General features: G+C 63.3%; 48 protein-coding genes and 2 pseudogenes. 11 read left to right on the forward strand and 39 right to left on the reverse strand.

Features of this window, described 5'->3' with window-relative positions; genetic code table 11:
• From MTR62_RS08235 to MTR62_RS08255, 5 genes and pseudogenes are all read left to right on the forward strand, one after another.
• A pseudogene (locus tag MTR62_RS08235) lies at positions 1 to 836 on the forward strand (hypothetical protein); the annotation flags it as partial.
• A gap of 105 nt (positions 837 to 941) precedes the next feature.
• On the forward strand, positions 942 to 2,978 hold the full coding sequence (locus MTR62_RS08240; RefSeq protein WP_268739735.1) for a glycoside hydrolase family 35 protein: 2,037 nt from the start codon (positions 942 to 944) through the stop codon (positions 2,976 to 2,978).
• A 356-nt stretch (positions 2,979 to 3,334) separates the two neighbouring features.
• Positions 3,335 to 4,345, forward strand: a complete 1,011-nt coding sequence (locus MTR62_RS08245; protein WP_244018851.1) for an isoaspartyl peptidase/L-asparaginase — start codon at positions 3,335 to 3,337, stop codon at positions 4,343 to 4,345.
• A 167-nt stretch (positions 4,346 to 4,512) separates the two neighbouring features.
• Positions 4,513 to 7,524, forward strand: coding sequence for a TonB-dependent receptor domain-containing protein (locus MTR62_RS08250; RefSeq protein WP_244018853.1), 3,012 nt, complete (start codon positions 4,513 to 4,515; stop codon positions 7,522 to 7,524).
• A gap of 205 nt (positions 7,525 to 7,729) precedes the next feature.
• Positions 7,730 to 10,093 (forward strand): TonB-dependent receptor, encoded by a 2,364-nt coding sequence (locus MTR62_RS08255; RefSeq protein WP_244018856.1) that lies wholly within the window; start codon positions 7,730 to 7,732, stop codon positions 10,091 to 10,093.
• A gap of 79 nt (positions 10,094 to 10,172) precedes the next feature.
• Here MTR62_RS08255 and MTR62_RS08260 read toward each other — a convergent pair whose 3' ends face one another.
• From MTR62_RS08260 to MTR62_RS08270, 3 genes are read right to left on the reverse strand one after another with little or no spacing between them, the layout of a single operon-like run.
• Positions 10,173 to 11,594, reverse strand: a complete 1,422-nt coding sequence (locus MTR62_RS08260) for an efflux transporter outer membrane subunit (protein WP_244018858.1) — start codon at positions 11,592 to 11,594, stop codon at positions 10,173 to 10,175.
• Positions 11,594 to 14,857 carry an efflux RND transporter permease subunit gene (locus MTR62_RS08265; protein ID WP_268739734.1) on the reverse strand — a complete coding sequence of 1,088 codons (3,264 nt, stop codon included), beginning with the start codon at positions 14,855 to 14,857 and terminating at the stop codon, positions 11,594 to 11,596. The genes MTR62_RS08260 and MTR62_RS08265 overlap by 1 nt, the downstream gene beginning before the upstream one ends.
• 4 nt (positions 14,858 to 14,861) lie before the next feature.
• Entirely contained in the window at positions 14,862 to 15,998 is a 1,137-nt protein-coding gene (locus tag MTR62_RS08270; RefSeq protein ID WP_244018860.1) for an efflux RND transporter periplasmic adaptor subunit, read from the reverse strand.
• Positions 15,999 to 16,173: 175 nt separating this feature from the next.
• Here MTR62_RS08270 and MTR62_RS08275 point away from each other — a divergent pair, with 175 nt between their 5' ends.
• The 3 genes from MTR62_RS08275 (at position 16,174) to MTR62_RS08285 (ending at position 18,539) form a co-directional block, all read left to right on the forward strand.
• Entirely contained in the window at positions 16,174 to 16,902 is a 729-nt protein-coding gene (locus MTR62_RS08275; protein ID WP_244018862.1) for a response regulator transcription factor, read from the forward strand.
• Positions 16,903 to 17,000: 98 nt separating this feature from the next.
• Complete coding sequence (locus tag MTR62_RS08280) at positions 17,001 to 18,287, forward strand: ATP-binding protein (RefSeq protein ID WP_244018864.1); 1,287 nt, start codon at positions 17,001 to 17,003, stop codon at positions 18,285 to 18,287.
• Between the two features lie 12 nt (positions 18,288 to 18,299).
• Positions 18,300 to 18,539: a YbaK/EbsC family protein gene (locus MTR62_RS08285; RefSeq protein ID WP_244018866.1), complete on the forward strand. Its 240-nt coding sequence runs from the start codon at positions 18,300 to 18,302 to the stop codon at positions 18,537 to 18,539.
• An 80-nt stretch (positions 18,540 to 18,619) separates the two neighbouring features.
• On the opposite strand, the gene tnpB is transcribed toward MTR62_RS08285, so the two are convergent.
• Complete coding sequence (gene tnpB / locus MTR62_RS08290; RefSeq protein ID WP_244018868.1) at positions 18,620 to 18,943, reverse strand: IS66 family insertion sequence element accessory protein TnpB; 324 nt, start codon at positions 18,941 to 18,943, stop codon at positions 18,620 to 18,622.
• A gap of 151 nt (positions 18,944 to 19,094) precedes the next feature.
• The gene (locus MTR62_RS08295) at positions 19,095 to 19,397 is read right to left on the reverse strand and encodes a transposase (RefSeq protein WP_244018870.1); all 303 of its coding nucleotides are present in this window, start codon (positions 19,395 to 19,397) and stop codon (positions 19,095 to 19,097) included.
• A gap of 95 nt (positions 19,398 to 19,492) precedes the next feature.
• Here MTR62_RS08295 and MTR62_RS08300 point away from each other — a divergent pair.
• A pseudogene (locus tag MTR62_RS08300) lies at positions 19,493 to 19,825 on the forward strand (VOC family protein); the annotation flags it as partial.
• Between the two features lie 206 nt (positions 19,826 to 20,031).
• Here the strand turns inward: MTR62_RS08300 and MTR62_RS08305 are convergent.
• The 7 genes from MTR62_RS08305 to rplO form a co-directional block, all read right to left on the reverse strand.
• Positions 20,032 to 21,096 carry a DNA-directed RNA polymerase subunit alpha gene (locus tag MTR62_RS08305; RefSeq protein ID WP_244018873.1) on the reverse strand — a complete coding sequence of 355 codons (1,065 nt, stop codon included), beginning with the start codon at positions 21,094 to 21,096 and terminating at the stop codon, positions 20,032 to 20,034.
• Between the two features lie 111 nt (positions 21,097 to 21,207).
• Positions 21,208 to 21,597 (reverse strand): 30S ribosomal protein S11, encoded by a 390-nt coding sequence (gene rpsK / locus MTR62_RS08310; protein ID WP_007011846.1) that lies wholly within the window; start codon positions 21,595 to 21,597, stop codon positions 21,208 to 21,210.
• Positions 21,598 to 21,657: 60 nt separating this feature from the next.
• Entirely contained in the window at positions 21,658 to 22,026 is a 369-nt protein-coding gene (rpsM, locus tag MTR62_RS08315) for a 30S ribosomal protein S13 (RefSeq protein ID WP_007011847.1), read from the reverse strand.
• Between the two features lie 306 nt (positions 22,027 to 22,332).
• Positions 22,333 to 23,082, reverse strand: coding sequence for an SRPBCC family protein (locus tag MTR62_RS08320; protein ID WP_244018875.1), 750 nt, complete (start codon positions 23,080 to 23,082; stop codon positions 22,333 to 22,335).
• 226 nt (positions 23,083 to 23,308) lie between these two features.
• Positions 23,309 to 23,956 carry an adenylate kinase gene (locus MTR62_RS08325; RefSeq protein ID WP_244018877.1) on the reverse strand — a complete coding sequence of 216 codons (648 nt, stop codon included), beginning with the start codon at positions 23,954 to 23,956 and terminating at the stop codon, positions 23,309 to 23,311.
• Positions 23,957 to 23,995: 39 nt separating this feature from the next.
• Complete coding sequence (gene secY / locus MTR62_RS08330; RefSeq protein ID WP_244018879.1) at positions 23,996 to 25,363, reverse strand: preprotein translocase subunit SecY; 1,368 nt, start codon at positions 25,361 to 25,363, stop codon at positions 23,996 to 23,998.
• A 238-nt stretch (positions 25,364 to 25,601) separates the two neighbouring features.
• Complete coding sequence (gene rplO / locus MTR62_RS08335) at positions 25,602 to 26,081, reverse strand: 50S ribosomal protein L15 (protein WP_244018881.1); 480 nt, start codon at positions 26,079 to 26,081, stop codon at positions 25,602 to 25,604.
• A gap of 457 nt (positions 26,082 to 26,538) precedes the next feature.
• Between rplO and MTR62_RS08340 the strand changes: the two genes are divergently transcribed.
• Complete coding sequence (locus MTR62_RS08340) at positions 26,539 to 27,870, forward strand: hypothetical protein (protein WP_244018883.1); 1,332 nt, start codon at positions 26,539 to 26,541, stop codon at positions 27,868 to 27,870.
• A gap of 20 nt (positions 27,871 to 27,890) precedes the next feature.
• On the opposite strand, the gene MTR62_RS08345 is transcribed toward MTR62_RS08340, so the two are convergent.
• The 21 genes from MTR62_RS08345 to rpsJ all read right to left on the reverse strand — a co-directional run bounded on the left by MTR62_RS08345 (position 27,891) and on the right by rpsJ (position 38,748).
• Entirely contained in the window at positions 27,891 to 29,045 is a 1,155-nt protein-coding gene (locus MTR62_RS08345; RefSeq protein WP_244018885.1) for an ankyrin repeat domain-containing protein, read from the reverse strand.
• A 293-nt stretch (positions 29,046 to 29,338) separates the two neighbouring features.
• Positions 29,339 to 29,515, reverse strand: coding sequence for a 50S ribosomal protein L30 (gene rpmD / locus MTR62_RS08350; RefSeq protein ID WP_244018887.1), 177 nt, complete (start codon positions 29,513 to 29,515; stop codon positions 29,339 to 29,341).
• Between the two features lie 6 nt (positions 29,516 to 29,521).
• The gene (rpsE, locus tag MTR62_RS08355; protein WP_244018889.1) at positions 29,522 to 30,241 is read right to left on the reverse strand and encodes a 30S ribosomal protein S5; all 720 of its coding nucleotides are present in this window, start codon (positions 30,239 to 30,241) and stop codon (positions 29,522 to 29,524) included.
• 2 nt (positions 30,242 to 30,243) lie between these two features.
• Entirely contained in the window at positions 30,244 to 30,582 is a 339-nt protein-coding gene (rplR, locus tag MTR62_RS08360) for a 50S ribosomal protein L18 (protein WP_244018891.1), read from the reverse strand.
• Positions 30,582 to 31,115 (reverse strand): 50S ribosomal protein L6, encoded by a 534-nt coding sequence (gene rplF / locus MTR62_RS08365; protein WP_244018893.1) that lies wholly within the window; start codon positions 31,113 to 31,115, stop codon positions 30,582 to 30,584. The genes rplR and rplF overlap by 1 nt, the downstream gene beginning before the upstream one ends.
• Positions 31,115 to 31,510, reverse strand: a complete 396-nt coding sequence (gene rpsH / locus MTR62_RS08370) for a 30S ribosomal protein S8 (RefSeq protein ID WP_214196740.1) — start codon at positions 31,508 to 31,510, stop codon at positions 31,115 to 31,117. Before rpsH ends, rplF begins: the two co-directional genes overlap by 1 nt.
• Before the next feature lie 14 nt (positions 31,511 to 31,524).
• Entirely contained in the window at positions 31,525 to 31,830 is a 306-nt protein-coding gene (gene rpsN / locus MTR62_RS08375) for a 30S ribosomal protein S14 (RefSeq protein WP_244018894.1), read from the reverse strand.
• Positions 31,831 to 31,859: 29 nt separating this feature from the next.
• Entirely contained in the window at positions 31,860 to 32,441 is a 582-nt protein-coding gene (gene rplE, locus MTR62_RS08380) for a 50S ribosomal protein L5 (protein WP_244018896.1), read from the reverse strand.
• The gene (gene rplX / locus MTR62_RS08385; protein WP_244018898.1) at positions 32,434 to 32,748 is read right to left on the reverse strand and encodes a 50S ribosomal protein L24; all 315 of its coding nucleotides are present in this window, start codon (positions 32,746 to 32,748) and stop codon (positions 32,434 to 32,436) included. The genes rplE and rplX overlap by 8 nt, the downstream gene beginning before the upstream one ends.
• A complete protein-coding gene (rplN, locus tag MTR62_RS08390; RefSeq protein WP_244018900.1) occupies positions 32,748 to 33,116 on the reverse strand; it encodes a 50S ribosomal protein L14 in 369 nt (122 codons plus the stop codon). Before rplN ends, rplX begins: the two co-directional genes overlap by 1 nt.
• An 89-nt stretch (positions 33,117 to 33,205) precedes the next feature.
• The gene (gene rpsQ, locus MTR62_RS08395; RefSeq protein ID WP_244018902.1) at positions 33,206 to 33,493 is read right to left on the reverse strand and encodes a 30S ribosomal protein S17; all 288 of its coding nucleotides are present in this window, start codon (positions 33,491 to 33,493) and stop codon (positions 33,206 to 33,208) included.
• A 12-nt stretch (positions 33,494 to 33,505) separates the two neighbouring features.
• Entirely contained in the window at positions 33,506 to 33,709 is a 204-nt protein-coding gene (gene rpmC, locus MTR62_RS08400; protein WP_244018904.1) for a 50S ribosomal protein L29, read from the reverse strand.
• 4 nt (positions 33,710 to 33,713) lie between these two features.
• Positions 33,714 to 34,145, reverse strand: coding sequence for a 50S ribosomal protein L16 (rplP, locus tag MTR62_RS08405; protein WP_244018906.1), 432 nt, complete (start codon positions 34,143 to 34,145; stop codon positions 33,714 to 33,716).
• 22 nt (positions 34,146 to 34,167) lie between these two features.
• Complete coding sequence (rpsC, locus tag MTR62_RS08410; RefSeq protein ID WP_244018908.1) at positions 34,168 to 34,863, reverse strand: 30S ribosomal protein S3; 696 nt, start codon at positions 34,861 to 34,863, stop codon at positions 34,168 to 34,170.
• Between the two features lie 3 nt (positions 34,864 to 34,866).
• Entirely contained in the window at positions 34,867 to 35,244 is a 378-nt protein-coding gene (gene rplV / locus MTR62_RS08415) for a 50S ribosomal protein L22 (protein ID WP_244018910.1), read from the reverse strand.
• Positions 35,244 to 35,522: a 30S ribosomal protein S19 gene (rpsS, locus tag MTR62_RS08420; RefSeq protein ID WP_226633307.1), complete on the reverse strand. Its 279-nt coding sequence runs from the start codon at positions 35,520 to 35,522 to the stop codon at positions 35,244 to 35,246. The genes rplV and rpsS overlap by 1 nt, the downstream gene beginning before the upstream one ends.
• A gap of 6 nt (positions 35,523 to 35,528) precedes the next feature.
• Complete coding sequence (gene rplB, locus MTR62_RS08425) at positions 35,529 to 36,365, reverse strand: 50S ribosomal protein L2 (RefSeq protein WP_244018912.1); 837 nt, start codon at positions 36,363 to 36,365, stop codon at positions 35,529 to 35,531.
• Positions 36,366 to 36,369: 4 nt separating this feature from the next.
• Entirely contained in the window at positions 36,370 to 36,684 is a 315-nt protein-coding gene (locus MTR62_RS08430; protein ID WP_244018914.1) for a 50S ribosomal protein L23, read from the reverse strand.
• Positions 36,677 to 37,303, reverse strand: coding sequence for a 50S ribosomal protein L4 (gene rplD / locus MTR62_RS08435; protein WP_244018916.1), 627 nt, complete (start codon positions 37,301 to 37,303; stop codon positions 36,677 to 36,679). Before rplD ends, MTR62_RS08430 begins: the two co-directional genes overlap by 8 nt.
• Positions 37,304 to 37,306: 3 nt before the next feature.
• Positions 37,307 to 38,062: a 50S ribosomal protein L3 gene (gene rplC / locus MTR62_RS08440; RefSeq protein ID WP_244018918.1), complete on the reverse strand. Its 756-nt coding sequence runs from the start codon at positions 38,060 to 38,062 to the stop codon at positions 37,307 to 37,309.
• 374 nt (positions 38,063 to 38,436) lie between these two features.
• A complete protein-coding gene (gene rpsJ, locus MTR62_RS08445) occupies positions 38,437 to 38,748 on the reverse strand; it encodes a 30S ribosomal protein S10 (protein WP_007011873.1) in 312 nt (103 codons plus the stop codon).
• Positions 38,749 to 38,963: 215 nt separating this feature from the next.
• Here rpsJ and MTR62_RS08450 point away from each other — a divergent pair, with 215 nt between their 5' ends.
• The gene (locus tag MTR62_RS08450) at positions 38,964 to 39,536 is read left to right on the forward strand and encodes a hypothetical protein (protein ID WP_244018920.1); all 573 of its coding nucleotides are present in this window, start codon (positions 38,964 to 38,966) and stop codon (positions 39,534 to 39,536) included.
• Positions 39,537 to 39,655: 119 nt separating this feature from the next.
• Here the strand turns inward: MTR62_RS08450 and tuf are convergent, their stop codons facing one another.
• The 6 genes from tuf to MTR62_RS08480 all read right to left on the reverse strand — a co-directional run.
• Positions 39,656 to 40,846, reverse strand: a complete 1,191-nt coding sequence (tuf, locus tag MTR62_RS08455; protein ID WP_244018922.1) for an elongation factor Tu — start codon at positions 40,844 to 40,846, stop codon at positions 39,656 to 39,658.
• Between the two features lie 95 nt (positions 40,847 to 40,941).
• A complete protein-coding gene (gene fusA / locus MTR62_RS08460; protein ID WP_244018924.1) occupies positions 40,942 to 43,035 on the reverse strand; it encodes an elongation factor G in 2,094 nt (697 codons plus the stop codon).
• Between the two features lie 149 nt (positions 43,036 to 43,184).
• The gene (gene rpsG / locus MTR62_RS08465; protein WP_214196712.1) at positions 43,185 to 43,655 is read right to left on the reverse strand and encodes a 30S ribosomal protein S7; all 471 of its coding nucleotides are present in this window, start codon (positions 43,653 to 43,655) and stop codon (positions 43,185 to 43,187) included.
• A 94-nt stretch (positions 43,656 to 43,749) separates the two neighbouring features.
• Positions 43,750 to 44,121, reverse strand: coding sequence for a 30S ribosomal protein S12 (gene rpsL, locus MTR62_RS08470; protein WP_007682177.1), 372 nt, complete (start codon positions 44,119 to 44,121; stop codon positions 43,750 to 43,752).
• Positions 44,122 to 44,805: 684 nt separating this feature from the next.
• A complete protein-coding gene (locus MTR62_RS08475; protein WP_244018925.1) occupies positions 44,806 to 46,008 on the reverse strand; it encodes a hypothetical protein in 1,203 nt (400 codons plus the stop codon).
• 154 nt (positions 46,009 to 46,162) lie between these two features.
• The coding region (locus MTR62_RS08480) for a hypothetical protein (RefSeq protein WP_244018927.1) at positions 46,163 to 46,389 on the reverse strand (227 nt) is incomplete at its 5' end.

The following is a 46,389-nucleotide window of genomic DNA, read 5'->3' on the forward strand; positions in this document are numbered from 1 at the left end:
GCGGCTCGGCGCGCACGGCCGAGGCGGTGCGCGCCGCCTTTGCCGAGCCCGAGGACGCACCGACCCGCGCGCTGTCCCGCCAGCTCACCGAGACCGGCGATCGCCTGTTCGCCCGCGCAGGCCTGCAATTGAGCGTTGCCCGCCACGGCGCCTCAAACTGGGAACGCGGCGCCAATCTCGACCGCGCGATGACCGAGCTTTCCGATCGTTCCGCGCTTACCCGTGCCATCGAGAAGGCGCTCACGCGGCCCGACGAGGCACAGCGCATCGCCGCGCTGGAACGGCTGGGCGACCGCGCCGACAGCGCACACCACGCGCTTTACGACGATCTGGGGCGCGAAGGGCTTCAGCCGCATCTCGTGAACCCGCCCGGCACCAACCGCGACGTTCAGGGGCGCAGCGGCGCGATCGACGGCGTGGCCGACCGCCTCCCGCGCGACGGCTGGCGCATGGCCGAGCTGACCTATGCCGAAAGCCTCTACGAGCGCCCGCTCGAGCTGGCCTATCGCGGACTGGCGCCGTTCACGAGCTATTGCCTGCGCTATACCTGGGCGGGCGAAGGCTATGCCCGATCCGTACAGGTGAGCGCCAACGGCACGGTGCTGCGCCCCTTTCACCCGCGTCTGACAAACCCCGCCTACGCGCAACTGGCCATCGCGCCGCAACTGATCCACGCGGGCCGCCTGCGCGTGCGCTTCACCGGCGAGCCTGGCCTTGGCGGCAGCGGACGCGGCGTGCAGATTGCCGAGAGCTGGCTGCTGGCCCTGCCGCCCGAACAGTGCAGCGGCGGCTGGCAGGACCCCGATGCCGCCGACGGCCGCACCGCCATGCCCTGAACGCGCCCGCAACAGCGCCGCCCGGACCGGCCCGATTGGATTTTTATTGGTATTATCAGTGACAGGAAGCCCGACGTGACCCCTGCAACCCCGGCGCGCAGCGCCATGACCGCCGCCCTCATCGCCCTTGCGGCCCTGCCGCTGGCCACCGCCCAGGCCAGCCCGACCCGCGCCTCCCCTGCAGTCGTCCCAGCACCGGATGCGCTGCGCAGCGATCCGCTGGGCGGCCCCGCCGCCGTCGCCGGGCGGCAGGTCATCTCGGGCTCGATGTTCTACCCGCGCATTCCCCGCGCGCTCTGGCGCGACCGGCTGAAGAAGGCGCGCGCGATGGGGCTCAACACGATCGAGACATACGCGTTCTGGAACGTCCACGAACCGCGTCCGGGCCATTTCGATTTCTCGGGCCAGAACGACATCGCCGAATTCGTGCGCGAAGCGGCCGAGGAAGGGCTGATGGTGGTCGTGCGCCCTGGCCCTTATGCCTGCGCCGAATGGGACTGGGGCGGCCTGCCCTCCTGGCTCAATCGGGACCCGAAAATGCAGGTTCGCACGCTCTACCCCGGCTTCATGAAAGCGACGCAGCGCTATCTGGACGCGCTGGCGAGGCAACTCGCCCCGCTACAGGCGACGCGCGGCGGGCCGATCATCGGCGTGCAGGTCGAAAACGAATACGGCTCGTATGGCGAAGACCACGCCTACATGCGCGCGATGAAGGACGCCTTCGTGCGCGCCGGTTTCGCCCCGCGCCTGCTGTTCACGGCCGATGGTCCCGATCTGCTCGCACGCGGCGCGCTCCCCGATCTTCCGGTCGCGCTCAACTTCGCGCCGGGCAGCGCCAAGGGCGCCGTCGAGGCGCTTGCCAAATTCCGCCCCGGCGCACCGGTCTACGTCGGCGAATACTGGGACGGCTGGTTCGACCACTGGGGTGAGCGCCACGAGACCCGCGATGGTACGGCCATGGCCGAAGAACTGCGCACGCTGCTCGCCAGCGGGGCCTCGGTGAACCTTTATATGTTCACCGGCGGGACCAGTTTCGGCTGGATGGCCGGTGCCAACAGCGCGGGCGCGAACGCGGACCATACCAATCGCAAGGAGGTAAACTACCAGCCCGATGTGACCAGTTACGACTACGATTCGCCGCTGTCGGAAGCGGGCCGCCCCACCCCCAAGTTCTTCGCGTTCCGCGATGCGATCCAGTCGGTCACCGGCGAAACTCTGCCTGCGTTACCGCCCGAAAGCCCGACCATCGCGCTGCCCCCCATGGCTCTGGGCGAGGGCGCNCGCGATGCGATCCAGTCGGTCACCGGCGAAACTCTGCCTGCGTTACCGCCCGAAAGCCCGACCATCGCGCTGCCCCCCATGGCTCTGGGCGAGGGCGCCAGCCTGTGGTCGGACCTGCCCAAACCCGTACGTTCGAGCGCACCGCTCACCATGGAGGATATCGGCCAGTCGTTTGGTTACATCCTCTACCGCACCACGATTGCCAAAGGCAGCGAACGGCCCGCCACGCTGACGCTGCCCGTGGTCCACGACTACGCGGCGGTCTATGTCGACGGTGTCCTCCAAGGCGTGATCGATCGCCGACTGCAACAGACCAGCCTGACGCTAGCCCCGCTGCGCGCGGGCGCCCGGCTCTCGATCCTGGTCGAGAACAGCGGCCGGGTGAACTATGGCCCCGCGCTTCCCGACGAACGCGCCGGGATCATCGGCACGCCGCTTCTTGATGGCGTCAAGCTGCTGAATTGGGAGAATTTCGCGCTTCCCATGAGCGTCCCGCCAGCCGCTCCGGTCCAGTCTGCGAGCCCTGCCGCCAAGCCGCCGTGCACCGGTCCCTGCTTCTCCCGCGCGCAGTTCACGCTGTCCAAGGTGGGCGACACTTTCCTCGACACCGGCGCGCTCGGCAAAGGCGTGGCCTGGGTCAACGGCCACAATGTCGGGCGCTTCTGGCAAGTCGGTCCGCAGCGCACGCTCTACCTGCCTGCCCCCTTTCTCAAGACCGGACGCAACGAGATCGTGGTGTTCGATCTCACCGGCGGCGAAGGCCGACACGTGGAGGGGCTGCGCGATTCGATTCTCGACGCTGAGCCCGCGCCGGACCCTGTGACATCAAGATTACACCTGCAGGGCAAAATCACGCCCTGAGCCCTCCCCGGCTCCGGTTCACAGCCGCGCGCTCCCCGCTCGGGACCGGTCGGCAAGGCGCACCGGAGCTTGTCCCGCAAAGGTATTTTCCGCCATGCAACACAGCGCAACGAAGGCGAGATATGGCGGAATTCCGGGGCTGAAGCGGATGATTGGCATTATCGGATCACGCACCTGAAGTGGCGCTTTCCGGCGATCAATCGAGCCGAGAAGAGACCCACTTATAACCTTTGAAGAAAATTTGCATGAATTGGTACTGTTTGGTTGCATTCCGGAAGAATCTGGGACACACCTAGACCACCGTACAAAAGCGGGCACACAATATCGTTGGCCACAGCCAGACAGGGGGCTGAAACATGACCACACGTCGCGAAATAATGGGATTGGCACTGAGCGGTACGCTCGCGGCCGCTGTTGCAGGGTCCGAGGCGGCCCAGGCCGCTCCGTCGGCTGAGGAGCCGGCCTTCATCGTTTCCACCTGGGATTTCGGCGCCGCGGCCAATGCGGCGGCCTTTGCCCGCTTCAGCGGCGGTGGCAGCCTGATCGATGCGGTCGAGGCCGGAGCCCAGGTGCCCGAAGCCGACGCCAAGAACCAGTCGGTCGGCCTTGGCGGCAATCCCGATCGTGACGGGCACGTCACGCTCGATGCCATCATCATGGACGGCGCGGGCAATTGTGGCGCCGTAGCCGCGATGGAAGGTTTCGTCCACGCCATCTCGGTCGCCCGCCGGGTCATGGAAAAGACCCCGCACACCTTCATCGTGGGCGAAGGCGCGGCACAGTTCGCGCGCGAACAGGGTTTCCACGAAACCAACCTGCTCACCCCCGAATCCGAAGCCGCCTGGCGCGAATGGCTCAAGACCTCGCAGTACAAGCCCGAGGCCAACATCGAGAACCGCATCCGCGGCGGTCGCCTCAACCATGACACCATCGGCATCCTGGCCTGCAACACCAAGGGCGAACTGGCAGGAGCCTGCACGACCTCGGGCATGGCCTACAAGCTGCACGGGCGCGTCGGCGATTCGCCGCAGGCCGGTTGCGGTCTCTTCGTCGAGGGCGGCGTAGGCGCGGCCGCGGCCACCGGCCTTGGCGAGGAAGTCACCCGTATTGCGGGCACCGCACGCGTCGTTGCCTCGATGCGCGCGGGGCTTGATCCCGAAGCGGCCTGCCGCGAGGCGGTCGCCCACATCGCGCGGCTGCGCGGCGAGGCGGTTGCCAACACCCAGGTCGGCTTCGTCGCGATCAACACGCGCGGCGAGGTCGGTGCCTATTCGCTGGTGCCCGGCTTCACCGTCGCGATCACCGATCGTGCGGGCAAGACCCGCGTGGTGCCTGCCAAGAGTCTGTCCGGCCCCGCCAAGGGCTAACGTTCCGGGAGCGCGCCGGGGGGCCCGCTTCCACATCCAATGCGAAGGGTGCAGCCGCAAGCTGTGCCGGGCCGATCGGCCGGGACCCGTTCCCGGCCGGAAGACGCATCCGCGTGCGGGCGGTTGGGAGACCCCGTGCGTTCGACACTACTTACCAGGGGAAAGTCATGAGACCAATTTTTCAAAAGTTACTGCACACCACTTGCCTTGCAGGTCTTGTCGTTCTGCCGGTCGCCGCACACGCCGAAGATGACAGCATCACCAGCAAGAGCGCCGCGCAGAGCTCGGATTCCGACGACGGCTCGTCGAGCACCGACGCGATCATCGTCACCGGCAGTCTCATTTCGCGCCCCAATGCGGCGGCTGCGGCTCCCGTCCTGTCGGTGACCAACGAAGCAATCAAGGCGCAGGCTGCGGTCAACATCGAGGAAGTCCTCAACCGCCTGCCCCAGGTCGCTCCCGACAGCCAGCAGGGCTACCAGGATTCCGACGGCCGTCAGCGCATCAAGCTGCGCAACCTGGGCTTCGAGCGCACGCTCGTCCTGGTCGATGGCAAGCGCCTTGGCACGATGAACGGTGAAGACGTCGGCATGATCCCGACCGCGCTCGTCAAGCGCGTTGACGTGCTGACCGGCGGCGCTTCGGCCGTCTATGGTTCGGATGCCATCGCCGGTGTTGTCAACTTCGTGATGGACAACAACTTCGAGGGCCTTCAGCTCAACGCCAACTACAACTTCTACCTGCACAACAACCGCAACGGTACCGCGGCCAAGACCGCCAAGTCGTATGGCTTCGACAGCGCCAGCGGTCTCTCGGCCGACGGTGGCCGTTCGGACATCTCGCTGATCGGCGGCACCAAGCTGCTCGACGGGCGCATGCACGTGCAGGGCTACATCGACTACCGCAAGGCCTCGCTGGTGCGCTATTCGGACCGTTCGACCTCGGCCTGCCAGCTGACGCAGACCGGTGACGGCGATCTGGGCTGCACCACCTCGACCTACAACGAGCAGGGCTACTTCTCGCCGACCACCGGCGACAACGCGGGCACCGTCTACGCCAACGACCCGTCCAACCCCGGCAGCTTCACGCCCTACTCGAGCGACTACGCCGCCAACCCCTACGACGGCTACTCGCTGCAGCGCGCGAACCAGCGCCTGAACGCGGGCGGCTTCATGACGTTCGAGATCTCGCCCGCGGCGACGGTCTATTTCAACGGCATGTGGTTCCGCGACAAGTCGAGCAACCCTTACCCGGCGCGCATCTACTCGTACACCGCCTACGGTTCGACGCCCTACACGATCAACTGCGACAACTCGTACCTGTCCTCGCAGCAGGCGACCGCGCTGTGCGGTTCGGCCGCAGGCACCAGCCAGAGCGTGTCGTCGGAAGTGCGCTACCGCTTCTCGGACGTCGCGGATCAGGACGATAAGTACCTGAACTCGGGCATCCGCCTGTCCTCGGGCGTGCGCGGCGACCTGGGCCACACCTGGACTTACGACGTCGGCGGCGTGTGGGCACGCAACCGCAACGAATACATGTGGGCCTACCCGAACTACGATCGCATCAACCAGGCGATCAACGGTTGCCCCGATGGTTCGGACAGCGGCTGTATCCCGATCGACATTTTCGGCAACACGACCACTTCGACCAACCAGGCCGCCTTCGACTGGCTGCTTGATGGTCAGTACGGTCACTACACGAACCTCTCCAACCTCTACGATCTGAGCGGCACCGTTCAGGCGGACCTGGGCTCGTACGGCATCCAGTCGCCCTGGGCGAGCACGGGCGTTGGCCTCGCCTTCAACGTCGAGTATCGCGAGGATCACCTCGACGTAACCAAGGACGCCAACTGGATCGAGTACAACGGCGGCGACGCCGAGGCACACTACAGCCAGGCCGCCTGGGAAGGCATGGTCGAGCTGCAGGTTCCGATCGTCGAGGACAAGCCCTGGGCGCGCACGCTGCAGTTCAACGGCGCGTACCGCCTGTCGAAGTACACCAGCAACCCCTCGCTGTTCAGCACCTTCAAGACCGAGGCGATCTGGTCGCCGATCAGCGACATCACGCTGCGCGCCTCGTTCAACCGCGCCCAGCGCGCACCGACGGTGGTCGAGCAGTATCAGGCCGAAGCCACCAGCTACGGCAACATCGATACCTCGTTCAACGATCCTTGCGCTCCGACGGTGACCACCACCTACGACGCGAGCGGCAACCCCGTCACCTCCTACGGTGAACCGGCGGCCTCGCTGGAAGCCTGCGAAGCGACCGGCCTCGATGCGAGCCTGTATGGCAGCACCACGCTGCTGTGCCCCGATGAAACCGGCTGCACCTACAAGAGCGGCGGCTACACCGTCGATCCCGAAACGGCCTATACCAAGACCCTCGGCATGGTCCTGACCCCCAGCTTCCTGCCGGGTCTGAGCCTGTCGGTCGACCGGTTCTTCATCGATCTCGACAACGCCATCGGCTACAACGACTACACCTACTTCACCAACGGCTGTATCGCGACCGGCAGCGACTTCTTCTGCTCGGCCTTCGTTCGCAACGCCGACGGCACGCTTTACAGCGATGCCTCGTCGAACCCCTCGACCGGCTACATCCGCCAGGGCACGACGAACTACTACAAGTCCAAATCGCACGGCTGGGACATCCAGGCGCAGTACCGGGTCGACCTGGGTGCCAAGGCGGGACGTCTCGACTTCGACTTCGCCGGCTCGCTGACCACCCTTGCCGGTGGCCAGGATTCGCCGATCCTCGCGAAGTACAACTGCGTGGGCTACTACGGCGGCTCGTGCGGCCAGCTGATCCCCAAGTGGATGCACCAGTTCCGCACCACCTGGACTGGTCCGGACGATCAGGTCACGGTCTCGCTCAACTGGCGCTTCATCGGCCCGCTCACCAACGTCACCAACTCGGGCAAGACCAGCCTGGGCTGGAGCGAAGGTAACGAGCGCAGCACCTACTACCACATCCCCTCGTACAACTACTTCGACCTTGCCGTGGGTTTCCGCGTCGCGAAGAGCTTCGGCCTGCGCTTCTCGGTCAACAACCTGTTCGACAAGGACCCGCCGGTCATCCCGAACTCGTACAGCTACGCGCTTTCGCGCAACAACACGCTGGGCGCCCGGTACGATTCGCTGGGCCGTCAGGTCGCGATTTCGACGACCGTCGACTTCTAAGTACCCCTCTCCCAAGTCCGGCCGGAGCGCCCCCCGCCCCGGCCGGACCGCAAGACCCTCCCTTTCCCCTGCACGGAAATGGGAGGGTCTTCGTCTTTGTGGGGAGTGCGTGTTCGCCGCCCCTAACTCATAAGTACAATTGCGCTTCTTGCGCACAGCTTCCTACCTCGGACAAAAGAAAGAACCGGACGAGGGAGAGACACCGATGCGCCGCCACGCCATCATTGCCGGAGCCGCCTGCGCGCTCGCCGCATTTCCGGCATGCGCCCAGACGTCAGACGCGAGCGCCCCCACCGCACCCGAAAGCCTCGCGCAGAACGCCTCACGCACGACGATCATCGTCATCGCACCCGGCGGCGGTTTCGATTTTGACGATGCGCTCGCACTCGACCGGGAGGGTCTCACCCGCACCGGCGCCCCTGATCTGCTGGCCGCCCTCACCCGCACCACGGCCGGGATCAGCCTGCAGGACGCCCAGGGCAACCCCTGGCAGCCCAACCTCGTCTACCGTGGCTTCGTCGCCTCCCCGCTCCAGGGTCAGGCGCAGGGCATCGCGGTCTATCTCGACGGGGCGCGCTTTAACCAGCCCTTCGGAGATACCGTCGGCTTCGACCTGATCCCCGACGCGGCGATCCGTTCGGTCGCCCTGGTCGACCCTAGCCCCGCCTTCGGGCTCAACGCGCTGGGCGGCACCATGGTGATCGAAACGGCGACTGGACGCAGCGATCCGGGCATGGACGCGAGCCTGGCTGCGGGAAGCTATGGCGAGCGCACGGTCGCAATCTCGGGCGGAGGGCAGTGGGGCGACCTCAGCTACTTCGGCGCGTTCCAATCGCGCCGCGAAAGCGGCTGGCGCGATCACAGCCCATCCGAACTCGTCAACGGCTACGTGGATCTGGGCTACGACGGCCCCCACGCCGGGCTCCACGTCAAGCTGATCGGCGCCGACACGGACCTTACCGGCAACGGCGTTTCGCCGGTCGAACTGCTTGCCGCACGGCGCCGCTCGGTGCTCAGCTGGCCCGATAATTCGCGCAGCCAGTACGGGCGGATCAGTCTGCACCCCTGGGCCGCGCTCGGCGCGCGTACCCGGATCGAGGCCACGCTCTACCGCCAGCGGCTCCAGGTCGAGACGCTCAACGGCGACGTGGCCGACATCGCCGCCTGCGCCGACGATGCACACCTGCTGTGCCTCGAAAGCGTGGGCGATGACGACCAGGAGGATGGAGGCGACGAAAGTGCCGAACGGCTGACCGATGCACAGGGCCAAGCCATCCCCACGCTCGCCGGCGAGGATGGCTACGGCGTGCTCAACCACGGACGGGTCCACACCCGATCCTCGGGCGTGCTGGCTCAAGTGCTCGACACCCGGCCGCTCGGTGAGGGGACCAACCGCCTCGCGATCGGCTTCAGCTACGACAGCTCGCGCAGCCACTTCGACAGTTCGACCGAGCTCGGCGCACTCACGCCCGATCGCAGCGTCGAAAGACTGGGCGTGTCGATCGTGCAGGAAGACGGCGCCATCGTCCCGGTTGGGCTGACCGCGCAGACCCGCTACTGGGGCCTGTTCGCGACCGAGGTCTTCCCCCTCACCGCCTGGCTGAACGCCGAGATCGGAGTGCGCTACAACCACGCCCGTATCCGCATGACCGACCGCATCGGCACCGCGCTCAACGGCGATCACCGTTTCGAGCGGCTCAATCCCGGCCTTGAGCTTGACTGGCGGGTGTCGCGGGCGCTGACGTTGCGCGTAGGCTACGCCCAGACCAACCGCGTGCCGACACCCGCCGAGCTGTCCTGCGCCGATGCCGATGCCCCGTGCAGTCTGACCAACTTCTTCGTCGCCGATCCGCCGCTGCGTCAGGTCGTCGCGCGCAACTGGGAGTTGGGCGGGTCGGGCCGGATCGCGGCGGGGCCATGGACCCTGCAATGGCTGGCAAGCGCCTGGCGGACCACCAACACCGACGACATTCAATACGTCGCCTCCGAGATCCGCGGGCGGGCGTATTTTCGCAACATCGGCCAGACCCGCCGGCAGGGTGTCGAACTGACGCTGCGGGCAAGCCATGGCGGGCTGGATCTGAGCGCGGGCTACGCCTTTACCGACGCGACCTACCGCCACGCGCTGACGCTTTCGAGCCCGGCCAACCCCGCAGCCGACGACGAGGGCGTGATCGCGGTCGAACCGGGCGATCGCCTGCCCGGCATCCCCCGCCACAGCCTCACGCTGAGCGCGGATTACAGCTGGCCTCTGGCCGGACGGACGCTGTCACTGGGCGGCGACCTGATCGCCCGTTCGGGCCAGAGGCTGGTGGGAGACGAGGCCAATCTCACCGCCCCCCTCCCCGGCTACGCGCTCGTCAATCTGCGTGCCAGCGTGGAGTTCACCCCGCACTTCACGCTCTTCGCCACGGTGCGCAACGCATTCGATGCCAAATACGCAACCTTCGGCACCTTCTCCGAGGTCGACGAAGTCGCGCTTGCCGAAGCCCCCGGCGCCGACAACCCGCGTGCCTATGGTCCCGGTTCCCCGCGCCGCTGGACGCTGGGTCTGCGCACGCGGTTCTGAACCGAACCCGCATTGCATACAAAGCGGGCCCGCACTCGTCCGGAGTGCGGGCCCCGCATGGTTCGTGCCGGAACGGCGCTCACTTCACGCTGGTATCGTCCTCACCCAGCGAAGCGTCCGCACCGATCGCGCTGTAGAGCGTCACCCGATTGGTAAGATCGGCCAGTACGGTCGCGATGCGCGTCTGCTGGTCGGCATAGAGTTCACGCTGCGCGGTCAGTGCATCAAGGTAGGTCCCGATCCCGGCGCGGTACTGCTGGTCGGACAGCCGATACGAACGTTGCGCCGCATCGACGAGGCGGTCCTGTGCGCGGCGCTGATCGGCAATCGTGCCGCGTCGCGCCAGCCCATCGGCCACGTCCTTGAACGCGGACTGCACCGTCGAGCGGTAGTTGGCGAGATAGTAGTCGCGCTGCGCCTTGGCGTATTCAAGATTGCCCTTGGTCTCCCCGCCCAGGATCGGCAGGCTGGCGCTGCCCGATCCGGTCGCGGTGAACGCTCCACCGGTGAACAGGCTCGACAGCGCGGTGCTCGCAAAGCCGAGCGTTCCGGTCAGCGAGATGGTCGGGAAGAACGCCGCGCGCGCCGCGCCGATCTGGGCATATGTGCTCTTCAATTCGTGCTCGGCTTCGACCACGTCGGGGCGCTGGAGCAGCACGGTCGAGGACAGTCCGGCCGGAACCGTGGTGATATGCGGTTCGAGTTCGAGCAACGAGGCGGGCAGCAGCGCATCCTCGATCGGGCCACCGGTGAGCAGTTCGAGCGCGTTGCGATCCTGGGCGACAAGCGTGGTCTGTGAGGCCACGTCCGATCGCGCCTGCTCGACGACCGTCTCGGCCGAGGCCACGGTCGCGCCGTCGGTCAGCCCGTTCTTGTAGAGCGTCTGCTGCAACGTAAGCGTGTGGGTGGCGCTCGCCTCGGTTTTTTTCGCCAGCGCGAGCAGGTCGCGGTCCGATGCCAGAGTGACATAAGCGGTGGCAACGTTCGCCACCAGCGTCAGACGCGCCGAGCGATAGCCCGACTGGGTCGAGAGGTAGGTCTCGAGGTACTGTCTGGACTGGTTCTTCACCCGGCCGAACAGGTCGAGTTCAAAGCTCGAGGCGCCGACGTCCGCGCTGTAGCTCTGCGATTGCGCAAACTGCGAGAGCCCGGCCTCGGTCACACTCGCATCCGCACCGCCCGCAATCGTAGGCAGCTGATAGGACCGCTCCACATGGTACTGCGCCCGCGCCGAGGCAACGTTGGCGAGCGTGGCGGCGAGATCCTGGTTGTTGGCAAGCGCCATCGCGATGACCTTCTGCAGACGCTCGTCCGCAAAGACCGTGCGCCAGGGCAGACCAGCGTCACCCTCGGAGGCCGCGGGATAGGCCGCACCCTGGGGCCACTGTGGGGGGGCGGGATTGGCCGGGGCCACGTACTTGGGCGCCATGTCGCACCCTGCCAGGGCCGGTGCGAAGGCACCGGCGAGGCAAAGGGCTGTCAGGAGTTTGGTTCGAGGCATCAGTCGTTGTCCTTGGAAGACGGTGTGCTGGCCACGTCCGCGCCCGGCCCGGCGGCCGGCTGCGGGACATCGTCATCGCCGCGGTGGAACAGCTTGGCCACCACGACGAAGAACATCGGCACATAGAAAATCGCGAGGAACGTCGCCGAAATCATGCCACCCAGCACCGCGGTGCCAATGGCGATACGGCTGTTGGCGCCGGCCCCCGTCGCGACCGCCAGCGGGAACACGCCGGCGATGAAGGCGATCGAGGTCATCAGGATCGGACGCAGACGGACCTTGGCGGCCTCCATCGCGGCATGGACCATGTCCTTGCCTTCCCGGTGCGCCATTTCGGCGAACTCGACGATCAGGATGGCGTTCTTCGCGGCAAGACCCACGGTGGTGAGCAGGCCGACCTGGAAGTAGATGTTGTTTTCCAGACCCCGCACGCTGACCGCCAGCACCGCGCCCAGGATACCGAGCGGGATCACCAGCATGACCGCGAGCGGCACTGACCAGCTTTCATAAAGCGCGGCAAGACTGAGGAACACCACGATGATCGAGAGGATATAGAGCGGCCCCTGCTGCCCGTTCGACTGGTTTTCCTGGTACGACATGCCGCTCCACGCGTAGGTCGTGCCCGGTGCCAGCTTCTCCTGCAGCGCGATCATCTTCTTCATCACGTCGCCCGAACTGTAACCCGAGGCCGGCTGGCCCTGGATTTCGTACGAGGGGTATCCGTTGAAGCGCGAGATGCTGTTCGCCCCCTTGACCCAGTTCATCGTCGTAAACGAGGAGAACGGAACCATCTTGGAGGTACCATCATCATTTGTTGCGCTGCTCGAACGCACGAACCAGCGATCGAGGTCCGAGGGCAGCATACGGCTGGGCGCATCGCCCTGCAGGTAAACCTTCTTGACGCGGCCATTGTCGACGAAGTCGTTGACATAAGTACCGCCCCAGGCCGTGCTCAGCACGTCGGTGGCATCGCTTTCGGTCAGCCCCAGGACAGCCAGCTTGGCATCGTCGAAGGTGATCTGGAGCTGCGGCGTGTCGGGCAACGTCGCCGCGCGCACCTGCGACATCGACGGGTCCCGGCTGGCCGCCGCGATGATCTTGTCGCGCAGCGCCTTGAACGCCGTATCGCTCATCCCCGAATTGTTGAGCAGCTCGAACGTGAAGCCGTTCGACTGGCCCAGCCCCTGCACCGCCGGCGGAACCATTGCAAAGACCTGCGCGTCGCGCTCCTTCGACATCGCGATCGTCGTGCGCATGGCGAGCGCGGTCGCCGATTGCTCGGTCTTGGTCCGCTCGTCGAAGGGCTTCATGGCAACGAAGCCCATCCCCGCGTTCTGCCCAGAACCGTTGAAGCTGAAGCCAGCGACGGTGAAAAGTCCCGAGATAGTCTCCTTTTCCTTGTTCGTCATGTAGTCGATGATCGAACTGCGCACCTTCTCTGTACGCTCGTTGGTGGCACCCGCCGGAAGCTGGTACATGACCATCAGCTCGCCCTGGTCCTCCACCGGCAGGAAGCCCGTGGGCAAACGGACAAAGAGCACGCCCACCGCGACGCAGATCACCGCGAACACGCCCATATGCAGGCCCCGGCGCGCGATCACGTTGTTGGTGCGGCGCAGATACGCTTCCGACAGGCGTACGAACGTGCGGTCGAAGGCGATGAAGAAGCGTGTCATGTAGTAGCGGACCCGTCCCGCGAAGCCGCGGTATTCGGGCTCGTCACCGGACGGGACCGGACGGTTGGCATCGATCTTGTCGGAAGCCCGCAGGATCGTGGCGCAGAGCGCTGGCGAAAGCACCAGCGCGGTCAGCACCGACAGCACCATCGCCGAGACAATGGTCACCGAGAACTGACGGTAGATCACGCCCGTCGACCCGCCGAAGAAGGCCATCGGCAAAAGCACCGCCGAGAGCACCACCGCGATACCGATCAGCGCCGAACCGATTTCGCCCATCGATTTGATGGTCGCATCGCGCGGGGACAGGTTCTCCTCTTCCATCAGGCGCTCGACGTTCTCGACGACGACGATCGCGTCGTCGACGAGCAGGCCGATCGCCAGCACCATGCCGAACAAGGTCAAGGTGTTGATCGAGTATCCGAACACCGCGAGCATGCCGAACGTACCCAGGAGCACCACCGGCACCGCGAGCGCGGGCACGATCGTCGCACGCCAGCTTTGCAGGAAGACGTACATCACCAGGATCACAAGGATGATCGCGATGAACAGCGTTTCGGCCACTTCGTGGACCGAGAGGCGCACGAAGATGCTCGAATCCTTCGGGTACGTAACTTTGTAACCCGTAGGCAGGGTCGAGGCGAGCTCGGCGACGCGCGCCTTGACCGCTTCCGAGGTCGCCAGCGCGTCCGCGCCCGAGGCCAGCTCGATTCCCATGCCCGAGGCCGGATGGCCATTGTACTTGGCGATCGAGGTATAGTCCGACTGTCCCATCTCGACATCGGCGACATCGGAGAGGTGGACCACCGAACCGTCGGTGTTGGTCTTGACCACGATATTGCGGAACTGGTCGACCGTCTGCAGACGCGACTTGGCCTTGACCACCGCATTGAGCTGCTGGCCCTTGACCGCCGGGAGAGCGCCGATCTGGCCCGCCGACAGGTCGACGTTCTGCGCGCTGATCGCATCCTCGACATCCGAGGGCATCAGTTGGACCGCGTCGAGTTTGGCCGGATCGAGCCAGATACGCATGGCGTGCTCGGCACCGAACACGCGGATATCGCCCACGCCGCTGACGCGCGCGATCTGGTCCTGCATGTTGCTGACTAGGTAGTCCGACACGTCCGACGAACTCGCCTTGTCGGTCGAATCGTAAACGCCCACGATCATGAGCATGTCCGAGTTCGACTTGGTGACGGTAAGCCCCTGCTGCTGCACCGATGTCGGCAGGCGCGAATTGGCCTGCTGGACCTTGTTCTGCACCTGGACCTGTGCAACGTCGGGATCGGTGCCCTTCGCGAAGGTCACGGTCACCGTCGACTTGCCCGAGCTGTCCGAGGTCGAGGAGAAGTAAAGCATGTTGTCGATGCCGGTGAGCTGCTGCTCGATGACCTGCGTCACGCTCGATTCGAGCGTGGCCGCCGATGCGCCGGTATAGGTTGCGGAGATCGAAACACTTGGAGGCGCAACGTCGGGGTACTGCGCGATCGGCAGGCTCATGATGGCGGCACCGCCAGCCATCATGACCACGATCGCCAGCACATAGGCAAAGATCGGCCTATCTACGAAAAATCGGCTGATATTCATGGGATCAGTTGTCCAGCTTGGTTTCGACCGGCTTGACGCTGGCGCCTGCCTGCACCTTATCGGTGCCCTCGACGATGACCTTCTCGCCAGCCTTGAGGCCGGAAGTGACCAGCCACTTGTTGCCGATGGCCTGCGCGGCAGTGACCGAGCGCTGCACGACCTTGTTTTCGCTGCTCACGACCATCACCGTGGCCTTGCCGCCCGAATCACGGCTGACCGCCTGCTGCGGCACCAACAGCCCGTTGGGCACGGTCCCCTGCGGCGTCTTCACGCGCACGAACATACCGGGCAGCAGGATGTTGTCCGGATTGGGAAAGCGCGCACGGATGGTCACCGTGCCAGCGTCGGGATCGACACTCACTTCGCTGAACTCGACCCGGCCCTCGACCGGGTATTCGGTGCCGTCTTCCAGCTCGAGCGAGACGTTCGCGCTGGTGGCTAGCAGGTCGCCCTTGGCCAGCGCCTTGCGCAGGCGCAGCAAGTCGGACGAGGACTGGGTAATGTCTACGTAGACCGGATCGAGCTGCTGGATTGTCGCCATCGCCGTGTCCTGGCTGGCGGAAACGAGCGCACCCTTGGTGTAGAGCGAACGGCCGATCCGCCCGCTGATCGGCGCGTAGACCTTGGTGAACCCCAGGTTGACGCTGGCCGTGCGGACCGAGGCCTCGTACTGGTGGACCGCGGCCTGCGCGGCGCGCGCGGTGGCCTTGATGTCGTCCTTGTCCTGCGCGCTGACCGCATCCGAATCGCCCAGCGCTGCATAGCGCCGTGCCTTGGCCTGCGCGCTGGCCAGATCGGCCCTGGCGCTTTCGAGTTGCGCACGCGCGGTGTCGAGGTCCGCGCTGTAGAGCCGCGGGTCGATCTGGTAGAGCGCCTGGCCTTCGTGGACGTAGGAGCCCTCTTCGAACAACCGCGCCTTGATGATGCCGGCAACCTGTGGCCGGACTTCGGCAACGGTGGTGGCCGCAACACGACCAGTCAGCTGCGAGGAAAGCGTGACCGGTTCGGTCTTGAGCGTGACGACGCCGACCTCGACCGTACGCGCCTGATGCTGCTGTCCCTGCTGACCGCAGGCGCTCAGTGAAACCGTGGCGAGACACAGGACCGAGGCGGCCGCAAGATGATTAAAGGTGGAACGCACCTCAGAGAACTCCTGTACGCTTGGGAGGGTGTGGGGGGATTTGGGGTGCTCAATGCGCTCTTGGAGGCTTACGGGCAAGAGACGTCGGGTATCGTCAAGTTGCCCCCGGTTGCAGAATGTTTCATCGTGTAACAATGGGCAGACTTGCTGACAGAGCTTACTTATGCCGACTTTCATGAGCAACAGTTCCGACCCCTCCTGGCGGCAGGTCATCGTCGTTGAGGACGACGCGGACATCCGCGAGTTGATTACCGCCCAGCTGAACCGCGAGCGGCTCGAAATCACGGCAGTCGGCAGCGTCGCGGACTTGCGCACCGCGCTTGAGGAGATCGACGCCGACCTGCTCATTCTCGACCTCAACCTGCCTGATGGCGATGGCGTCGAAGTCTGCAAAGCCTTGCGAGCGGAAAACTACCAGGGGGCGATCATGATAGTCACCGCGCGCAATTCTGCACTCGACCGCGTGCTTGGCCTCGAGCTTGGTGCTGACGATTACCTCGCCAAGCCGTTCGAACCGCGCGAACTACTTGCCCGCGTGCGCAATCTGCTGCGCCGTTCGCGGGTAATCGACGGCGGCATTCCGCGCACCGCCCGTTTCGTACGCTTTGGCCCTTGGCGGCTCGACCTCAACCACCGCCGCCTGGTTGCTTCCAATGAACGCCTGGTGATGCTCTCCTCGGCCGAATACCGCCTGCTTTCCCAGTTCATCGATGCCACCAACCAGGTCCTCTCACGCGAAGAACTCGCGCCAGAACGCAGCGCTACGGTCGCCTACGACCGTACCATCGACATCCGCGTCAGCCGCCTGCGCCAGAAGCTCGCGAGCGAACCGGGCGGCGAGGACCTGATCCTGACGGTGCGCAACGAAGGCTACATCCTGCCCGGCCCCGTGGCCTTCGAATGAGCCCGCGCTGGCCCCGACCTCTTGCTTACGCCCTCGCGAAACTTTCGGCAGTCGCTGGGACTCTGGCTGGGCAGCTCGCTGTGTTGCTAGCGCTGGGCATGGCCGTATCCGCGCTCATCGCGCTGCTCGCGATGGATACTGTGCGCCAGCACGAATTCCACGAAATCCAGAAGGAACAGGCAGCGAAGAGCGTGGCCGACATCGCCGGGCGCATCCGCAACGACCCGCAGATGCTCGAACGCCAGTTCCGTCAGGGCATGATCCTGGGCGCCCATCTGACATCGCCAGGCTGGACCATGCACGATCCCGATCCCGCGCTCGCAGGTTACGTCAAAGCCCGGCTCGGGGCGGATACGCCCGTCCTCATTCGTCGCATGCCTGCCAGCGAATGCTTCTTCGACGTGTTCAAGCGCGATACCGCCGCAGGTATCTCACACTCGATGTTTCCCGATTGCTGGTACGTCCAGCTTACCGATACCAAGGGCGCAGTCCACCTCTTCGCGGTCGACCTTCTGCCCGAACGCCCGATGGGCGTGCTGTTCGGCCCGCCCTACATCGAATTGATCATACTCGCTGGCGCGCTGCTAGGCATCATCGCGGCCCGCATCGCAACCGCACCCTTGCGCCGCATGGAAAGCGCCGCGCGCACGTTCTCGCTGATCGCCGACGTCGAGCCGATCCCCGTCACGGGACCAAGCGAGGTCAAGGCGACCCTCGCCACGTTCAACATCATGCAGCAGCGCGTGCGCGAGGCGCTGCGCGAACGCACGCAAATCCTTGCGTCGATCACCCATGACCTCCAGACCCCGCTCACCCGCCTTCGCCTGCGCCTTGAACAGGTGGAGCCGGAGGAACTTCGCGAACGGCTGATCGACGACCTCTCGGCAACCTTGCGCATGGTCCGCGAAGGGCTGGACCTCGCTAGCAGCAGCGAAACGCGCGAGCCCTGGTCGGTGGTCGACATCGATTCGATCCTCTCCAGCCTCGCAGAAGACTCGATCGACCTTGGCCGGGACGTACGCTTCACCAAGGGCGCGGGTGTTCAGGCTCGGGTCAAACCCGGCGCGCTGGCCCGGTGCCTGGGCAACCTCACCGACAACGCGATCAAGTACGCAGGCGCCGCTGAACTTGCCTCCTACCGCGATGGCAAGGAACTCGTCGTCGCCGTGATGGACCGAGGCCCGGCGATGAGCGACGAGGAAATCGCCATTGCCTTCCAACCCTTCAGCCGCCTCTCCCGGCAAGCCGGAGGGACCGGTATTGGCCTTAGCATCGCGCGCGCGCAGGCCGAAACCTTCGGCGCGCGTATAACGCTGCAAAGGCGCAACGGGGGCGGCCTTATCGCGCAAGTACGCCTGCCGCTGGTCCTGCTCCAGTTTGACTAGTCCGGGCCAGGCATGACCTCCCCAACCCGATCGTCGCGCGAAACACGCCTGCTCGCCGACATCGACGCCACACGCGTTGCCTACACCCTGTTCGAACATCCTGCGGTTGCCACCGTCGCGGACAGCGCACGGATTAAGACCGACATCCCCGGTGATGCGACCAAGAATTTGTTCCTCAAGGATAAGGGTGGGCGATATTGGCTTGTCACGATGCCAGCTGCAGCGCGGTTAGCGTCCGCGCTCGTGGTGTAATTTCCGGTGTAGATTGAGGTTGTCTCATGGGGTGGGGCATGCCCCACCCCATGCGATTTCGAACTCGGTGGCCACCGAGCTCATCGGTAAGGTGGAGTTACCACACCTACCTTAAGCCTCCAGTCCATCGCTTCGATCAGTAGAGCAAACTGCGCCGGGGTGAGTACAACGCCGCCCTCGATGAGCGGCGGCCAAACGAAACGACCGCGCTCCAAGCGCGTGGCAAAAAGACAAAGGCCGCTGCCATTCCAGTGCAGCGCCTTGAGGTAATTACCGTTCTTGCTGCGGAACAGGAAAACATGCCCGCCGAATGGCTCGACTGCGAACAGCGGCCGAACGAGTGCGGCCAGCCCATCGAAAGCGAGCCGCATGCTGACCGCCTTGCTCGCCAGATAGACCTTCATTCCGGGCGCCGGCGAAATCACGATACACCCCGAAGCGCACGAAGAACGCGGGCCAGCGCCTTCTCATTGACGTAGCTGTCCGTGGATAGGCGCACCCCGCTGGGCAGATCGATGTCTATCGCGCCAGGCCTCGCGCCGGGATGCGGACGCACTAGGTCTTCCGGCATCGGCGTACAAGACACTGAGGAGCTCGCCCCGGCGCCGCGGGCGCGGGTTCGGTCGTGACGATCGAACCGTAGGGAATGAACTCCAGCGGCTCGCTGGCGATCACGGTTGCCTGCCGGCGGGCCGAACGCCAGTTGTAGATCAGGCTCTCGGCAATCTCGTGGCGCCTGGCGACATCGCGAACCGAAACGCCCTCCTGATCCGCCTCAGCCAGGATCGCGGCCTTCTCCGCATCCGAATACTTGCTGCGCCGCTCCGTGCGCGCGATGATCTCCACCCGATCTGTCACTTGGCCTCCTTATGGAGTCCAGAAAGAGACTCCTTACCGGAGGTCCATCACCGCCACGCTCGCAGGCAGCAACGCGACCGAGGCCGGACGCTTACAGTTACGTCGAATTACCCGTGCGCGACGTCGCCGGGCAAAGGCAGTTCTACACCGAGGCTTTCGGCTGGGCCTTCAGCGACTTCGGGAACGACTACGCCGCAACGATGAGCGGCGATGTCGACTTAGGGCTGAACGGAGATTGCACGCAGTGGACCGCGCAACTTCTTCCGGTGATCGAGGTCGATGATCTGGAGCAGACTCTGGGCCGTATCCGCGCAGCCGGAGGCGCTGTAACGATGCCGATCTTCGCCTTTCCAGGCGGACGTCGTTTCCACTTCCGCGATCCCCACGGGCACGAATTGGCCGCCATGGTGAGGGAAGCCATCGCCTAGACTCGCCACCCCAAGCAAGGTTCGAGTTGGAAATGGCTCGACTTAATAGGGAAATTCAGACGCATTTTCCTGGCCGCGGGGCGTTTCCGCTTGGCTGGCAAATCGTCGATATCCGCCACGGACGTTCTCCTGCTGCGCCCGTAACGAAAAGGCCCCGCAGGTGACTGCGGGGCCTTTCTTAAATTCTGTCGAAAGGGACCACCCTATCAGCCTAGCAGTTCCTGCTCGAGCTTCTTGGCCATTTCCTCGATGTTCTCGGGCGGCCAGCCTGGGATGTCCATACCGAGACGCAGACCCATCGACGAAAGCACTTCCTTGATCTCGTTGAGCGACTTGCGGCCGAAGTTCGGCGTGCGCAGCATCTCGGCTTCGGTCTTCTGAACCAGATCGCCGATGTAGATGATGTTGTCGTTCTTGAGGCAGTTGGCTGAACGGACCGACAGCTCGAGCTCGTCCACCTTCTTGAGAAGGTAACGGTTGAGCTGGTTGGTGTCGCTCTCTTCCTGGCTCTGCGCCCCCGCAGCCATGCCCACCATCGGCGACTGGCCGACCGGAGCAATGTCTTCGAAGTGGACAAACAACGCCAGCTGGTCCTGCAGAATACGCGCCGAGTAGGCGACGGCATCCTCGGGAGCCACGGTGCCGTCGGTCTCGACGGTCAGGCTCAGCTTGTCGTAGTCGAGTTCCTGGCCGACGCGGGCGTTCTCAACCTTGTAGCTCACCTGGCGAACCGGAGAGTAGAGCGAATCGACCGGAATCAGACCAATCGGAGCATCAACCGGACGGTTGCCAACGGCGGGCACATAACCCTTGCCGGTGTCTGCGGTCAGTTCCATGTTCAGCACCGCACCCTCGTCGAGCGTGCAAATCACGAGGTCCTTGTTCATGACCTCGATGTCACCCGAAACCGCGATGTCGCCAGCCTTGACCTGCGCCGGACCGGTTGCCGACAGCTGCAGGCGCTTGGGACCTTCACCCTGCATCTTGAGCGCGATCTGCTTGACGTTCAGAACGATGTCGGTGACGTCTTCACGCACGCCGGCAAGCGAGGAGAACTCGTGCAGCACGTTCTCGATCTTGATCGAGGTGATCGCCGCGCCCTGAAGCGAAGACAGAAGAACGCGCCGCAGCGCGTTTCCGAGCGTAAGACCAAAACCGCGCTCGAGAGGTTCGGCGACAAAGGTCGCCTTCAGCTTGGGGTCGGGTCCCGGCTTGATCTCAAGGCTGTTCGGCTTCTTGAGTTCCTGCCAGTTCTTGATGTTGACAGTCATGGACTTCCCCTGGGATTACGATGGCGGTTAGCGCCCAAAGGCCCGTTGGAAAGGCCCATGGACGCTCCTGAAAACGGGCGACGACCGGTTCGTCGCCCGCAAAAGGTTCGATCAGACGCGACGACGCTTCGACGGACGAACGCCGTTGTGCGGGATCGGGGTCACGTCGCGAATCGACGTGATCGTGAAGCCGACAGCCTGAAGAGCGCGGAGAGCGCTCTCGCGGCCCGAACCCGGGCCCTTGACTTCGACTTCGAGGGTACGCACGCCGTGCTCGGCGGCCTTCTTGCCGGCGTCATCCGCGGCAACCTGGGCAGCGTAGGGAGTCGACTTGCGGCTGCCCTTGAAGCCCATCATACCAGCCGACGACCAGCTGATGGCATTGCCTTGTGCGTCGGTGATGGTCACCATGGTGTTATTGAAGCTGGCGTTGACGTGAGCAATGCCGCTCGTGATGTTCTTGCGCTCGCGCCGCTTAATGCGCTGGGGTTCGCGTGCCATGTCCGTATATCCTGTCGATAAATCGCTGCGTGAAACCGAAAACCGTGAAGGGTCTCTGGCTTACTTCTTCTTGCCGGCGATCGGCTTGGCCTTACCCTTACGGGTGCGCGCATTGGTATGCGTGCGCTGGCCACGAACCGGAAGGCCCTTGCGGTGACGCAGGCCACGGTAGCAAGCGAGGTCCATCAGGCGCTTGATGTTCATCGCGGTTTCGCGACGAAGGTCACCTTCGACCAGGTGATCGGCATCGATCGTTTCACGGATCTGGAGCACTTCGGCGTCCGAAAGGTCCTGAACGCGACGGGTGTGATCGATACCCAGCTTGTCGGCGATTTCGACGGCCTTGGTGCGACCAATGCCGTGAATGTAGGTCAGCGCAATGATAACGCGCTTGTTGGTGGGGATATTTACCCCGGCAATACGAGCCACTTAAATCTCCTGCTCCACAGAGATGCGGGAAACCCGCTCCTCCATCTCAACGCTGAAACAAACCCGATCCACAAACGCGAAACGGCCGGTAGGCGACTTTATCAAAGCCAGGCCATCCGGACGCAGCGATTCTGTCGAGTGAAGGGGGCGCTTAAGACGATTCGCAATCGCTGTCAATGCAAGCGAAGACAAATGCTGCCTCAACGCAATCCCTGGCGCGAGGCATGATCCCGATAGCCTGACTATACTGCGCAAAGAGCGATACGTCAAAGCGCCTCTCCCCTAGTGAGCCTTGCGCATCACGCATCATCGGCCAACCGCCTCGCCTTTGGGTGGTTCGGCCGCAAGCGGCTCGATCCCGATCGTCGGCTCGGGACCGGCGGGCGCGGTGCCCAAATCAGGCGTAGTTGCGGCATCCGGCACCGCGCCCGCACCATCCGCCGGAGGCGTCATGACGTCAGGCGATGGGAATGCGATGGCAAAGGCACCGCCCAGCGCCTTTACCAGCCCCTCCATCTGCCCACCGAGCATCTGATCGACCGCCGGTGCCATCGCCTGCGTTGATCGGCGCATGTAACCACCCACGACATATTCGAGCAAGACCATCGTGCCCTTACCGCCTGCCGCAGGCTTGAGCTGTATAGTCATGGTGCCGGTTACCGCATCCGACTGAAGTGGACCGAGCGCACCGCTCAGGCGCAACACGCGTGCGCGCTCGATATAAACGACGCGCATGTGCTCAACGCTACCGCGAGGCGCCGCACGCGGCGAATCAGGATTCGGAAGAATTTCGCAAAAGCAGCCGCCCGCCTTCGGATCGATCGAGAGGTTTGCCGCATCGCCCGACCAAGTATGGGCCGAATCCCACCACCCCGAAGGTTTGAGCAGGGTGTCCCAAGTCGTTTCGACATCGGCCGGCACCGTAACCAAATGCCGAACCACGAATCCGCCGTCCGTTACCGTAGCCACCTTGGCGTTTGCCACCTGCGGCACGGCCGCCACGACGGCAACGGCTAAAAGCAAGCCACCAAGGCTCTTGATTGGTCTGCGCTTCACTACCCTTCCCCTGTTACGGCCCGTCCGCTTCGGGCCCAGGATTCATTCGACAGCAGCGATGTGATATGAATTAATCGGATAGGGGCCCAGCCCTGCTGCAACCCGATAGGCGTTCCACAATGAACCGCACCAGTCACGTTCGTTCGCACCCCACACCCGCCCCAAGCTTCCCGACTAAAGGACCAAAAAAAGAGCCGGGCAACTGCTCCGGCTCCTTTCATTCCTTTTAGGCCTTCAGGATCGTCTCGATCGCTGCGGTCACCTCGTCCATCGGAGACATGCCGTCAACCTTGGAGACGATACCTCTGGCCTCATAAATCGGCAGGATCGGCGCCGTCTTCGCCCGGTACTCGGCAAGGCGTGTGCGCACGGTTTCAGCGTTGTCATCCGGACGACGCTTGAACTCGGTACCACCGCACTTGTCGCATGTGCCCGGCACCTTGGGCTGCTCGAACGTGTCGTGATAGCCTTTACCACACGAAGCACAGGTAAAGCGCCCCGTGATACGCTCGACCAGCGCCTCCTCGTCGACGCTCAGCTCAATCACATGATCAAGCTTGCGCCCCCGCGCATTCAAGATGCCGTCAAGCGTTTCAGCCTGTGCCGCAGTACGCGGATAGCCGTCGAAAATCGCTCCGGTCTGCTCACCCATCGCATCGAGTTCGTCACCAATCAGCGCCGAAACGAGGGCATCCGAAACCAACTCGCCCCGCTCCATGACGGCTTTCGCCTCGAGCCCAGTGGGCGTTCCTGCCTTGACCGCCGCCCGCAGCATGTCCCCGGTGGAAAGCTGGCGCATGCCATGACGCTCCACCAGACGCTGCGCCTGGGTACCCTTGCCCGCTCCCGGCGGACCCAGAAGGATGATATTCACGCTAACCCCCTCGGTTCTTTGATTATGGCGTCCGTCGCCTTAGCGGAGACGGCCTTTCAGCTTCGCCTTCTTTATGAGATCGCCATACTGGTGTGCCAGCAGGTGCGACTGGATCTGCGTGATGGTGTCGACGGTGACGTTGACCACGATCAGCAGGCTCGTCCCCCCCATGAACAGGAGCGGAAGACCCGTCTGCGCCAGAAAGAACTCCGGTACGCAACACACGATCGTGAGATACGCAGCACCCACCACGGTCACGCGCGTGAGCACGTAGTCCAGATAGTTCGCGGTGTTCTTGCCGGGACGGATGCCCGGAATGAAACCACCGTTCTTTTTGAGGTTCTCCGCAGTTTCTTCGGGATTGAAGACCACGGCGGTGTAAAAGAAGCTGAAGAAGATGATACCCGCTGCATAGAGCAGCATGTAAAGCGGCTTGCCGTGACCAAGGTACTGGTTGAGCGAGACGACCACCTTACCCATCGTCGATTCAGGATTGAGCGACTTGCCCGCAAACTGAGTGATCGTCAGCGGCAAAAGCAGCAGCGAGCTGGCAAAGATCGGCGGAATCACACCCGCGGTATTGATCTTGAGCGGCAGGTGGCTGCGATCGGCCTGCATCATTCCACGCTGCGTGGCGCGCTTGGGATACTGGATCAGCAAACGACGCTGGGCGCGTTCACAGTAACAGATACCCAGGATCATCGCGATAATCAGGACGATCAGGCCGATAATCAGGAACGAGCCGGTGTCACCGGCCGAATAGGCCTGCCCGAGGTTCGACGCGAACTTCGGCATCTGAGCGACAATGCCCGCCATGATGATCAGCGACACGCCATTGCCGATCCCACGCGAGGTAATCTGCTCACCCAGCCAAAGCAGGAACATGGTCCCACCAACGAGGCTGATCACCGCACCAACGCGAAACAGGACGCCCGGATCAACGACCGCCGGAAGACCGCTCGATGCACCATACGCCTCAAGGCTTACCGCCAGGAAATAACCCTGAATCGCGCACAGGCCAACCGTACCATACCGCGTGTACTGGTTGAGCTTCTTGCGCCCCGCCTCGCCTTCCTTCTTGAGCGCCATGAGCGCAGGATGAAGCGAAGCGGCCAGCTGCACCACGATCGAAGCCGTGATGTAAGGCATGACCCCCAGAGCGATCAGGCTCATGCGCGAAAGCGAACCGCCGGAAAAGGTATTGAACAGGTCGAGAATGCCGCCCTGCGTCTGACTGTAGAGCTGGCTCAGAATGCGGGCATCAACGCCCGGCAGCGGCACAAAGCTCAGGAAACGGAAGACGATCAGCGCACCGATGGTGAACCAGATGCGCTTCTTCAGTTCGGTTGCCTTTGAGAAATTGGCTAGGCTCAGCGAACTGGCGATGTTGTCGGCGCGGGAAGCCATGAGTGTAAAAAGCCTCGAATAACGTGTCCGGATTCGGCCTTAGCTGCTGAGAGCACCCTTGTCGAACCCGCGGTCCAGTCCGTCCATATAGACATTCGTAGGAGTGCGAAAACCCTTGCGAGCCTCCAATTGGAGCGAATCACACAGGATTAGCGCGCATGGACGGGGTGACACAACGCACAAGAGGGCGAAGCGCCTAGACGCCCGCCCTCTCTTCATGCGTTCATGCCGCGAGTCCTCAGGCCTCGGCAGCTTCCTTGACCGGAAGGATGACCTTGCCGCCAGCCTTTTCAACAGCAGCGACAGCCCCCTTCGAGGCGCCAGCCACGTTGAACTCGACCTTGGCGGTCAGCTCGCCCTTACCAAGAAGGCGCACACCGTCCTTGCCGCCACGTGCCAGGCCAGCACCCTTGAGCACTTCGTGATCGACGACGCCCGAAACATCGAGCTTGCCGGCGTCGATCGCCTTCTGCACCATGCCAAGGTTCACTTCCGCATAGTCCTTGGTGAACTTGGCGTTGGTGAAGCCGCGCTTCGGCAGGCGCATGTGCAGCGGCATCTGACCGCCCTCGAAGCCCTTGATGGCTACGCCCGAACGGCTCTTCTGGCCCTTCTGACCACGAGCCGAGGTCTTACCCTTGCCCGAGCCGATACCACGGCCGACACGGATGCGGCGGTGGCGGGCACCGGCGTTGTCACGAAGATCATTAAGATTCATAGTTGCACTCGCTTTCGCTTTTCATCGCGCTGATGGGAAGCGGGCCGCATAGTCGAAGTATGCCGCCCTGTCACGTATATTGTCACGTGGTTTATCGAACCAACATCCAACAATCGGAAACCAGCCTTCCTCTGCCAACCCATGCAACGTCCCTGCCCGTCAAATTAACCGCATCTAAACCATAAGCAGCGAAGAATGCCCGAAGGCGTCCGATCCTCGCGCCGAATACCGGAGCCGGACGATTTCCGCCAACACCTCAACGTCTCCCTTCCCCGAAGCGAGCACCCACGAAGCTGCAGGGCACACCCTCTGCCACGACCACCCCGCAAGTGCGAGTCGCTTTCCCTGGTGGTACGCGGTCATACTCCTCGGCGTCGCGGTCGCCCTAAGGGTAAGCACCTATGGGTCGCCGAACATCACCGTCGACGAAGCGTTCTATCAGACGGTTGGTGTTGCCATGCACAAGGGCTACCTGCCCTATGTCGACATATGGGACCGCAAGCCCTGGGGCCTGTTCTTCCTCTACTATCTGATCGCCTTCTGTTCGTACACTCCGCTCGCTTACCAACTCGTCGCAACGCTCTTTGTCACCGCGACCGCCTGGGTAATCGGACGGCTAGCGACACTGGGCCGGGCAGTCCCCAAAGCGGGCCTCTATTGCGGCATCGTTTATCTGCTCTGGCTCGACAGGCTGCAGGGCTTCGGCGGGCAAACCCCCGTGTTCTACAACCTATTCATGGCGACCGCCGCCCTGCTCGTCTTTCGGGCGCGCACAATTCTGCGCGCGGGCCGTGCCCCGTGGAGTGTTGCTGCGGCCATGCTTCTTGCGGGCTGCGCAATTACCATCAAGACGACCGCCGTGTTCGAAAGCCTCTTTTTGGGCATCACCTGTGCGGTGTGGTTCATGCAAGCTCCAGTCTCACGCGACCGAAAAGGCGCGACGATCGCAGCGTTAGCTCTGGCAGGCGCCGCTCCATCACTCGCGATCACAGCGTGGTACGCGCTGCACGGATACTGGCAGATCTATTGGCAAGCCATGGTGCTTTCGAACCTCGCCAAACCAACGAACACCGACAGCTCGGCCATTCGCGCGGTAATCGACTTCATCATCGTCGCTCCCATCCTCATCGTCGCCGCGCTCTCGTTACCGGACTGGAAGGGCCCCCTATTTCATTTCGTGCGCTGGTGGCTGCTCGCCGCCTTCATCGGGCTTTGCTCGGTGCCCAACTTCTTCATGCATTATGCGCTGCCGATACTCGTCCCGCTCTGCGTCCTACCTGAACGTCTCTTCGAGCGGCGCATTGTAGGCCCCGTCGCCCTTGCCCTGCTCGCAGCCTGGTCTCTCCAGAACACTCACGCTTTCGATTTCGAACGGACTCAAAAGACCCGTCAATCACTTGCTGCACTGGTCCGCGCCATCCGCACGCACGACAACGGACACGGCTTGTTCGTCGTCGATTCGGCTTCGCAACTCTACATGCTAACCGATCAGCCGATCCCTACCCCGTTGATCTTCCCATCACACTTGGGCCTGGCCTTCGAAAAGGACGTCAGCCACCTTTCGACGATGGGCGAGGTACGCCGTGTCCTGCGCACGAGCCCTGGCACCGTGGTTATTCCCCACCAGCCCATCGACGGGCCTCCCAACATGGAAGTGTTCCGCGCCGTACGCAGATACGTCCATACGCATTGCAGAAGGGTCGCTAGTGTACGCCTCTACGAGATCATGAACGTGATCCCAACCGACGTCTGGGCGCAGTGTCACCCCGGCAAATTGCACCGCGAGTAAGCACGCGCCGAATCTTACGCTTACTTCCCGATACCGAACACCAGCTTGGCATCACCCGGCACGGTCGTCGCAAAGGCATCGCGCGCCGGCGTCCACTTCACCAGCTTCATCGCCACTTCGCATAGTTCGGTATCAAAGGCCGGCGAATTGGAGGCCGGAACCATTTGGCAGCTCGTCGACTTGCCCTGCGCATCGATCGCGAAATCCAGTTCATGGCGACTGAAGGGCAACTTGCGCAAGACAGGATCGTAGCGAGACCGAATTTCGGCAAAGGCGCGGTTGAAGTCCGCCAGGCTGCCATCGTCATAGCGCGGGTTCTGCCGAAGGTAGGCAAATTGCTCGTCACTGACATAGGGTTTGAGCCGCAGAATCATGTCACTCCAACGCATCAGACGCGCGACCTGAAGCGGCGATTGGCGATCAATTGCCGTCTGGCACGTCGCCCCAGTCGGATTCGCCCCCGCTGCGATCAGGACATCCGCCGTCCGCCAACGCTGATAGGCAATCGCCCACGCAAGCGGTGTGAGGCCGAACATATCGGGCCTGTCGATGTCCGACGGATGCTCTTGCAACAGCCGCCGCAACTGGTGCGTGTCGTTGTGTCGCGCCGCATAGCCCATCGTGTCAACCGGCATTACCCCGTTGAGACTGGCAAACCCATAAGGCTGGGCGATCGGCTGATCGGGTTTGATCTCGGGCTCGGGACCAACATCCGCAATCGGCCGGCAGATGTCGCGATAAGGGTAGCGCGGGTCTGCCATCAACGCCGCGTTATAGCGCCGGCCAAAGGCGGTAACGGCATCCCCTTCGCCCTTGCCTTCTGCCGCGGCGAGATCGGGTACAAACGCCAGCGCGCGCACGGACCACGGACTGGGATCACCCAGCACACGGCATTGCGCGTTGTACAATTCAAGCGAAATGCCGTTGCGCGTGGTGACGGCCGCCAGACGAAAATCCCCCTGCCCTGCCGCGTCATGTGCCAGAGCGACGGGATCAAGCTTACGATGCTCGGACAGCCTACGCCTGAGATGCAGATCCTTATCCCGCATCGCCGCGAGGATCGCAGGGCGCGCGCGAAAATCACCGCACTGCGCCACCCCTTGCCCCTCCGGAGCCGGCGCCTCGACACCGTCAGCCTTCGACTGACAACCCGACAGCAACGCACCGGCCAGCATGAACGCAAGCCCTAACGAACAACGCCGTACAACCGACATCCTTGGACGCAGGGCAAACGGGACGAAAAGGGAATCTGCGGTCACGACACTACTCGACAAAGGACCAGAAAGGCGCTGCGCATAGCACAGACTTACGACAAGAGAAGATGCATCCGTGAAACGATACCCTCTAGGACCGCGCTGCCGGGCCCAAAAAGCGAGGGCATCATGCAAAAGGGGCCCCGACGCGAACGTCGGAGCCCCTTTCGTCATCAGGTGCGACGCGGCTTCACCAGGAAACCGCATCAAGGCCGTCAGCCGACGACCGCAACCATATGCGGAAGCTTCGCGATAGCGCCACGAACTTCGGGCGTATCCTCAACTTCGACAACGCGGTGCATCTTGCCGAGACCCAGGCCGATAAGGACCTTCTTCTGGCTCTCGGGGCGACGGATCGGCGAGCCGATCTGCTTGATCTTGATCTTTGCCATTGTCGCTTACTCCACGATGGCTTCAGCTGCGGCCTCGGCCTCAGCTTCGCTCGCGCCGCCGCGGCCCAGAAGGTCAGCGACCTTCTTGCCACGACGCTGGGCCACCGACTTGGGCGACGACTGGTCACTCAGGGCGTCGAAGGTAGCACGGATCATGTTGTAGGGGTTCGAGGTGCCGACCGACTTGGTGACGACGTCATGGACGCCCAGGCTCTCGAACACGGCGCGCATCGGACCGCCGGCGATGATGCCGGTACCGGCCGGAGCCGTACGGACGTTGACGCGGCCGGCGCCGAAGTGGCCCTTGCCGTCGTGATGGAGGGTACGACCCTCCTTCAGCGCGACGCGGATCATCTTCTTCTTGGCCGAAGCGGTTGCCTTGGTGATCGCCTCGGGAACCTCGCGGGCCTTGGCATGGCCAAAACCGACACGGCCCTTGCCGTCGCCCACGACGACCAGAGCGGCGAAACCGAAGCGCTTACCGCCCTTGACGGTCTTCGAGACGCGGTTGATGTGAACCAGCTTCTCGATCAGCTCTTCGCCCTGCTCCTCGTCCTCGCGACGACCGCGACGGTCGTCGCGACGGCCTCGGCCGCCACGCTCACCGCGTTCGCCACGGCCACGACCGCTACGACCACGACCGCCTTCACGGCCATCACGGGCTTCGCCGCCCTGCGGGTGCTCAGCCGCAACCGGCTGTTCGATGGTGTTGTTTTCGTCAGCCATGCTCAGAACTCCAGCCCGCCTTCGCGGGCGGCATCGGCCAGCGCCTTGACGCGACCATGGTACAGGAAGCCACCGCGATCGAACACGACCGTGGTGATGCCCGCCTTCTTGGCGGCCTCGGCCAGTTCCTTGCCAACGCGAACGGCGGCATCGGTGTCAGCGCCCTTGCTGCCAAGCGTGTTGGCAGCAGCGACCGTACGGCCCTGCGCATCGTCGATGATCTGGGCGTAAATGTGGCGACCGGTGCGGTGCACCGAAAGACGCGGACGACCACCGGCCGAAGCGCGAAGGGCGGTGCGCACGCGCTGCCGGCGGCGCTCGAAAAGGGAAAGCTTTGCCATTACTTCTTCTTCCCTTCCTTGCGGAAGATGAACTCGCCGCGGTACTTGATACCCTTACCCTTGTAGGGCTCGGGCTTGCGCCAGCGACGGATCTCGGCCGCAATCTGGCCGACCTTCTGCTTGTCGATTCCGGAAATCTCGATGGTCGTGTTGTCCGGAGCCTTGATCTCGATCCCTTCGGGGATCGCGATGTCGACGTCGTGCGAGTAGCCGAGCTGCAGCTTGAGGGTCTTGCCCTGAATCTGCGCACGGTAGCCCACGCCCTTGAGCTCGAGAACCTTCGAGAAGCCTTCGGTCACACCGCCAACCAGATTGGCGACTAGCGTACGCTGCATACCCCAGTGGCTGCGAGCCTGCTTCGACATGTTGATGGGTTGGATAGCAACCGCCCCCTCTTCCACCGAACAGGTGACCTGGTCGGACACACCCATGGTGAGGGTGCCCTTGGGCCCCTTCACCGAGAGGACGTTGTCCTTGAGATCGGCAGTCACGCCCGCGGGGATCGCCACGGCCTTCTTACCAATGCGGCTCATCAGAACACCTCCGCCAGCACTTCGCCGCCAACGTTGTCCGCGCGCGCTTCGGCATCCGAAAGCACGCCCTTGGGCGTCGAGACGATGGTGATGCCAAGGCCGTTGCGCACAACCGGGAGTTCCTTCGAACCCGAGTAGACGCGGCGGCCAGGCTTGGAGACGCGGGCGATGTGCTTAATAGCGGGTTCGCCCTCGAAATACTTCAGCTCGATGCGCAGCTGCGGATGGGCACCGGTGGTGTCATCACTAAAGCCACGGATGTAGCCCTCGCGCTGGAGAACTTCGAGCACGCGCGCACGCAGCTTGCTGGCGGGAGAAAGGACCGAGTCCTTCTTCGCCTGCTGGCCGTTGCGGATGCGGGTGAGCATATCACCCAGGGGATCGGTCATAGCCATTGCTTATGTATCCCTTACCAGCTCGACTTGGTCACGCCGGGGATCATGCCCTTGTTGGCAAGATCACGCAGCTCAACGCGGCACAGGCCGAACTTGCGGTAGTAACCACGCGGACGACCGGTCGTGGCGCAACGGTTGCGAACCCGGGTGGGGTTGCCGTTGCGCGGGATCTCGGCCAGCTTCAGGCGGGCGATCAGACGCTCGGTTTCATCGAGCGAGTTGTCGTCAGCAACAGCCTTGAGGCGCGCGTACTTGCCTGCATACTTCTTGACGAGCTTCTTACGACGCTCGTTCTTGTTCACGGAACTCAGTTTCGCCATGGACTTAAGCTCTCTTCCTCAGCGGCGGCTCACGCCGCCTCCTTCTGTTCCTCGGCTTCAGCCGGGAACGGGAAACCGAAAAGGCGCAGCAGCTCGCGCGATTCCTCATCGGTCTTTGCGGTGGTGGTGACGATGATGTCCATGCCACGCACCTTCTCGATCTGATCGTAGCTGATCTCCGGGAAGATGATCTGCTCCTTCAGTCCCATCGCGTAGTTGCCGCGACCGTCGAACGACTTGGCGTTCAGGCCACGGAAGTCGCGGATGCGGGGCATCGCGATCGTGATGAGGCGGTCGAGAAATTCGTACATGCGCTCGCGACGCAGGGTCACCTTGCAACCGATCGGCATGCCTTCACGCAGCTTGAACTGCGCGATCGACTTGCGGGCCTTGGTGATAACGGGCTTCTGGCCGGCGATCTTTTCCATTTCGGCCGCGGCTGTCTGGACCTTCTTCTTGTCCTGGCTCGCCTCGCCCACGCCCATGTTGAGCGTGATCTTCTCGATCTTGGGAACTTCCATGACGTTCTTGTAGCCGAACTTCTCGGTCATCGACTTGACGATTTCCGCATCGTACTTCGAACGCATGCGCGGGGTGTACTTATCAGCCATCGATGGTCTCCCCGGTCTTGACGGCCACACGGACCTTCTTGCCGTCCTTCACTTCGAAGCGAACGCGGGTCGGCTTGCCGTCAACGGCAACCGCGACCTTGCTGATCGCCATCGGAGCAGGCTTGCGGTCGATGCCGCCCTGCGGGTTCGCCTGGGTCGGCTTGCGGTGGCTGGTGGCGACGTTCACGCCCTCGACCACGACCTTGCCGTCCTTGGGGAGGACCTGGAGTACGGTGCCGGTACGGCCCTTGTCCTTGCCGGACAGGACGACGACGGCGTCACCCTTCTTGATCTTCGCGGCAGCCATTACAGCACCTCCGGAGCGAGCGAGATGATCTTCATGAAGCCCTTCGAGCGCAGTTCGCGCACGACGGGACCGAAGATACGGGTGCCGATCGGCTCCTCGTTCTTGTTGATCAGCACGGCAGCGTTGCCGTCGAAGCGAATGACACTGCCGTCGGGACGACGAACGTCCTTGGCGGTGCGCACGATGACGGCACGGTGGACGTCACCCTTCTTCACGCGAGCACGCGGCTGCGCTTCCTTGACCGACACCACGATGATGTCGCCGACGCTCGCAAACCGACGCTTCGAGCCACCCAGCACCTTGATGCACTGGACGCGCTTCGCGCCGCTGTTGTCCGCGACGTCGAGATTGGATTGCATCTGGATCATTGATCCGGTTCCTTCTCAACGGCTTGCCGGAACCAGTCCGGCAGTTCCAAAAAAGCTCCCCCGGTGCACGCACCGGGGGCGACTCAAATTCAGTTGGCGGCCTCTACGTCAAGGTTGGCCTCGATGGCAACCCCCTTGCCGGCCTGAAGTGCATCAAGGACCTTCCAGGTCTTCGACTTCGAGATCGGCCGGGTCTCCTCGATGCGGACGCGATCACCGATGTGAAACGCGTTTTCCTCGTCGTGGGCGGCATACTTCTTCGAGCGACGAATGATCTTGCCGTAAAGCGGGTGCTTCACGCGGCGCTCGACGAGAACGGTAACGGTCTTGTCGGTCTTGTCGGAAACGACGGTACCGATCAGAATACGCTTGGGCATCGTGTTTCCTCCTTACTTCGCCGCAGCCGCACGCTCAGCCTGGAGCGTCTTGATGCGGGCGATGTCGCGACGGACCTGCTTGATCCGGGCCGGTGCCTCGAGCTGGCTCGTGGCGGCCTGGAAGCGCAGGTTGAACTGCTCGCGCTTGAGCGCAACCAGCTCTTCAGTGAGTTGGTCGTCGGTCTTGGCGCGGAAGTCTTCGGTCGTGCTGGCCATGAGATCAGCCCTCCAGGTGCGAGGTGTCGCCGAGACGGGCAACGACCTTGGTCTTGATGGGAAGCTTCATCGCAGCGCGGCTGAAAGCCTCGGCGGCGAGCGGGCCGGCAACGCCGTCCAGCTCGAACAGGATGCGGCCGGGCTTCACACGAGCGGCCCAGTATTCCACCGACCCCTTGCCCTTACCCTGACGGACTTCGGCAGGCTTCTTCGAAACCGGCACGTCCGGGAAGACGCGGATCCAGAGACGACCCTGGCGCTTGATGTGACGCGTGATCGCGCGGCGAGCCGCTTCGATCTGGCGGGCGGTAATCCGCTCGGGCTCGAGGGCCTTGAGGCCGTACGAGCCAAAGTTCAGATCGGTGCCGCCCTTGGCAGCGCCCTTGATCCGGCCCTTGAAGGCCTTGCGGAACTTGGTCTTTTTCGGTTGCAGCATGGTGCTTACTCTATCCTAAGCCTCAACGCGCCGGGCGAACGCCGGAGGTCTGAGCCTCCATCATGAGCCGGTCCTGCGCCGTCGGGTCGTGGCCCAGGATCTCGCCCTTGAAGACCCAGACCTTGATGCCGATGATACCGTAGGCGGTCAGCGCCTCGGCTTCGGCATAGTCGATGTTCGCACGCAGCGTGTGGAGCGGCACGCGGCCTTCGCGGTACTGCTCGACGCGTGCGATTTCCGCACCGCCCAGACGACCACCGCACATGATCTTGATGCCTTCGGCACCCAGACGCATGGCCGACTGCATCGCACGCTTCATCGCACGACGGAAGGCAACGCGGCGGATCAGCTGGTCGGCGATGCCCTGCGCGATCAGCTTGGCGTCGATTTCCGGCTTGCGGATCTCGACAATGTTCAGCTTCACTTCGCTGGTCGTCATGACCGAGAGCTTCTTGCGCAGCTTCTCGATGTCAGCGCCCTTCTTGCCGATGATCACACCGGGACGGGCCGCGTAGATCGAGATGCGGCACAGCTTGGCCGGACGCTCGATGACCACCTTCGAGATCGCCGCCTGAGGGGCGTTCTCGAGGATGAACTTGCGGATCTTGAGGTCTTCCTCAAGCAGCTTGCCGTAGTCCCGGCCTTCCGCGAACCAGCGGCTGTCCCAGGTACGGTTGATCTGCAGACGCAGACCGATCGGATTGCTCTTGTGACCCATGGATCAGGCCTCCTCGACTTCGCGAACGACGATCCGCAGGCGCGAGAACGGCTTGAGGATGCGGGTGCTCTTGCCGCGGCCACGGGTGTGGAACCGCTTCATGGTGATCGACTTGCCAACCGAGGCCTCAGCGACGACCAGCGAGTCGACGTCGAGGTTGTGGTTGTTTTCCGCGTTGGCGATCGCCGAGGCGAGAACCTTGCGGGCGTCAACGGCCATCGCCTTCTTCGAGAAAGCGAGGATGTTCATCGCGTCCTCGGCCTTCTTGCCGCGGATGAGCGCGGCGACGAGGTTGAGCTTCTGCGCCGAACCACGGATCGTGGTACCGACCGACAGGGCTTCCTTTTCGCCGACGCGGCGGGGTGCTGCCTGCTTGCTCATTAGCGCTTGCCCTTCTTGTCGGCGGCGTGGCCGGGGAACGAACGCGTGGGCGCGAATTCACCGAACTTGTGGCCGACCATGTCCTCGTTGACCGAGACCGGGATGAACTTGTGGCCGTTGTAGACGTTGAACGTCAGACCAACGAACTGCGGAAGGATGGTGGAGCGACGCGACCAGGTCTTGATCGGTGCTGCACGGTTGCCGGCATCCTGCGCAACCTCGGCCTTCTTGAGAAGGTACAGGTCGACGAAGGGGCCTTTCCAGACGGAACGTGCCATCGTGTCTTACCTCTTCTTCTTGGCGTGGCGCGAACGGATGATCATCTTGTCCGTCTGCTTGTTGTTGCGAGTACGAGCGCCCTTGGTCGGCTTGCCCCAAGGGGTAACCGGGTGGCGACCGCCCGAAGTACGGCCTTCACCACCACCATGCGGGTGGTCGACCGGGTTCTTGGCAACACCACGGGTAAGCGGGCGACGGCCCATCCAGCGCTTGCGACCGGCCTTGGCGAGGGTCTGGTTCTGGTTGTCGGGGTTCGACACCGCACCGACCGTGCCCATGCAATCGCCGCGCAGGTAGCGCTGCTCGCCCGAGTTCAGGCGAACGATGACCATGCCGCGGTCACGACCGACGACCTGGACATAAGCACCGGCCGAACGTGCGATCTGACCGCCCTTGCCGGGCTTCATTTCGACGTTGTGGCAGATCGTGCCGACCGGCATCTGCGACAGAAGCATGGCGTTGCCCGGCTTCGTGTCGGTCTTCTCCCCGGCGATGACCTTGTCACCCGCGGCGAGACGCTGCGGCGCGATGATGTAGGCCTGTTCGCCGTCAACGTACGAGATGAGCGCGATGAACGCGGTGCGGTTGGGATCGTATTCGATCCGCTCGACGGTGCCTTCCACGTCCCACTTGCGACGCTTGAAGTCGATGTAGCGGTACTTCTGCTTGTGGCCGCCGGCGATGCCACGCGACGTGACATGACCCTTGTTGTTGCGGCCACCGGTCTTGCGCTTGCCTTCGGTCAGAGCCTTGACAGGCTTGCCCTTCCACAGCGCCGACTTGTCGACGAGGACCAGGCCGCGGCGGGCGGGGCTGGTCGGGTTGTAATGCTTGAGTGCCATCGGATCAGCCCTGTACGCCTTCGGTGATGTCAATCGGCTGCTGACCTTCGGCCAGCGTGACAATCGCCTTCTTCACGTCGCTGCGGCGGTATTCCTTACCGCGCCAGCGCTTGGTCTTGCCCTTGGTCACCAGCGTGTTGACGCTCTTGACCTTGCGGTCGAACAGCGCCTCGACAGCGGCCTTGATCTCGGGCTTGGTCGCGTCGCCAGCAACCTTGAAGACGACTGCATTGTGCTCGGAGAGCATCGTCGCCTTTTCGGTGATGTGCGGTGCGAGGATCACGTCATAATGACGGATTTGTGCAGCGGACTTAGCCATTGAAGCGCGCCTCCAGCTTTTCGACAGCGGCGCGGGTGAGCACCAGCGTGTCGTGCTTCAGGATATCGTACACGTTCGCGCCCTGGGCGGGGAGAACGTTGACACCGATGATGTTGCGAGCGGCCTTGGCGAAGTTGTCGTTGACGGCTTCACCGTCGATCACGAGCACCTTCTTGCCGAAACCGGCCTGAGCGAGCTGGCTGGCGAGGACCTTGGTCTTGGCGTCGGCAACATCGAGCGTGTCGACGATGACGAGACCGGTCTTGGCCTTCGAGGACAGTGCCATCTTGAGGCCGAGAGCGCGCAGCTTCTTGTTCAGCGACTGGCCGAACTCGCGGCGACGGGCACCGTGAGCCTTACCACCGCCGATGAAGACGGGAGCCGCACGGTCACCGTGACGAGCCGTGCCGCCGCCCTTCTGGCGACCCCACTTCTTGCCGGTGCGCGCAACGTCCGAACGCTCGCGGGTGGCGCGGGCGATGCCGCGGCGGTTTTCCAGCTGCCAGGTGACAACGCGGTGCAGGATGTCCGCGCGCGGCTCGATGCCGAACACGTCATCCGACAGCTCGATGTCGCCGTTGCCGGCCGAACCGTCGATATTGAGGACCTGAACCTTCACGACTTAGCCCTCCTGGCCTTCGGTCGCATCAACGGCCGCGGTGTCTTCCGCGGGCGTGTTGGCAGCCGAGTCATTGGTGTTGGCGGCCGTCTTGAGGCCGGCGGGGTACGGAGCCTCGGCGTGACGGGCGACCTTGACGGCGTCCGAAACGGTGAGCCAGGCGTTCTTCGAACCGGGGACCGAGCCCTTGACGAAGATCAGGCCGCGCTCGTCGTCCACACGGACGATCTCGAGGTTCTGCTGGGTGCGCTGACGGTCGCCCATGTGGCCGGCCATCTTCTTGTTCTTGAACACCTTGCCCGGATCCTGACGGTTACCCGTCGAACCGTGCGAACGGTGCGAGAGCGACACACCGTGGGTGGCGCGAAGACCGCCGAAGCCCCAGCGCTTCATGGCGCCCTGGAAGCCCTTACCCTGGGTGTGGCCTGCGACGTCGACGAGCTGGCCGGGCACGAAGTGCGAAGCTGCGATGGTCGAGCCTACTTCGAGAACGGCGTCATCAGCAACGCGGAACTCGGCGACGCGCATCTTGAGCGAAACTTCCGCCTTGGCGAAGTGCTCGCGCTGCGGCTTGGCAACGTTCTTCTGCTTGGCTTCGCCAGCACCGAGCTGAACGGCGACATAGCCGTCGCGCTCTTCGGTGCGGACCGAAACCACCTGACAATCTTCCAGCGCCAGAACGGTAACGGGCACGTGCCGACCGTCCTCCTGGAACAGGCGGGTCATCCCGACTTTCTTGGCGATCACGCCAGTACGCATGATCTGTCTCCTCAACAGAGGCCTGCCCGGGCCCATCCCGAACAGGCGTGTCCAGCCCAATGATGTGATGCATGCCCCGTCCGGGCTGGGTGTTCCCTGCACTGGCCCGAACGGCCTGGCGGAAACGAGACGGGGGACGCATTCCCGGCAAGACCCGAAGGTGCCGCCAGAGGTATCCCTTGTGTCCCCTCTACGCCGCCGGACCGTGTGGCCGGGCACCTGGGGGGCTCTGTCTCTGCGGGTTTCTCCCCGCAAAGCCGATCATTCCGGATCGACAAGGCTATCTGGACCCGAAGATCCGAATTCTGCGCCGATCGTTTACCGTCCGATCGAACCGACGTTCGGGGCCACCGAAGCAGCCCCGCAAGCGAGCCTTAGGCCAGCTTGATCTCGACGTTCACGCCGGCCGCGAGGTCCAGCTTCATCAGCGCGTCGACAGTGGCGGCGTTCGGCTGCACGATATCAAGCAGGCGCTTGTAAGTGCGGACTTCGAACTGCTCGCGCGACTTCTTGTCGATGTGCGGACCGCGGTTCACAGTGAACTTCTCGATCTTGGTCGGCAGCGGAATGGGGCCCCGAATGAGCGCGCCGGTGCGGCGGGCCGTGTCAGCGATTTCGCCAGTCGCCTGGTCGAGCACGCGGTGGTCAAACGCCTTGAGGCGAATGCGGATGTTCTGAGCTTCCATGTACCTGCTACCGATGAGAAAGAGCCAAAGGGCACGAAGCCCCGTTAAATTCGAACCGCGCCCCTACACGCTACTTGCGAGTCGTTCAAGCCCTCTTTTTGGCGGTTCTGCCGGTTTTTCGGCGCGCGAGGCACCGCCCCATCGCCTTTCGCTTTCCAGCCCGGCCACACCTCGGTAAGCCAGGCTGGCGACGCTTTTGGATGCCCCTTCCACGCATGTACTCCCGCACGATCGTTTACGCCACGCTGGGCCTGGCCACCTTTGCGTTCGTTACCCCCGCCGCCCCCCATGCCAGTACCTTCGGCTACCCCTACCTGCGCGATGCAGTTCCCATCGACCTCGGCGCGCCTGAGATACAGCCTGACGATTCGGCCACCCACACGGATGCCCCACCCGACACCGACACCGACACCCTGGCCGATGCAGACATACTGACGGCCCACGCCACCATGCCTCCTTCCCCGGACCAGGAAATCGATGCGGCATGCCGCGCCGCTGCCCGAGCCTCCAACGGCGGACACGACGGCACGATCATCGCCTGCTTCCATGGCGGCCAAAACACCAGCCAACGCATCCCGCACACCGCAACTGAGGATACCAGCACCCACACTGGCGCCCCCACCCCGCCCGACGTGAGCGGCCTGCCCGGCTGCCTCGGCCCGTGCATAACGCTGCACTTTGGAAGGGTGCCTCCACCCGTCTACTACATCGACCTTAAGTCCATCCCCGAAGCCCCCAAGGGCTCGGACGCGTGGAAAATCAGCCAGGGGCTCCAACGCCAGCCTTGAAGGGATACCAGGCCTGAACGCACGCCCGCAGAAACGAACACCGCCCAAAACGAGAAAACCCGACCTTCCTTTCGGAAGGCCGGGTTTTTCGTGTCTCGGATTATCCGAGGATCAGCGAATTACTTCGTGATCTTCGAGACAACGCCCGAACCGACGGTGCGGCCGCCTTCGCGGATTGCGAAGCGCAGGCCATCGTCCATGGCGATCGGCGCGATCAGCTTGACCGAGATGGTCACGTTGTCGCCCGGCATCACCATTTCGGTGCCTTCGGGAAGGATCACTTCGCCGGTGACGTCGGTGGTGCGGAAGTAGAACTGCGGACGGTAGTTCGCGAAGAACGGCGTGTGACGGCCGCCTTCGTCCTTCGACAGGACGTAGACTTCGGCGTCGAACTCGGTGTGCGGGGTGACGGTGCCGGGCTTCGCCAGAACCTGACCACGCTCGACCTGCTCACGCTTCAGACCACGGATCAGAGCGCCGATGTTGTCGCCAGCTTCGCCCTGATCGAGCAGCTTGCGGAACATTTCAACGCCGGTGACGGTGGTCTTCTGGGTGTCACGGATGCCGACGATCTCGACTTCCTCGCCAACCTTGATGATGCCGGTTTCAACGCGACCGGTCACAACCGTACCACGACCCGAGATCGAGAACACGTCTTCGACGGGCATCAGGAACGACTTGTCGGTCGGACGCGGGGGCTGCGGAATGAAGTCGTCAACCGCCTTCATGAGCTCAAGGATCTTGTCCTTGCCGATTTCGTCGTCACGGCCCTCGAGAGCGGCCAGAGCCGAACCCTTGACGATGGGAATATCGTCGCCCGGGAAATCGTACGACGAGAGCAGCTCGCGCACTTCCATTTCGACGAGCTCGAGGAGCTCTTCGTCGTCGACCTGGTCGACCTTGTTGAGGAAGACGACCAGCGCCGGCACGCCAACCTGACGAGCAAGCAGGATGTGCTCGCGGGTCTGCGGCATCGGGCCGTCAGCGGCGTTCACGACGAGGATCGCGCCGTCCATCTGAGCAGCGCCGGTGATCATGTTCTTGACGTAGTCAGCGTGACCCGGGCAGTCGACGTGAGCGTAGTGACGCGCGTCGGTCTCGTACTCGACGTGAGCGGTCGAGATGGTGATACCACGCTCGCGCTCTTCGGGAGCCTTGTCGATGTTCGCGAAGTCGACGGCTTCACCGAAACCGGCGTCGGCGAGGACCTTGGTGATCGCGGCAGTCAGCGTGGTCTTGCCGTGGTCGACGTGACCGATGGTGCCGATGTTGCAGTGCGGCTTGTTCCGCTCGAATTTTGCCTTGGCCATCTTACAAACCTTCTTTCACAATGAAATTGAAACTGGGGAATTCGGAGCGGCTCCCGCAGAATCAGCAGGCGCCGCCCCTAGAACCATTCTTGCCCTTAAGCAAGCTTCTCCTTCACTTCCGCCGCGACGTTGGCCGGAACCTCGTCGTAGTGCGAGAAGATCATCGAGTACTGCGCACGCCCCTGGGTGAAGGAACGCAGCTGGTTCACGTAGCCGAACATGTTGGCGAGCGGCACATTGGCCTCGACAACCTGGGCATTGCCGCGGCTGTCGGTGCCCTGGATCTGACCACGGCGGCTGTTCATGTCACCGATCACGTCGCCCATGAACTCTTCCGGGGTCACAACCTCGACCTTCATGATCGGCTCGAGGATCTTGATGCCAGCCTTCTGCGCCGCTTCGCGCATCGCACCGCGACCCGCGATTTCGAACGCCAACGCCGAGGAGTCGACGTCGTGGTACTTACCGTCGAGCAGCTCGATGTCGAAGTCGACGATCGGGAAGCCGATGAGCGCACCGGTTTCGGCGGTTTCGCGCATACCCTTCTCGACCGACGGGATGTATTCGCGGGGGATGTTGCCGCCCTTGACCGCGTCGACGAAGTTGATGCCAGCGCCGCGCTCACCGGGGGTGAGCTTGACCTTGACTTCACCGAACTGGCCCGAACCACCCGACTGCTTCTTGTGGGTGTAGGTCAGCTCGACCGGACGCGCGAGGTATTCGCGGTAAGCCACCTGCGGCGCACCGACGTTGGCTTCGACCTTGAACTCGCGACGCATGCGGTCGACGATGATGTCGAGGTGAAGTTCGCCCATGCCCTTGATGATGGTCTGGCCCGATTCGTGATCGGTCGAGACGCGGAAGCTGGGATCCTCGGCAGCCAGACGCGACAGGGCGATGCCCATCTTTTCCTGGTCGGCCTTGGTCTTGGGCTCCACCGAGAGCTCAATAACCGGCTCAGGGAATTCCATGCGCTCAAGGATGATCGGCGACTTCTCGGCGCACAGCGTGTCACCGGTGGTCGTCTCCTTGAGACCCGCGACGGCGACGATGTCACCGGCGTAACCCATGTCGATGTCTTCGCGGTTGTTCGAGTGCATGAGAAGCATGCGCCCGACCTTTTCCTTCTTGTCCTTGACCGAGTTCAGGTACGAACCCTTGGACAGCATGCCCGAATAGATGCGGCAGAAGGTCAGCGAGCCAACGAAGGGGTCGTTCATGATCTTGAACGCCAGCGCAGCGAACGGCGCGTTGTCGTCCGAGGGACGCTCTTCCTCGACTTCGGTGTCGGGGTTGATGCCCTTGATCGCGGGAACGTCGATCGGGCTCGGCATGTAGTCGACGACGGCGTCGAGCAGGGGCTGAACGCCCTTGTTCTTGAACGCCGAACCGCACAGCACGGGGACGAACGCACGCTCGAGCGTGCCCTTGCGGATCAGCTTCTTGAGCGTGTCGACGTCGGGCTCGGTACCTTCGAGGTAGGCTTCCATGACGTCGTCGTCCTGCTCGACGGCGGTCTCAAGAAGCTTCTCGCGGTATTCAGCGGCCTTGTCGGCCAGCTCGGCGGGGATTTCACCGTAGGTGAACGAGGCGCCCAGGCCGTCGTTTTCCCACACGATCGAGCGCATCTTGACCAGGTCGACGACGCCCGCGAGGTCGGCTTCGGCGCCGATCGGCAGCGTCAGCACGAGCGGGTTCGCGCCGAGACGATCGATGATCGACTGAACGCAATAGTAGAAGTCGGCGCCGGTGCGGTCGAGCTTGTTGACGAAGCACATGCGCGGAACGCCGTACTTGTCGGCCTGACGCCACACGGTTTCGGACTGCGGCTCAACGCCGGCCACGCCGTCGAACACGGCGACCGCACCGTCGAGCACGCGCAGCGAACGTTCGACTTCGATGGTGAAGTCGACGTGGCCGGGGGTGTCGATGATGTTGATGCGGTGCTCTTCGCCCTGGCCGTCTTCAGCCTTCCAGAAGGTCGTGGTCGCAGCCGAGGTGATGGTGATGCCGCGTTCCTGCTCCTGCTCCATCCAGTCCATCGTCGCGGCACCGTCGTGCACTTCGCCGATCTTGTAGGACTTGCCGGTGTAGTAGAGGATACGCTCGGTCGTGGTGGTCTTGCCGGCGTCGATGTGCGCCATGATACCGATATTGCGGTAGCGTTCGATCGGATGGCTGCGTGCCATGGTGCAGGTTCCTTAGCAGGAGGATGAGGAGGCGAATGCGGGCCCAAATAAACCCGTGCCTCCTGAAATGAAAGTGTGACGCGGCCATGACACCGCCCGGACGGGGAAAATCCCCGACCGGGCGGTCACGGCGCGCGCCACGAAGCGTCTTACCAGCGGTAGTGCGAGAAGGCGCGGTTCGCGTCCGCCATGCGGTGCGTGTCTTCGCGCTTCTTCACGGCGTTGCCGCGGTTGTTCGCCGCATCCATGAGCTCGCCCGAGAGGCGTGCCGACATGGTGGTCTCGGGACGGTTGCGGGCCGCGGTGATGAGCCAGCGGATCGCGAGGGCCTGGGCGCGCTCGGGACGCACTTCCACGGGGACCTGGTAGGTCGCACCGCCGACGCGGCGGCTGCGAACTTCGATCTGCGGCTTCACGTTGTTGAGCGCATCGTGGAACAGCTGGACCGGATCGGCCTTGGCGCGGGTTTCCATGGTGTCGAGCGCGCCATAGACGATACGCTCGGCAGCCGACTTCTTGCCGTCGTACATGAGGTTGTTCATGAACTTCGACAGGACCAGATCACCAAACTTCGGATCCGGCAGGATTTCCCGCTTCTCGGGACGACGACGACGTGACATCGTTTGGAATTCCTTATTCTTGCGGACGGGCGCGGGTGCGCATCACCATCCGTGCAATTTCATGGAGCGGCGCGAATGGCGCGCCGCCGCCGGATCACTTCGGACGCTTGGCGCCGTACTTCGAGCGCGACTGCTTGCGGTCCTTGACGCCCTGCGTGTCGAGCACGCCGCGCAGGATGTGGTAACGCACACCGGGAAGGTCGCGCACACGGCCGCCGCGGATGAGCACGACCGAGTGCTCCTGCAGGTTGTGGCCTTCACCCGGAATGTACGAGATGACTTCGCGGCTGTTGGTGAGACGCACCTTGGCGACCTTGCGAAGTGCCGAGTTCGGCTTCTTCGGGGTCGTGGTGTACACGCGGGTGCAGACGCCACGCTTCTGCGGGTTCTGCTCCATGGCCGGGACCTTGGACTTGGCCTTCTGCGGCTCGCGACCCTTGCGGATCAGCTGGTTGATAGTGGGCATCTATACTCTTCTTTCAAATCGGGAGTGCGATGGATCCGGCCCGCGCCGTGGCCAGAGCCTCCCTTTCGGGATTGGCCACGGGACGGACCCCTCGCACCCTGTTTCTCAGGGCCGGTGCACGCGAACGAAGGAAGAGTATTGAAGGATCGCGGAACGCCTTTTGCGCCAGCCCACCCCGCCACACCGGCAGGAAGAACCCAACGTTCGTCCGCGAGCCGAAAAACACTCCACCCGGCCCAAAGGCACCGGATTACTCTGCGCGAGGGCTTTTCGCGGAAAGACCCAGCGCCCGAATCGGGCCAGGTCCGGCTTCAAGGAACCCTTCCCGCCCCCAAGGAGGCCGGGAATCCGCCGAAAAACACGCATCGCGCAGTGTTCAGCTCTATACGCCCCCGCAGGCCCAGCCCACAGGGAAGCCGCGCCCTTACGGGAAACCGGGGTTTTGGTCAAGGCGGGCGGCAACCCAAGCACCAAGGTCGCCGCCTTGCCTTGCCAACCAGTCCGGGCCCACCGGACCCACCGCCCGCTGAAGTCGCCCCCTCCCCGATAAACGCTATCGCGCCGAAAGTTCAGCCGAAGAAGGTATCGGCAAATCGGAAGCCCGGCGCCAGCCCTGACGCGCCACCTTCCTGACCATGCGCACCGCAGGCAAGGGGCTTGGACTCGCCTCGGAGCGTCTACGGACTAGCCCACGAGGTAGGAGCACGTCGCTTTCGACACCGACGAGTCCTCCTTGCCCTCGACAACCTCGGCTTGTGCAAAACGCGCCACAGACCCCATCTTGCGGGGAGCAACCCCACATCGCACCACACCGGCCAGGCTGGTGATGCCCGCTGCCGTGTCGATCAGCCGAAAAGACACGACAAGCCCCGCACTGACAACAGCCGCCCCAGGGACCCCAAACGTGTAAATGAGGCCCGAGCGCGTCCTACTTGTCCCACCCGACTGCTCGATGGAAACCCGAAGGATTTTCACGCCCCCTGAATCGTAGAGCCCCTCCTGCTGCACAGCCAAGGCCAGCGGCGCCACGGGAGCCTTGTCCGTTACGGCGTTGAGAGAAACAGCCAGAGCATCCGCCGCCGACACAGCGGCCTTTGCCTTGGCATCCTCAGCGCAATGCCGCAGCGCATCGGCACCTCGCAACATGCGATCATAGCTCTGCAACAGAGCGCTTGCCCGAGGATCCCCCTGCATTTCAGCCGGCAAACGAAAGGCCACAGCCTGTGTTTCCGACGGCCCGAAAGTCGCACTTTGCCATCGAACCGGCCCGACACGATCCGATGCCTTAGCCGACACCTTCAATTTGGCCCCCTTGTTGAGAAGGATTGCGCCAGTCAGCGCACGATCCTCGACCGACAACGAAACGGGAGCAAAACTTGTGGATGTTGCCACCGCCGGAATGATATCCGCAACAGACGGGCTCACTATAGTGCCACCCGGCAGCTTGAGCTTTTTACCCAATAGCGCCGCAAATTTATCATCGCCCCCCGGAATGTCTGCCTTCGCGGCTGGGTCCTTACACATTTTGGTACTCGCCACGAATTCGCTGACTGCCTCCAGTCGGCGCTTCACTGCAAAATAGGTCGCTGCGTTGACCGTTTCACTGCTCGTCAGCAGCAAAATATTGGCAGTCGCTCCATGATCTTTGACCAGAGCAGCAATGATAGCGCCGGCCTGATTGATGGCATCGGTTTCAAGTAGAGCAGCCTCGATAGCCCCGGCACCAGCCCCCAATGCCGTCTTGCCGTCAGCCGCTGTCAGACCGAAAGCCGCTGCGATACCAACCTTCTCAACCTCATCGCTGTCGCCATCATCAGCCGCTACGACAGAAGCACCTGCCGCAAGCACGGCACACACTGAGAAACGAAGAAATTTATGCAAAAACATAACTACCCCCTTAAAGTTACACCTCCAACATAAAAATTATAACATACAAATTCAAATACAAATCCAACAAAATTCGCGCTTCTGAATAATACAAAACTTCAAACGGTGAGAATGATTTGAATAAATTCTAAATTTTTTGAAAGTTCGATCAAAATTAAATGCCCAACACAAGGCTACCAAAAACAATTTTCCTACACGCCCCGCCTCGGGGTATTGAGGGCACAGGGGAAGCCACGCCTGCCAGACGGAGCCCTCTGCCCATGCCCTCCTCACAACCTCCTTCATCGCCACCAAACGACACGCCAACACCGCCGACGCCGCTCACCTGCGCCTCGGCGCGGCCCGCGCGGCGCACCGCGCGCACCGCCTTTGCCAGCGAGC

The sequence above is a fragment of the Novosphingobium organovorum genome (assembly GCF_022832435.1).
GTDB classification, from domain to species: domain Bacteria; phylum Pseudomonadota; class Alphaproteobacteria; order Sphingomonadales; family Sphingomonadaceae; genus Novosphingobium; species Novosphingobium organovorum.

Excerpts from the sequence above, each read along its gene's own strand:
- rpmD (WP_244018887.1), bottom strand. The coding sequence starts at position 29,515 with ATGGCAAAGATCAAGATCAAGCAGATCGGCTCGCCGATCCGTCGCCCC.
- rplE (WP_244018896.1), bottom strand. The coding sequence starts at position 32,441 with ATGGCTGATAAGTACACCCCGCGCATGCGTTCGAAGTACGATGCGGAA.
- rplR (WP_244018891.1), bottom strand. The coding sequence starts at position 30,582 with ATGGCAAAGCTTTCCCTTTTCGAGCGCCGCCGGCAGCGCGTGCGCACC.
- rplV (WP_244018910.1), bottom strand. The coding sequence starts at position 35,244 with ATGAGCAAGCAGGCAGCACCCCGCCGCGTCGGCGAAAAGGAAGCCCTG.
- rplB (WP_244018912.1), bottom strand. The coding sequence starts at position 36,365 with ATGGCACTCAAGCATTACAACCCGACCAGCCCCGCCCGCCGCGGCCTG.
- rplP (WP_244018906.1), bottom strand. The coding sequence starts at position 34,145 with ATGCTGCAACCGAAAAAGACCAAGTTCCGCAAGGCCTTCAAGGGCCGG.
- rplC (WP_244018918.1), bottom strand. The coding sequence starts at position 38,062 with ATGCGTACTGGCGTGATCGCCAAGAAAGTCGGGATGACCCGCCTGTTC.
- MTR62_RS08285 (WP_244018866.1), top strand. The coding sequence starts at position 18,300 with ATGACCTCCCCAACCCGATCGTCGCGCGAAACACGCCTGCTCGCCGAC.
- MTR62_RS08255 (WP_244018856.1), top strand. The coding sequence starts at position 7,730 with ATGCGCCGCCACGCCATCATTGCCGGAGCCGCCTGCGCGCTCGCCGCA.
- rpsC (WP_244018908.1), bottom strand. The coding sequence starts at position 34,863 with ATGGGTCACAAGAGCAATCCGATCGGTCTGCGTCTGCAGATCAACCGT.
- rplX (WP_244018898.1), bottom strand. The coding sequence starts at position 32,748 with ATGGCTGCCGCGAAGATCAAGAAGGGTGACGCCGTCGTCGTCCTGTCC.
- MTR62_RS08265 (WP_268739734.1), bottom strand. The coding sequence starts at position 14,857 with ATGAATATCAGCCGATTTTTCGTAGATAGGCCGATCTTTGCCTATGTG.
- MTR62_RS08430 (WP_244018914.1), bottom strand. The coding sequence starts at position 36,684 with ATGGCTAAGTCCGCTGCACAAATCCGTCATTATGACGTGATCCTCGCA.
- secY (WP_244018879.1), bottom strand. The coding sequence starts at position 25,363 with ATGGCTTCCCGCGCCGACAACATCGCCAGTTCGCTGAGCCTAGCCAAT.
- rpsS (WP_226633307.1), bottom strand. The coding sequence starts at position 35,522 with ATGGCACGTTCCGTCTGGAAAGGCCCCTTCGTCGACCTGTACCTTCTC.
- rplN (WP_244018900.1), bottom strand. The coding sequence starts at position 33,116 with ATGATCCAGATGCAATCCAATCTCGACGTCGCGGACAACAGCGGCGCG.
- rpsE (WP_244018889.1), bottom strand. The coding sequence starts at position 30,241 with ATGGCTGACGAAAACAACACCATCGAACAGCCGGTTGCGGCTGAGCAC.
- MTR62_RS08345 (WP_244018885.1), bottom strand. The coding sequence starts at position 29,045 with ATGCTGGCCGGTGCGTTGCTGTCGGGTTGTCAGTCGAAGGCTGACGGT.
- MTR62_RS08245 (WP_244018851.1), top strand. The coding sequence starts at position 3,335 with ATGACCACACGTCGCGAAATAATGGGATTGGCACTGAGCGGTACGCTC.
- tuf (WP_244018922.1), bottom strand. The coding sequence starts at position 40,846 with ATGGCCAAGGCAAAATTCGAGCGGAACAAGCCGCACTGCAACATCGGC.
- MTR62_RS08340 (WP_244018883.1), top strand. The coding sequence starts at position 26,539 with ATGCACAAGGGCTACCTGCCCTATGTCGACATATGGGACCGCAAGCCC.
- rpsL (WP_007682177.1), bottom strand. The coding sequence starts at position 44,121 with ATGCCCACTATCAACCAGCTGATCCGCAAGGGTCGCGAGCCGCAGAAG.
- rplO (WP_244018881.1), bottom strand. The coding sequence starts at position 26,081 with ATGAATCTTAATGATCTTCGTGACAACGCCGGTGCCCGCCACCGCCGC.
- MTR62_RS08260 (WP_244018858.1), bottom strand. The coding sequence starts at position 11,594 with ATGCCTCGAACCAAACTCCTGACAGCCCTTTGCCTCGCCGGTGCCTTC.
- fusA (WP_244018924.1), bottom strand. The coding sequence starts at position 43,035 with ATGGCACGCAGCCATCCGATCGAACGCTACCGCAATATCGGTATCATG.
- rpmC (WP_244018904.1), bottom strand. The coding sequence starts at position 33,709 with ATGGCCAGCACGACCGAAGACTTCCGCGCCAAGACCGACGACCAACTC.
- tnpB (WP_244018868.1), bottom strand. The coding sequence starts at position 18,943 with ATGAAGGTCTATCTGGCGAGCAAGGCGGTCAGCATGCGGCTCGCTTTC.
- MTR62_RS08305 (WP_244018873.1), bottom strand. The coding sequence starts at position 21,096 with ATGACTGTCAACATCAAGAACTGGCAGGAACTCAAGAAGCCGAACAGC.
- MTR62_RS08450 (WP_244018920.1), top strand. The coding sequence starts at position 38,964 with ATGTACTCCCGCACGATCGTTTACGCCACGCTGGGCCTGGCCACCTTT.
- MTR62_RS08280 (WP_244018864.1), top strand. The coding sequence starts at position 17,001 with ATGGCCGTATCCGCGCTCATCGCGCTGCTCGCGATGGATACTGTGCGC.
- rpsN (WP_244018894.1), bottom strand. The coding sequence starts at position 31,830 with ATGGCGAAACTGAGTTCCGTGAACAAGAACGAGCGTCGTAAGAAGCTC.
- rplF (WP_244018893.1), bottom strand. The coding sequence starts at position 31,115 with ATGAGCCGCATTGGTAAGAAGGCCGTGGCGATCCCCGCGGGCGTGACT.
- MTR62_RS08275 (WP_244018862.1), top strand. The coding sequence starts at position 16,174 with ATGAGCAACAGTTCCGACCCCTCCTGGCGGCAGGTCATCGTCGTTGAG.
- rpsQ (WP_244018902.1), bottom strand. The coding sequence starts at position 33,493 with ATGCCCAAGCGTATTCTGATCGGTACCGTCGTTTCCGACAAGACCGAC.
- rpsK (WP_007011846.1), bottom strand. The coding sequence starts at position 21,597 with ATGGCACGCGAACCCCAGCGCATTAAGCGGCGCGAGCGCAAGAACATC.
- rpsG (WP_214196712.1), bottom strand. The coding sequence starts at position 43,655 with ATGTCACGTCGTCGTCGTCCCGAGAAGCGGGAAATCCTGCCGGATCCG.
- MTR62_RS08475 (WP_244018925.1), bottom strand. The coding sequence starts at position 46,008 with ATGTTTTTGCATAAATTTCTTCGTTTCTCAGTGTGTGCCGTGCTTGCG.
- rpsH (WP_214196740.1), bottom strand. The coding sequence starts at position 31,510 with ATGGCTATGACCGATCCCCTGGGTGATATGCTCACCCGCATCCGCAAC.
- rpsJ (WP_007011873.1), bottom strand. The coding sequence starts at position 38,748 with ATGGAAGCTCAGAACATCCGCATTCGCCTCAAGGCGTTTGACCACCGC.
- MTR62_RS08250 (WP_244018853.1), top strand. The coding sequence starts at position 4,513 with ATGAGACCAATTTTTCAAAAGTTACTGCACACCACTTGCCTTGCAGGT.